49 protein-coding genes (1 of these 49 only partly in view) are annotated in these 57671 nt (G+C 58.8%); 21 read left to right on the top strand and 28 right to left on the bottom strand.

Features of this window, described 5'->3' with window-relative positions:
* Positions 1-164 precede the first annotated feature (164 nt).
* Positions 165-1340, top strand: coding sequence for an efflux RND transporter periplasmic adaptor subunit (locus tag BN77_RS15560; RefSeq protein WP_007533522.1), 1176 nt, complete (start codon positions 165-167; stop codon positions 1338-1340).
* Positions 1337-4531, top strand: coding sequence for an efflux RND transporter permease subunit (locus BN77_RS15555; protein WP_007533520.1), 3195 nt, complete (start codon positions 1337-1339; stop codon positions 4529-4531). Before BN77_RS15560 ends, BN77_RS15555 begins: the two co-directional genes overlap by 4 nt.
* Here the strand turns inward: BN77_RS15555 and BN77_RS15550 are convergent.
* The 4 genes from BN77_RS15550 to BN77_RS15535 form a co-directional block, all read right to left on the bottom strand.
* A complete protein-coding gene (locus BN77_RS15550; protein WP_007533518.1) occupies positions 4526-5533 on the bottom strand; it encodes an acyltransferase family protein in 1008 nt (335 codons plus the stop codon). The genes BN77_RS15555 and BN77_RS15550 overlap by 6 nt on opposite strands.
* A gap of 48 nt (positions 5534-5581) precedes the next feature.
* Positions 5582-6847 carry an O-antigen ligase family protein gene (locus BN77_RS15545; protein ID WP_007533516.1) on the bottom strand — a complete coding sequence of 422 codons (1266 nt, stop codon included), beginning with the start codon at positions 6845-6847 and terminating at the stop codon, positions 5582-5584.
* 10 nt (positions 6848-6857) lie between these two features.
* Positions 6858-8129, bottom strand: coding sequence for a polysaccharide biosynthesis/export family protein (locus BN77_RS15540; RefSeq protein ID WP_007533513.1), 1272 nt, complete (start codon positions 8127-8129; stop codon positions 6858-6860).
* 75 nt (positions 8130-8204) lie between these two features.
* Positions 8205-8885 carry a sugar transferase gene (locus BN77_RS15535; RefSeq protein WP_007533512.1) on the bottom strand — a complete coding sequence of 227 codons (681 nt, stop codon included), beginning with the start codon at positions 8883-8885 and terminating at the stop codon, positions 8205-8207.
* Positions 8886-9657: 772 nt separating this feature from the next.
* On the opposite strand from BN77_RS15535, the gene BN77_RS15530 reads away from it, so the two are divergent.
* The gene (locus tag BN77_RS15530) at positions 9658-9927 is read left to right on the top strand and encodes an exopolysaccharide production repressor protein (RefSeq protein ID WP_007533505.1); all 270 of its coding nucleotides are present in this window, start codon (positions 9658-9660) and stop codon (positions 9925-9927) included.
* A 130-nt stretch (positions 9928-10057) separates the two neighbouring features.
* Positions 10058-11059 (top strand): glycosyltransferase family 2 protein, encoded by a 1002-nt coding sequence (locus tag BN77_RS15525; protein ID WP_007533503.1) that lies wholly within the window; start codon positions 10058-10060, stop codon positions 11057-11059.
* Between the two features lie 7 nt (positions 11060-11066).
* On the opposite strand, the gene BN77_RS15520 is transcribed toward BN77_RS15525, so the two are convergent.
* Positions 11067-12026 carry a glycosyltransferase family 2 protein gene (locus tag BN77_RS15520; protein ID WP_007533501.1) on the bottom strand — a complete coding sequence of 320 codons (960 nt, stop codon included), beginning with the start codon at positions 12024-12026 and terminating at the stop codon, positions 11067-11069.
* A gap of 544 nt (positions 12027-12570) precedes the next feature.
* On the opposite strand from BN77_RS15520, the gene BN77_RS15515 reads away from it, so the two are divergent.
* From BN77_RS15515 to BN77_RS15490, 6 genes are all read left to right on the top strand, one after another.
* Positions 12571-13689, top strand: a complete 1119-nt coding sequence (locus BN77_RS15515) for an acyltransferase family protein (protein ID WP_007533499.1) — start codon at positions 12571-12573, stop codon at positions 13687-13689.
* A 3-nt stretch (positions 13690-13692) separates the two neighbouring features.
* On the top strand, positions 13693-14487 hold the full coding sequence (exoK, locus tag BN77_RS15510; protein ID WP_007533497.1) for an endo-1,3-1,4-beta-glycanase ExoK: 795 nt from the start codon (positions 13693-13695) through the stop codon (positions 14485-14487).
* Between the two features lie 1244 nt (positions 14488-15731).
* On the top strand, positions 15732-16730 hold the full coding sequence (locus tag BN77_RS34395; protein ID WP_051177189.1) for a glycosyltransferase family 2 protein: 999 nt from the start codon (positions 15732-15734) through the stop codon (positions 16728-16730).
* Positions 16727-17653 (top strand): glycosyltransferase family 2 protein, encoded by a 927-nt coding sequence (locus BN77_RS15500; RefSeq protein ID WP_007533493.1) that lies wholly within the window; start codon positions 16727-16729, stop codon positions 17651-17653. Before BN77_RS34395 ends, BN77_RS15500 begins: the two co-directional genes overlap by 4 nt.
* A complete protein-coding gene (locus BN77_RS15495; protein ID WP_007533491.1) occupies positions 17650-18657 on the top strand; it encodes a glycosyltransferase family 2 protein in 1008 nt (335 codons plus the stop codon). The genes BN77_RS15500 and BN77_RS15495 overlap by 4 nt, the downstream gene beginning before the upstream one ends.
* Before the next feature lie 4 nt (positions 18658-18661).
* On the top strand, positions 18662-21019 hold the full coding sequence (locus BN77_RS15490; RefSeq protein ID WP_007533489.1) for a polysaccharide biosynthesis tyrosine autokinase: 2358 nt from the start codon (positions 18662-18664) through the stop codon (positions 21017-21019).
* Here the strand turns inward: BN77_RS15490 and BN77_RS15485 are convergent, their stop codons facing one another.
* A complete protein-coding gene (locus BN77_RS15485; protein ID WP_007533487.1) occupies positions 21020-21757 on the bottom strand; it encodes a metallophosphoesterase family protein in 738 nt (245 codons plus the stop codon). It abuts the gene before it with no gap.
* A 160-nt stretch (positions 21758-21917) separates the two neighbouring features.
* Here BN77_RS15485 and BN77_RS15480 point away from each other — a divergent pair, with 160 nt between their 5' ends.
* Positions 21918-23018, top strand: a complete 1101-nt coding sequence (locus BN77_RS15480) for an acyl-CoA dehydrogenase family protein (RefSeq protein ID WP_007533485.1) — start codon at positions 21918-21920, stop codon at positions 23016-23018.
* Positions 23019-23021: 3 nt separating this feature from the next.
* Here BN77_RS15480 and BN77_RS15475 read toward each other — a convergent pair whose 3' ends face one another.
* The 4 genes from BN77_RS15475 to BN77_RS15460 form a co-directional block, all read right to left on the bottom strand.
* A complete protein-coding gene (locus tag BN77_RS15475; protein WP_040677261.1) occupies positions 23022-23486 on the bottom strand; it encodes an RrF2 family transcriptional regulator in 465 nt (154 codons plus the stop codon).
* A gap of 184 nt (positions 23487-23670) precedes the next feature.
* Positions 23671-24873 (bottom strand): adenylate/guanylate cyclase domain-containing protein, encoded by a 1203-nt coding sequence (locus BN77_RS15470; protein WP_007533481.1) that lies wholly within the window; start codon positions 24871-24873, stop codon positions 23671-23673.
* Between the two features lie 36 nt (positions 24874-24909).
* Positions 24910-26529: an MDR family MFS transporter gene (locus tag BN77_RS15465; RefSeq protein WP_007533479.1), complete on the bottom strand. Its 1620-nt coding sequence runs from the start codon at positions 26527-26529 to the stop codon at positions 24910-24912.
* Positions 26530-26640: 111 nt separating this feature from the next.
* Positions 26641-27807 carry an HlyD family secretion protein gene (locus BN77_RS15460; protein WP_007533477.1) on the bottom strand — a complete coding sequence of 389 codons (1167 nt, stop codon included), beginning with the start codon at positions 27805-27807 and terminating at the stop codon, positions 26641-26643.
* 134 nt (positions 27808-27941) lie between these two features.
* Here BN77_RS15460 and BN77_RS15455 point away from each other — a divergent pair, with 134 nt between their 5' ends.
* A complete protein-coding gene (locus BN77_RS15455; protein WP_007533475.1) occupies positions 27942-28844 on the top strand; it encodes a LysR family transcriptional regulator in 903 nt (300 codons plus the stop codon).
* A gap of 9 nt (positions 28845-28853) precedes the next feature.
* On the opposite strand, the gene BN77_RS15450 is transcribed toward BN77_RS15455, so the two are convergent.
* From BN77_RS15450 to BN77_RS15440, 3 genes are all read right to left on the bottom strand, one after another.
* Positions 28854-29114 (bottom strand): hypothetical protein, encoded by a 261-nt coding sequence (locus BN77_RS15450; RefSeq protein WP_040677258.1) that lies wholly within the window; start codon positions 29112-29114, stop codon positions 28854-28856.
* Between the two features lie 48 nt (positions 29115-29162).
* Entirely contained in the window at positions 29163-29372 is a 210-nt protein-coding gene (locus BN77_RS15445; protein ID WP_007533470.1) for a hypothetical protein, read from the bottom strand.
* A 71-nt stretch (positions 29373-29443) separates the two neighbouring features.
* Positions 29444-31492 carry an NAD(+) synthase gene (locus BN77_RS15440; protein ID WP_007533468.1) on the bottom strand — a complete coding sequence of 683 codons (2049 nt, stop codon included), beginning with the start codon at positions 31490-31492 and terminating at the stop codon, positions 29444-29446.
* A 276-nt stretch (positions 31493-31768) separates the two neighbouring features.
* Between BN77_RS15440 and BN77_RS15435 the strand changes: the two genes are divergently transcribed.
* Positions 31769-32812: a Rossmann-fold NAD(P)-binding domain-containing protein gene (locus BN77_RS15435; RefSeq protein WP_007533466.1), complete on the top strand. Its 1044-nt coding sequence runs from the start codon at positions 31769-31771 to the stop codon at positions 32810-32812.
* 395 nt (positions 32813-33207) lie between these two features.
* Positions 33208-34248: a porin gene (locus BN77_RS15430; RefSeq protein WP_007533465.1), complete on the top strand. Its 1041-nt coding sequence runs from the start codon at positions 33208-33210 to the stop codon at positions 34246-34248.
* Positions 34249-34414: 166 nt separating this feature from the next.
* Here BN77_RS15430 and BN77_RS15425 read toward each other — a convergent pair whose 3' ends face one another.
* Complete coding sequence (locus BN77_RS15425) at positions 34415-34909, bottom strand: RrF2 family transcriptional regulator (protein WP_007533463.1); 495 nt, start codon at positions 34907-34909, stop codon at positions 34415-34417.
* A 296-nt stretch (positions 34910-35205) separates the two neighbouring features.
* Entirely contained in the window at positions 35206-36234 is a 1029-nt protein-coding gene (locus BN77_RS15420; protein ID WP_040677819.1) for a CorA family divalent cation transporter, read from the bottom strand.
* 271 nt (positions 36235-36505) lie between these two features.
* On the opposite strand from BN77_RS15420, the gene BN77_RS15415 reads away from it, so the two are divergent.
* The 3 genes from BN77_RS15415 (at position 36506) to BN77_RS15405 (ending at position 39932) form a co-directional block, all read left to right on the top strand.
* The gene (locus BN77_RS15415) at positions 36506-37414 is read left to right on the top strand and encodes a universal stress protein (RefSeq protein ID WP_007533458.1); all 909 of its coding nucleotides are present in this window, start codon (positions 36506-36508) and stop codon (positions 37412-37414) included.
* A gap of 446 nt (positions 37415-37860) precedes the next feature.
* Complete coding sequence (locus tag BN77_RS15410; RefSeq protein WP_007533453.1) at positions 37861-38598, top strand: response regulator; 738 nt, start codon at positions 37861-37863, stop codon at positions 38596-38598.
* Positions 38598-39932 carry a sensor histidine kinase gene (locus BN77_RS15405; RefSeq protein ID WP_007533452.1) on the top strand — a complete coding sequence of 445 codons (1335 nt, stop codon included), beginning with the start codon at positions 38598-38600 and terminating at the stop codon, positions 39930-39932. Before BN77_RS15410 ends, BN77_RS15405 begins: the two co-directional genes overlap by 1 nt.
* A gap of 120 nt (positions 39933-40052) precedes the next feature.
* On the opposite strand, the gene BN77_RS15400 is transcribed toward BN77_RS15405, so the two are convergent.
* The gene (locus BN77_RS15400; RefSeq protein WP_007533449.1) at positions 40053-40469 is read right to left on the bottom strand and encodes an organic hydroperoxide resistance protein; all 417 of its coding nucleotides are present in this window, start codon (positions 40467-40469) and stop codon (positions 40053-40055) included.
* A gap of 512 nt (positions 40470-40981) precedes the next feature.
* On the opposite strand from BN77_RS15400, the gene BN77_RS15395 reads away from it, so the two are divergent.
* Positions 40982-41890 (top strand): DUF1003 domain-containing protein, encoded by a 909-nt coding sequence (locus tag BN77_RS15395; protein WP_007533447.1) that lies wholly within the window; start codon positions 40982-40984, stop codon positions 41888-41890.
* 190 nt (positions 41891-42080) lie between these two features.
* On the opposite strand, the gene BN77_RS15390 is transcribed toward BN77_RS15395, so the two are convergent.
* The 5 genes from BN77_RS15390 to BN77_RS15375 form a co-directional block, all read right to left on the bottom strand.
* On the bottom strand, positions 42081-43133 hold the full coding sequence (locus BN77_RS15390) for an alpha/beta hydrolase (RefSeq protein WP_007533446.1): 1053 nt from the start codon (positions 43131-43133) through the stop codon (positions 42081-42083).
* 777 nt (positions 43134-43910) lie between these two features.
* A complete protein-coding gene (locus BN77_RS32190) occupies positions 43911-44138 on the bottom strand; it encodes a hypothetical protein (protein WP_007533434.1) in 228 nt (75 codons plus the stop codon).
* A 78-nt stretch (positions 44139-44216) separates the two neighbouring features.
* A complete protein-coding gene (gene msrA / locus BN77_RS15385; RefSeq protein ID WP_007533432.1) occupies positions 44217-44957 on the bottom strand; it encodes a peptide-methionine (S)-S-oxide reductase MsrA in 741 nt (246 codons plus the stop codon).
* 12 nt (positions 44958-44969) lie between these two features.
* On the bottom strand, positions 44970-46736 hold the full coding sequence (locus BN77_RS15380; protein ID WP_007533429.1) for a cytochrome c biogenesis protein DipZ: 1767 nt from the start codon (positions 46734-46736) through the stop codon (positions 44970-44972).
* A gap of 134 nt (positions 46737-46870) precedes the next feature.
* Complete coding sequence (locus BN77_RS15375) at positions 46871-47548, bottom strand: type 1 glutamine amidotransferase domain-containing protein (protein ID WP_007533427.1); 678 nt, start codon at positions 47546-47548, stop codon at positions 46871-46873.
* A 228-nt stretch (positions 47549-47776) separates the two neighbouring features.
* On the opposite strand from BN77_RS15375, the gene BN77_RS15370 reads away from it, so the two are divergent.
* The 3 genes from BN77_RS15370 (at position 47777) to BN77_RS15360 (ending at position 49836) form a co-directional block, all read left to right on the top strand.
* The gene (locus BN77_RS15370) at positions 47777-48709 is read left to right on the top strand and encodes a LysR family transcriptional regulator (protein WP_007533425.1); all 933 of its coding nucleotides are present in this window, start codon (positions 47777-47779) and stop codon (positions 48707-48709) included.
* Positions 48710-48847: 138 nt separating this feature from the next.
* A complete protein-coding gene (locus BN77_RS15365; protein WP_007533423.1) occupies positions 48848-49561 on the top strand; it encodes an SDR family NAD(P)-dependent oxidoreductase in 714 nt (237 codons plus the stop codon).
* A gap of 35 nt (positions 49562-49596) precedes the next feature.
* The gene (locus tag BN77_RS15360) at positions 49597-49836 is read left to right on the top strand and encodes a tautomerase family protein (protein WP_007533422.1); all 240 of its coding nucleotides are present in this window, start codon (positions 49597-49599) and stop codon (positions 49834-49836) included.
* Between the two features lie 83 nt (positions 49837-49919).
* On the opposite strand, the gene fabI is transcribed toward BN77_RS15360, so the two are convergent.
* The 7 genes from fabI to BN77_RS15325 all read right to left on the bottom strand — a co-directional run.
* Positions 49920-50702: an enoyl-ACP reductase FabI gene (gene fabI / locus BN77_RS15355; RefSeq protein ID WP_007533421.1), complete on the bottom strand. Its 783-nt coding sequence runs from the start codon at positions 50700-50702 to the stop codon at positions 49920-49922.
* A gap of 43 nt (positions 50703-50745) precedes the next feature.
* Entirely contained in the window at positions 50746-51918 is a 1173-nt protein-coding gene (locus tag BN77_RS15350; protein WP_007533420.1) for an acetate/propionate family kinase, read from the bottom strand.
* Between the two features lie 4 nt (positions 51919-51922).
* Positions 51923-52891: a phosphate acetyltransferase gene (locus BN77_RS15345; RefSeq protein ID WP_007533419.1), complete on the bottom strand. Its 969-nt coding sequence runs from the start codon at positions 52889-52891 to the stop codon at positions 51923-51925.
* Positions 52892-52949: 58 nt separating this feature from the next.
* The gene (locus BN77_RS15340) at positions 52950-55199 is read right to left on the bottom strand and encodes a DUF3141 domain-containing protein (protein ID WP_007533418.1); all 2250 of its coding nucleotides are present in this window, start codon (positions 55197-55199) and stop codon (positions 52950-52952) included.
* 375 nt (positions 55200-55574) lie between these two features.
* Positions 55575-55922, bottom strand: a complete 348-nt coding sequence (locus BN77_RS15335; protein WP_007533417.1) for a hypothetical protein — start codon at positions 55920-55922, stop codon at positions 55575-55577.
* A 187-nt stretch (positions 55923-56109) separates the two neighbouring features.
* Complete coding sequence (locus tag BN77_RS15330) at positions 56110-56994, bottom strand: intradiol ring-cleavage dioxygenase (RefSeq protein ID WP_007533416.1); 885 nt, start codon at positions 56992-56994, stop codon at positions 56110-56112.
* 7 nt (positions 56995-57001) lie between these two features.
* Positions 57002-57671 carry the final stretch of an FAD-dependent oxidoreductase gene (locus BN77_RS15325; protein ID WP_040677254.1) on the bottom strand. Its footprint extends 1085 nt past the window's final position, so only the last 670 of its 1755 coding nucleotides appear in the window; its start codon lies beyond the right edge, outside the window; it ends in the stop codon at positions 57002-57004.

Genomic DNA, 57671 nt, shown 5'->3' with positions numbered 1-57671 from the left:
CTCGATGACGAACAGACGTCCGCGGCCGACCGCCGCGAGCGAAAATTGCAGTGGCATAGGTGACGAGGGTCAATGCCCTTGTTCAGAGACATCAAGACATGAATCGCATCACATCAGCATAAGCGACGGTGGCGCTTGCGGCCGTCCGGATAGGAAAACCCGCCATGCCTTCCTCCTTTCGACATCTGCTGACTATTAGCGCCCTGGCTCTTTCGCCGTTCACCGCAGCGATGGCACAGCAGCCGGCCACCCCTCCTCCCGTTTCGGTCGCCAAACCCGTCGTCCGTGACGTCGTCGACAAAGATGATTTCATTGGCCGTTTTGAAGCGGTCGATCAGGTGTCCGTCCGCTCACGCGTCGGGGGTTATCTGCAGGAGGTGCACTTCACCGACGGTTCACTCGTCAAACAGGGCGACCTGCTTTTCGTCATTGATCAGAGGCCGTTCATTACCGCACTGAATGAGGCAAACGCGGCGCTGGAAGTTGCGAAATCTACGCTCATCTACGCCGAAGCACAGTTCAAACGGGCAGAGAACCTGGCAACGACTGGCAGCCAATCGATATCTATTCTTGACGACCGCCGGCGCGAGTGGGTTTCGGCACAAGCAAACGTGCGCGGCGCTCAGGCAACGGCCGATCGCGCCGCGCTCGACCTTGAATATACGAAGATCACGGCTCCCATCAGCGGCCGCATCGACCGCCGGCTTATTTCCGTTGGCAACCTTGTCCAGGCTGACCAATCGATACTGACCACAATCGTTTCGGTCGATCCGATCGATTTCTACTTCGATGTTGACGAGCGCCGCCTCCTCAATTTCGCACAGACCGCACGCGACCGCGGTGTCGATCTGCAACAGGGTGGCGGCGGCGTCGAGGTCCAGGTAAGAATTACGGATTCGAACGAGAAGCCTTTTACGGGGAAGCTGGACTTCGCTGAAAATCGCATCGACAGCGAGACCGGCACGAAGCGCATACGCGCCCGCTTCGATAATCCGAACTATGTGCTCCAGCCGGGCCTTTTCGGTCGTGTTTCTGTAGAGGCGTCGAATGTCTACAAGGCAATCCTTGTCCCCGACGAGGCTATCGGCTCGGACCAGAACCAGCGCGTCGTCTACGTCGTCGGAGACGATGGAACGGTCACCGCAAAGCCGGTGCGGCCGGGTCCCCGCCTTTATGGCTATCGGGTGATCCGCGAGGGCATGGACGGTGGTGAGACGATCGTCATCAATGGCCTGCTGCGAGCCCGCCCGGGCACCAAGGTCACGCCGCAGATGGTCGAACTGCCGCAATCCCGTGAAGAACTTGCGCCTGAGGCTGCAGGCCTGGAGCTCAGCCGATGAAATTTGCACACTTCTTTGTTGATCGGCCGATCTTCGCCTCGGTGCTATCCATTGTGCTGTTGATCGTCGGCGGCATCGCCTATTTCCAGCTGCCCGTGGCGCAATACCCGGAGATTGCGCCACCGACCATTGTTATCCGTACCTCCTATCCAGGTGCAGACGCTGAGACGATCGCCAACACCGTGGCGACACCGATCGAGCAGGAGGTTAACGGCGTCGAGGACATGCTTTACATGTCTTCCTACTCTACTGCTGATGGTTCGATGGCACTGACCGTCACCTTCAAACTCGGCACGGACCTCGACAAGGCACAAGTACTTGTCCAGAACCGCGTTGCCATCGCCGAACCACGGCTTCCCGAAGAGGTTCGGCGTATCGGCATTACGACGGCGAAGAGCTCTCCCGATTTGATGATGGTGGTGCACCTGCTGTCACCGAACTCTCGGTACGATCAGCTCTACGTCTCCAACTACGCACGCACGCGCATCCGCGACACGCTTGTTCGGCTCGACGGCGTTGGCGACGTCATCCTGTTCGGTGAGCGCGAATATTCGCTGCGAATCTGGCTCGATCCGCAAAAACTGTCAGCCTATGGCATGACCTCCAGCGACGTCGTCGATGCGCTGCGCGAGCAGAACGTGCAGGTCTCCGGCGGCTCGATTGGCGGACCACCAGCGGCCGGCACCAACGCCTTCCAGTATACGGTGACGACCCAAGGACGTTTCTCTGATGCAAGGCAATTCCGCTACGTCATCGTCAAGGCGACCGCGGAAGGGCGTCTCGTCCAATTGCAGGATATCGCCCGCATCGAACTCGGCGCCAAGGACTACGTCACAAACAGCTATCTGAACGGCAAGCCGGCGGTCGCTCTTGGCATCTTCGCGCGTCCTGGCACCAATGCACTCGCGGCCGCAGCCGAAATCAAGAAGACGATGGAAACCGTCTCTCAGGATTTCCCGCAGGGCCTCAGCTATGACATCGTTTACAATCCCACCGAATTCATCGCGGAGTCGATAAGCGAGGTCTACAAGACCATCGTTGAAGCCGCCATCCTGGTCGCCATCGTGGTTTTGATATTTCTACAATCGTGGCGGACGGCAATCATTCCCATCGTCGCCATCCCAGTCTCGCTGATAGGCACCTTCGCCTTTTTGCTCGCCTTCGGCTTCTCGCTCAACATGCTCACTCTTTTCGGCCTCGTGTTGGCGATCGGCATCGTCGTCGACGACGCGATCGTCGTGGTCGAAAATGTCGAGCGCAATTTGGCAAAGCGAATGACGCCGCGTGAGGCCGCGCATGTGACGATGAACGAGGTTGGCACAGCCGTCGTCGCCATTTCGCTCGTGCTCATCGCGGTGTTTGTTCCGACCGCCTTCATCCCCGGCATTTCAGGCCAGTTCTATCGCCAGTTCGCCGTGACGATTTCGGTCGCCACTGCGATCTCGGCGCTAAACTCGCTGACCCTCTCGCCGGCCCTTGCCGCACTGGTATTGAAACCCCACGAGGAACACCGAAAGCATCGCAATCCGATTGTGCGTTTCGGAAGCGCACTTGCGAACGGGTTCAACAAGGGCTTTGACAGGCTGAGTGCGGGCTATTCCTGGGTGGTGCGACATACGGTGCAGACAGTCGCCGCGCTGGGCGTTGCCCTCCTCATTTTCGCCGGTCTGCTCGGCGCGACATATTACATGGGTAGGATCGTTCCGAATGGCTTCGTGCCGGTCATGGATCAGGGCTACGCCATTGTCGTGGTCCAATTACCGGATGGTGCAGCACTCTCCCGCACCGACGCGGTCATCGAACGCGCTTCGGAAATCATTCGGAACACTCCGGGCGTGAAAAATGCCGTGGCCTTTTCGGGTTTCAGTGGCGCGACGTTCACCAACGCCTCCAACTCCGGCGTGGTCTTTGCCGCCTTCGACACCTTCGAAAAGCGATTGGAACACGGCCAGACCTCGAACAAGATCATTGGACAGCTCTATGGCAGCCTGCAGGCAATCCGAGAGGCCTTCATCATAGCTATCCCGCCGCCGCCGATTTCCGGTATCGGCAACGCGGGCGGCTTCAAGATGCAGCTCATGGATCACGAAAGCTCGGACATGCGCCGCGTGCTTGGCGCGGCCTATCAACTGATGGGCAAGGCCAACCAGACGGAAGGCCTGACCGGCGTCTTTACAACGTTCTCCGCCAACAGCCCGCAATACTTCCTCGAAATCGATCGCGACAAGGCGAGGACTTTGAACGTACCGATCTCTAACATCTTCGACACGCTGTCGATCAATCTCGGCACATCTTACGTCAACGATTTCAATGCCTTCGGCCGCGTCTACCAGGTGCGTGCGCAGGCCGACCAGCAGTATCGGGTCGAGCGGGACGATATCCTTGCCCTAAAGGTAAGATCCGCGACCGGTGCACTCGTCCCACTTGGCACACTGATCGACATCCGCGATACGAGCGGCCCCTCACTCGTCCAGCATTACAATATGTACGTATCCGTACCCGTGCAGGGCAATGCCGCTCCCGGTGTGTCGACGGGCACTGCATTGGACAAGATGGAAGGGCTTGCGAAGCAGTTGCTGCCAGCAGGAACAACCTTTGAGTGGACCGAAATCGCCTTTCAGGAACGCAACACCGGAAACACCGCGATCTACATCTTCGCCCTGTCGGTCGTCTTCGTGTTCCTGGCACTGTCGGCACAGTATGAAAGCTGGGTCCTGCCGCTTGCCATTATCCTTATCGTTCCCCTTGCAATCTTGGCAGCCTTGCTTGGGGTTCATCTGCGCGGAATGGACAACAACATCCTGACGCAGATCGGGCTCATCGTGCTGATCGGTTTGGCCGCCAAGAACGCGATTCTGATCGTGGAATTCGCGCGACAGGCACAGGACGAGGGAAAATCAGCGGTTGAGGCCGCCATCGAGGCCAGTCACCTGCGGCTGCGGCCGATCTTGATGACCGCCTTCGCGTTCATCTTCGGCGTCGTGCCGCTAATGATCGCCACCGGCCCCGGCGCAGAGATGCGCCAATCGCTCGGAACGGCCGTTTTCTCTGGGATGCTTGGCGTAACGATTTTCGGCCTATTCCTGACGCCCGTCTTTTACGTCGTGTTGCGCGCACGGCGGAAAAAGCCTGTTGCGCAGACCGAGGCCGCACCGACCTCCGAGGAAGCTGCCACCGGGACTTCTTCATGAAGGGCGTCGCTCGGCCGGGTTCGCTCTGAACAGGTCTGACGAGAGGATCTTCCGGAGCGGCTTCTCGACGAGCTCGTAGGCCGCCGCTCCAAGCGTCGTCCCGCCGACGACCGCGATCGCGATAGTCGGTGTTGTCGACAGCCCGATCACGCCAACAGCCTTGACGACCACGGAGATCGCCAGCGTGTGCCAGAGATAGATCGAATAGGATGCATCGCCAAGATAAGTGAGAAGCGGCACACGGCCGATGCTGCCGTCCGCTTCGAGCGATACCATTCCGTAGACAAGCGCCATGGCGAGCGGGCCGCAAATGGTTTCGTCGAAATCGGCACCGATCAGGAAGATCGCGGCAAACCCGGACAATGATGCGCCGACGCAAGCAAGCCCCAGGCTGGTGCCTGCGATCCACCGCCGGATCCACAATTCGGCGAGAAAGACGCCCCCAAGGAATTCCAGAATGATCGGCCGCGTATAGGTCTTTAGCACCGGCGAGGCGGGCTGGAAGAGTAGGCCTATCAGGAAAAAACCACCGAAGACGGTCGTCAGATACGTCAACCGCCAGCGACGGGGCAGAAAAAGTGCCCCGGCAAACAACACGTAGAAGAACATCTCGAAATCCAGCGTCCAGCCCTGGACGAGGACCGGCCAGATGTCACCGGTACTCGGCGACTGGGCCGGAATGAAGAAGAGCGAGGCGAGGATATGAGCACCGGTGAGCTTCAGGTTCGGGAACAGGCCGGCCATCGCGCCGGCGATCATCACGCCCGTCACCAGCCAGTAGGAAGGCGCGATGCGCCGAACGCGATCAAGCAGGAACCCCTGTGGCGTCATCGGTCGGCGGTCGCTGATGACCCACATGATGAAGCCGCTGATGACGAAGAAAACGTCGACGCCGGCGGCACCGATGGCGAAATGCTCACCGTTTTTCTCGGCTGCGTGGAAGACCACCACAGCGAATGCGGCAAAGGCGCGCAGATATTGGATGCCGTAGAGTGTCTTCATCCAGTTCCTCAAAAGGCCGGCGCAAGAGCCGATCAAAACGCAATGATATTATTGTGTAACGGGCTCAGGCGACCGGCGACGCTGCCAGGCGCTCACCGCCGATTGGCGGCGCACCGTCGCGAGCTTGCCGGCGGTAAAGAAGAAAAGAAACGTCCCAACATTGTACGGGGTCAGAATGTCGATCTCGACGAAGGAGCGAATCGTTAGCAGCACCGCGATCGAGAACATCAGATAGGATTCGTCGTTCCTGGAATCCTCGATGACACGGCGCAAGTGCCCCCACAGAATCCGCAGCAGCATTGCCGCGAGGGTTATTACGCCGGCCAGACCCAGCTCGACGGCCGTTTCGATATAGGTATTGTGGAAGTGGAAGCCGCTGCGCGATGTGATAAAGAATTCTTCCCACAGACGCTCCGGCTCGGAGAAGCCCTGGACCCAATAGGCCTGGTAGCCGATGCCGACGGCCGGACTCTGCTTTGCCGCCTCGATCCCCTGTTGCCAGAGATAAGTCCGTCCGGTCAGTGTTGAATCCTTTCCGAAGATCCCGAGAACGGCATCGACCGCGCCTAGATAGACACCCGCAACGGCAAGAATGATGACCGCCACGCCACCGCCCACGACCAACAGCTTGCGGTGATCGGGTGTCAGTGCGAGGACCACACGCAATCCCATCATCAAGGCAATCACGACGGCCGTGGTCAGCACAGAGGTCGCGGATTGGCAGGCGATGAGGCAGTAAGCAGACAAAAGCCCAACTACGCCAGAGGCCGCCATCCAGAGACGCCTCTCACCGAAGATGAAGACAGCGGCGAAGGAGACAATCAGGCCCAGCGACGCATAGAAGCCAAGCTGATTCTTCGAGGCGAAGGCCCCCACGAAACTGAAGGTGCCGTCGAGCGGATCGTACTCGTAATAACCAAACAGCAGCGAATACACGAGGACGATCCCGACGCCCGCGATCATGCCCATCGTCAGGGTTCTGACGTCGAGCACGCGCACCGCAATCAGCGCACAGATGACCTGCGTCAGGTACTGGATGCTGGCTCGCAGGGAAATGCTGGGAACGGCAGACCAGAAAACTGACAGGAAGGCGAGTGCCGCGAAGGCATAGATCCAGAGATAGCGACCATGGCTGCCGAGAACCTTCTTGTAGTCCACGGCGATCAGCGGCAGCCACAGCGCATAGTAAAGCAGGATCGCCACCTGCCCGAACTTGATCGAGTAGGCGAAACTAAAAAGTGACAGCGCCACGGCGGGAATGGCAAAGGCTGCATTCCTGCCTGGCTGGATGAGCACAGATTTTGCGATCCGCATTGCGGCCTCGTTATCTCATCGCCAATCCGGCGGTGACCTTGATCAAGTCGCCGGGCTGGAGTGCCGTGTTTTCCTGAACCGGAATCTCCTTCGCCTTGCCGTCAACCTCGCGGACGATCGAATAGGCGATGCTCGCAGCGCCGGTGCTGGTATCAAAACGGGCAGCATCGGTCGACTGCGTCAATGCCTCCGCCATCAACGAGTTGCTGGTTTCGAGCTTGAGATTGAGTTCGTCCAGTTGGGCCTCAGCGTTCTGAAGTTCCTGGGCAAGCTGCGCATCCCAGTCGTTCCGAAGCGTGATCTCGTCCTGATTGGCCTTGCTGATATCCTGCTTGGCTTTCAGCGAATTCGTGTCGATATCTAGGAGCGTCGCCTCGGTATCCGCAGCCCGTTGTTCAGCGGCCATCTTGCGGTTGCTGAGCGCAAGTCCCCTCTCCGCAAGGTCCTCGACCTTATCGCGGTCTTCCGTCGCCAACTGCAACTGCCGGGTTTGCGTTTCAGTCTTCTTGGCAAGGCTCTCGACCTCGCTTTGCAGCAGTTGCTTGAGGTCGGCAAGTGCTTGAAGCTGCAGCGTCAGGCGCTTCTTGCGCGTGTTCATGAGGGCCGTTTCGCTATCAAGGAGAGGCTTCGCCTCCGGCTTGTCCCGAAGCTCCTCCGGCATTTCGATTGTATCTTGGTTCGCGATCTCAGCCCGCAGCCGCGCCTGCTTCACCAACAGGCGTGCGCGATCGGCCATGTAGACGACTGCATCACCCTTGGCGTTGATGAAGTCACGTGCGAACCGTTGCCCGGCATCTGCGCGGCGCAGGCCGCCGGCAAGGCTCACGGCCTTGACGATCGTCAGATTCGGCGCGAACGGGTATTCACCGGGCTTTTCGATGTCACCGGACAGATAGACCGGGCGGAACTGCGACAACTCGACGGAGGCAGATGGACGGTCCTTCAGAGCAAATTGCTTCTGCAGAGCCGTCCCAATCTCCTGGGCGATTGCATCGGTCGTCTTGCCTGAAGCAGGCATATCACCGACGAAAGGCAGGGAAATGCTTCCTGAAGGCCCGACCGTGTAGTCTCCACTCACGACTGACCAATCGCGGATGCTACCATCCGCGGTCTGCCACTCGGCAACCCGGATCCTGAGCTTGTCCATGATGCCAAGACGATATTCGTCGGCGCTGGCAAGCGACGAGGACGCAAGGAAAGCACTAAGTCCGGCTGCAATAACAATCCCGGATCTTAGCGTGCGACGTCGTCCGGCCCTGCCGTCAAGAAAGCTTTTTTCCATGAACCTTCCTCATGTCTCAACACGACAAGCCGCAAAGCGTTGCCGCGCCGTACTGTTTGGATTTGAAGATGCGGCTTAGTAGCTGCCGCGTTGAGCGCAAACCGCCGGGATTGTGCGTGCGATGATCACGACATCCCGAACCAGCGACCAGTTTTCGACGTAGTGCGTGTCGAAGGCGACGCGGGTTGCGTAGGAAACGTCATTGCGTCCGCTGATCTGCCAGAGGCCCGTCAGGCCAGGGCGGGATTGCAGATAATAGACGGCGGCGTTTTCGTACATTTCAAGTTCGTCTCGTACGACGGGACGCGGACCGACGACGCTCATTTCGCCTCGGATGATATTGAAGAGCTGAGGCAGCTCATCAAGGCTCAACTTGCGCAAAACGGCACCAACGGCAGTGACCCGGGGGTCGTCCTGCAGTTTGCGCGTTGCACGCCACTCTTCCATGGCCTTCGGATTGTTGCGCAGGTGCTCCTGCAGAACCTTGTCACCGTTGGTGACCATTGTCCGAAACTTCAGGCAACGGAACTCCTGGCCATTGTGGCCGATGCGGCGATGCCCGTAGAATATCGGCCCCCTGTCGGAAAGCTTCACGAGCAACATCACCATCAAAAAAAGCGGGCTCAGAAAGATGAGCCCGAGACAGGCGGCGGACACATCGAATGCCCGTTTCGCAATCCCGCCGGTCGGCGGAAACACGCTCTGATGAACTGCGCCATAAAATGGCGAACTGTCCGATCTCGTCGCAGACTTCATAGAGTTAACTCCACTTATGTTTGCCGTTTGGTCGGGTAGGCTCAGCCGCTTAGCTAGCGCTGACGATTTTGAAGTGTATGAGGTGATTTTGTTTTTTTAAGCCACAATTTTAAGACTGAGGCTTTATGGCGTGTTTTTCGAGCCGCCGTTCAACTTTTTTGTTTTTAAGGCACTGCTGAAACAGTCATACAATTCTCTGGCGCTCCGGAAATAATCTCTGGGTGTACCAATAAAAGTCTCGGACAATGCTATCCTTGCCAAAGTTACTGAAGTCTAGGTCGTTCAGCGCTGGGGTGGGCAATTGGTGGTTTGCATTCGCGGCTTCTGGCAAAGCGCCGGTTTCTATTGTGGGCGGAGCATGTTTATTGCATTGCACCATACATTTTGCACTGCACCAGCTAAACGTTTGAAATTAAAACTTTGTAATAAAAGTTGAACAAAAAACGGTTCCGAGCCGCCCCGCGCGCCCGACATTGTGGCACTAATAGTAAGGTGTATTGCCAAATTGCGCGCAACCGGCGTTTGCGCAAGGTTTTTTAATCATCTTTCGCAAAAGCGACCGACCAGCGGCGGCTTACGGTATTTTTACCAATAGCCGGAAGAAACCCTTAAGACCGTCGCTGTACTAGCCATTTGGCAGACGCAAAAAACGTCACCGTGAGCTTCAGTTGAAACAGGAAGTCCTGTAAAACGTTATCTAGGAAGGTTCCTGGTGGTGCTTTCGTCTTTGATGATTGTTCGTTGAACGAAGCTCCGATGGAGGAGGCAACAGATGTATGCACCTCGCGTTATCTTCAGCATGCTCGGCGCATTGGCCGTATTTGCTGTGGCAACGTATTGGCTGAGCGGTTCCCTTGCCGGCACTGCGATTAAAACCGCGATTTGCGCCGTCCTGCTTCAGGCCGGCTACTTCGGCGGCGTGCTTTATCTTGTCTGGAAGGAATCTAGGAGCCGCACGACGACTCGCCCCGCAGTAAAGCGCGAAGAAGCGGAAAAGCTGTCTGTGACGCCATTTAAGGGCTCCGAACCGTTTAACCGCTAGGCATCGCGATGCGAATCGCGGCCGCCTCTTTGGCATTGAGGATCCTCGCTCGTAACATCATTTGAACGGCTGCCCGTTGTCCGCCACATTTTGACATCCTAGTTGTTGAGCGAAACAACGGAGGCTACGCGTGGTAACAAGGGCAAGCATTTGCGTCATCATCGCTGCCAAGAACGCAGCGGACACCATCGAAACCGCTGTAAGATCAGCGCTTCGGGAGCCCGAAGTGGCCGAGGTCGTCGTCGTCGATGACGGCTCCAATGACGGCACAGAGTTGGTCGCCAGACGCGCGGATGACACAAGCGGCAGGCTAAATGTTATCAGGTTCGACCAAAACAAAGGGCCGTCCGCTGCTCGCAATCACGCCATCGACATCTCTTCGGCACCCCTGATTGCAATCCTGGATGCGGACGATTTTTTCTTCCAAGGACGCTTCCAACGCATGCTTGCTGGAGATGACTGGGAGTTCGTTGCCGACAACATCGCCTTTGTCGATGCCGATACCGCGAGCCAGGCGCCACAGCGGCTTCAGCAATTTGCCGAAAGTCCGCTCTTCCTGGATCTGCCCACCTTCGTAGATGGCAATATATCCAAGCCTGGCGTCCGCCGCGGTGAAATCGGATTCCTTAAGCCAATTATGCGAAGGACCTTCCTGGATAAGCATGGCCTGCGTTACCGCGAGGAGATGCGGCTTGGGGAGGATTATGACCTCTACATCAGGGCACTGGCGCTCGGAGCGCGCTACAAGGTAATCCACAGCTGCGGCTACGCCGCTGTCGTGCGCGGAAATTCGCTGAGCGGTCGCCACCGCACCGAAGACCTTCGCCGCCTTTATGAGGCCGATCGCGCGCTCCTGACATCGTCAAGTTTGCCGCCGGAAGCCGCCGACGCCGTGCGCCGGCACGAACGGCATGTGCGCGGCAAATATGAGTTGCGACGCTTCCTCGACATCAAATCGCAATCGGGCCCGCTAGCGGCAATCGCCTACATCGCAAGGCACCCAGCAGCCTTCCCACCTGTTGCAACAGGTATCCTGCGGGACAAGACCGAGCGCCTGCGAAATCCAGGTGGCGTTTCCGTTACTGCGCAGGGCGATAGCTTAAGATATCTTCTGAGCGCCCCGGCCAAGTAGCCGGGGACTATCTGGAAAACTTCGCGGCAGCCAGTTGCAGCGCGCTCTGTAGCAAACGGGGGTCGCGCGCAGCCCAGCGTGCGAGCAACCTAAAATCCGGCGCCTTGCGGCGACGCAGTAGGCCGATCTGACTCCAGATCGCCTGCTTTCGCGCGGTGTTCTTGTGCGCCTTGATCGTCTCGACCTCCGGGGGCCTGCTGGAGAACCGGCTTTCCAGCCGGTCAAGCGCCATCCAGGTAATGAACTGCTGCTTGAGAAACTCCGGCGAAGCGTTGTCGACGCCGTGGAAGATGTTGATGCCTTCTCCGCGTAGCGCGCCATCCTCTGCGCAGAGCAGCGCCCGTTTCGCCGCGATGATGCAATCGCAGAAGAACAGCACATCCTCGGCCGCCAATCGCAGGGCAGCGTCGAAACGAACCTTCTCGAACAGCGGCCGGCCGATGACCATGCAGGACATGTGCAGAAAGGCCCAGTTCTTTAGCATGACGCCGGCGAGATCCGGCACATCGAGGATCAACGGCTTGTCCAACAGGCGCCGCGCGCCCTCCTCTTTCTCGAGAGCGGCGATGCCGAAGTGGTAGTCGAACTCCTCGCCCCCTTCGATGGACGCCCAATAGCAATCGCCACTGAAAGCCTCCATCGCCTTAGCCGCGTTGGCCAGATGATCGGGTGTCCAGACATCGTCCGAATCGAGAAAGGCAACATATCGCGTTGCCTCCGGAACATGATCAAGGCCGGTGTTCCTGGCTCCGCCCGGCCCAGCATTAGGCTGAGCGATCACAGTGACCCGCGCCCTATCCTCATCAGACAGGAGCGCAATGTCCGCATCGGGAGAGCATGGTGACTGGTCATCGACGACGATAACATGAACATCCTTGAAGCTTTGCGAAAAGACCGACGCCAGGGCGCGGCTGAGAATGCCGTGCTGACGCTGGTAAAAGGGGATGATGATCGTGAAAGTCGCCATACTCTCTCCTTGAGATACGCAGATGTTTTTCCGCCCCAGCGCATCTAGGGGTGAATGAAGGCATAACAAGTCTGCTGCACTGCAAAATGATGACGCTCATTTCGGCCGAAGTTTGTCAAAGCGATGGGTAGATCGGACCGCGCCACAGCGTGTCAAAATGAAGCTAAAGCTCGGTCTGAAGCCGCAATTCGGCCACGATCACGGCAATTTGTCAGCCTCTCGTTGTAACAATCATTCACCAGCCAACAAAAACTTTCGGGCCCTTAGACGGGGAGAAGACCCAGAAATCCATGAATATCATCAAGTTATGAAATGCACTGGTCCCGTTGACGTTCAGGACGATTCGGCAGGCTGACAAGTCGTCTTTTTCCCATACTGCGCCAGGAGAGGACGATTGTTACGAAGTGGGACCGCCGATCACTTTTTGCTGCAGTGCCATATTTTCTTCCGTGAATTCGCCCTAACTTCGGCGTGCGGGCTCGGGTCTGCTCTGATTGAAAACGGTCGCAAGGGGAGGTGCGGCCCAAAAGGGGTGACTGATAACGTGAATGTTGATGCGAATGTATCGTCGCGAATCAATCTGATGCGCATCGTGCTCATTTCGGGCATTGTGTTTGTTCATATACCGTCCGACGCCGCCAGCAGTCCCTACGAGGGGACCTACGGCGCGTTTGACTGGATCCGGGTTTTCTTGACGGAGGCGCTGTTTCGTGTCGGCGTTCCCTGCCTGAGCGCGATCTCGGGCTATCTGCTGTTTCGAAGCGGACAGGAAAACTTCAGCTACGCAAAAACCGTGCGCACAAAGGCGCAGACGGTGTTCCTGCCGTTCCTTCTCTGGAACTGCGGGTTCCTTGCAGCGATTATTCTGGCCACCAGTATCGGGGTCGGTGATGGCTATCTTCCCGACCCGCTAAGCGCGTCCGGCCGAGATCTCATGACGCAGGTGCTGGCGGTGGAGGACTTTCCAGTCAACGTGCCGCTTTATTTCCTTCGCGACCTCTTTGTCTGCATCCTGCTTTCGCCGATCCTGGCGTGGTTGATCGGCCGCGCTCCGATTCTGACTTTGACCGTGTTGCTGGCGGTCGCACTGATTCCGGAGTTGGAGATCTACATCGTTCTTAAGCGCTCGATCCTCTTCAGCTTTAGTCTCGGCATCTTCATTGCCCTGCAGCAGTTTGATCTGAAAGCCCTCGACCGCTTTGCGCCAGTTGGCGTCTTCCTGCTGCTGGCGACCTCGGCGCTTCTGGCAACGGCGATCTTCTTCACTGGCCCTTCCCTGCCGGACTGGGTGCAATTCTTCCGCAATGCGCTAGCAATCGTCGGCGCGGTCGGCTTCTGGCTGCTGTCGGCGCCACTGATAAAGACGCAGCTCGGCCAACGGCTTGCCAAGACCGGAAGCCTGAGCTTCTGGATCTTTTGCGCCCATTACCCGCTGCTCGTCTTTTTTTGGATCCTGTGGGGCAAGACGGATGCGAATTTCTATCCACTCTTCTTCGTTCTTTCTTTCGCCCTGCTGTTTCCGTTTCTCGCCCTGTCGAACCGGATGTGCCGAAAGAATTTCCCACGCCTCTACGCGATCCTGACAGGCGGCAGAACCAAACGATCCACGAGCCCGACGGCGCATCACCACGCCTCTCGCAAATTCGTTACTCAGCAAAGGTGACACATGACGACAAAAATCGCCCATGCGCGAAAGCTTTGCCTCAGCCTCGTGACCATCACGGCGGCCTGCGTTTCAGCGCTGCCGGCTTCGGCACAACAGGCATCCGGAACGTCTTTTGTCGACGACTTCGACACGATCAACCGAGGCTTCTGGTATGTTTCGGACGGCTGGAACAACGGCGCCCACCAGAACTGCACCTGGACGAAGAACAACGTGAAGGTCGAGAACGGCGCCCTGCAGCTCTTGTTCGCGGACGGAAAATCCAAGGACCGGAACTATCTGTGTGGCGAGATCCAGACGACCAAGCGTTACGGTTATGGCACCTATGAAGCCCGAATCAAGGCCGGCACTGGCTCTGGTCTGAATTCCGCGTTCTTCACCTACATCGGCCCCGCCGACAAGCAGAAGCACGATGAGATCGACTTCGAAGTGCTGGGCAAAAACACTGGCGAGGTGCAGGTCAACCAGTATGTGGAGGCCAAGGGCGGCAACGAAAAACTCGTTCCGATTGGCAGCAAAGCCGACGAAGGCTTCAATGACTATGCCTTCATCTGGGAAAAGGATCGCCTGCGCTACTACCTGAACGGCAAGCTTGTTCAGGACGTTACTGATCCCTCGAAGATTCCCACCACCCCACAAAAAATCTTCTTCAGCCTATGGGGTTCCGACACGCTCTCGAACTGGATGGGTCGTTTCAACTACACGAAACCGGCCGTTCTGAGTGTCGACCGCGTGGCTTTCACCGCGCTCGGCGACAAATGTCAGTTTCCTGAATCCATCGCATGCACGCTCAACTGACCAGCGCGAAAACCCACACCAGAAAAGGCCTATCGATGCTCAAAGTGCTCTACCTCGTGCATGACCTCGCAGACCCTGCCGTCCGGCGGCGGGTACTGATGCTGCGCGAAGGGGGCGCCGAGGTGGTGCTGGCCGGTTTCCGCCGTGGAGAGAACCGGCTTGCCGAAGTGCATGGCGTCACGCCGATCGAACTCGGGCGAACTGCCGATGCCAAGTTTGCGCAACGCGTGAGCGCGGTCGCAAGGGCGACGGCCGGCCTCAAGACCCTGTTGAGAAACGTCGAGAAGCCCGATCTCGTCATCGGCCGCAATCTGGAAGCGCTGGCCGTCGCGCACAAAGCCAATGCGCTTTTCGGCGGCAACGTTCCGGTTGTTTATGAATGCCTGGATATCCATCGCCTTCTGCTGCGCGATGACATGGTCGGCAAGGCGATCCGCCGTGCCGAGGCGTATTTCGGCAAGCATGCAAAGCTGATCCTGACGAGTTCCCCCGCCTTCATAGAGAACTATTTCAATCCCCGATCAGGCGTCAAAGCCGAGACGCTTCTGATTGAAAACAAGGTTATCTCTCTCGATGAAGCAGCCATCCAGCCGGCATTCGGCCGGCCCCTGAAGCAACCGGGGGAGGCGTGGAAGATCGGCTGGTTCGGTGCGCTTCGGTGCCGCAAGTCGCTCGGCCTTCTTGCCGATTTCTCGCGCCGGATGGAAGGTAGGGTCGAAATCGTTCTGCGCGGTCGCCCGGCCTACTCCGAATTCGACGATTTCGACACGTTCGTTCGTGACGAACCCTATCTCCGTTTCGAAGGCGCCTATCGCAACCCGGAAGATTTGCGGGCGATCTACGATGGCGTCCACTTCTCCTGGGCGATCGATTTTTTCGAGGAAGGCCTCAATTCGAGCTGGCTTCTGCCGAACCGGCTCTATGAGGGCTGCCTGTACGGCACCGTCCCGATCGCGCTTGAGGGCACGCAGACGGCACGTTTCCTTGAGAGCCGCGACATCGGCCTCGGACTTTCCGAAGCGACAGTTTCGCAGCTCGAACATCTGTTCGAAAGCATGACCGGCGATCGTTACCGCGCATTGAGCGAGGCCGTCGCGGCGACGGATCGTAAGACCTGGCTTGCCGACCGCAGCGATTGCGCTGCCCTCGTCGCGAGCCTTTCCCGCCTTGTTCCGGCCACCGCAGAGAGGGGCGGCGCCGATGCAATTACTCCCATAAGCGTATCTCCAGAAGGGTGGACAACCATGAAGCCTGATGTCGGTGCCAGCGTCTCCAGTCTCATCGTCATTCCCTGCCTGAATGAAGAGAAGCACATCGAGGCTCTACTCGCCAAACTGAGTCTCGAACTCGATCATATGAATGCCCGGATCGTCGTCGCCGACGGCGGCAGCAAGGACGCGACGCGCGACATCGTCGCCCGCATCAGCGCCGCCGATCCGCGGATCGTATTGCTGCATAATCCTCGTCGGATCCAGAGCGCAGCAATCAATCTCGCTGTGCAGACGTTTGGCCGAGACTACGAGTACATGATCCGTATCGATGCGCACGGCGACTACCCAGCCGATTACTGCCGTCGCCTTGTGCAGGAAGCCGTTCTGACCCAAGCGGACTCCGTCGTGGTCGCGATGGAAACCGTCGGCTTCGGCGTCTTCCAGAAGGCAACGGCCTTTGCTCAGAACTCCAAGCTCGGGAACGGCGGCTCCAAGCATCGCGAGGGCGCAAAGGGTCATTGGGCCGATCACGGCCACCATGCACTGATGCGCATCGCAGCCTTCGATGCCGTCGGCGGCTATGACGAAACCTTCAGCCATAACGAGGACGCGGAACTCGACTACCGCCTGAAGCAGGCAGGCTTCGGTATCTGGATGACCGACAAGACCCGGATGACCTACTATCCGCGCTCGACCATCCCGACGCTGTTTCGCCAGTACCTCGGATATGGTCGAGGTCGGGCAAAGAACATTCTCAAGCATGGCAGCATGCCAAATCTGCGGCAGATGCTTCCGCTCCTCGTCGTACCGGTCTTTATCGGCGCCTTTCTTGCCGTCCTGAACTGGGCAGCCGTTATCCCATTCAGCCTCTGGGCCGTTGCCTGCGTCGGCTATGGCTTCTGGATGGCAATCGGCCACCGGAACCCTTACGGACCGCTCGCCGCTGTTTCAGCGATGGTGATGCATTTCGCGTGGTCAGCAGGCTTCTGGATGGAGCTTCTGAACTTCCGCGGCCGAAAGGTCTCCTCATGAACGATGTGAAACCCATGCAGATTGACATCGGCGTTTGCACATATCGCCGCGCTTCGCTCGACGAAGCGCTGCTTTCGCTTGCGGTCCTCGCCGTGCCCAATGGGGCAACGCTGCGGATCATTGTGGCCGACAACGACAAGGTTCCGAGTGCAAAGGAACGGATCGATGCGCTTCGCCCGACCATTCCGCATGAAATTGCCTATGTGCACTGCCCGGCCTCAAACATCTCGATTGCCCGCAATGCATGCCTGGACAATGCGACCGGCGACTTCCTCGCCTTCATCGACGATGATGAGGACGCCAGCGAAGAATGGCTGGTGGAATTGCTTGCTGTTGCCGGCAAGACCAAGGCCGATGCCGTCCTTGGCCCTGTCCGCAGCGTTTATTCCTCCACGGCGCCGAATTGGATGCGCGAGGGCGACTTCCATTCTACCCTGCCCGTCTGGGTCGGCGGCGAAATCCGCACCGGCTATACCTGCAACGTCCTTCTTCGGCTCGATTCGCCCCATGTGGCCGGGCGCCGCTTCAACCTGGCCCTCGGACGCACTGGCGGCGAGGACACTGAATTTTTCAGCCACATGCATGCCGATGGCGGCGGTATTGCCTTTGCGCCGGAGGCCTATGTTTATGAACCGGTGACCGAAAGCCGCGCTGGCCTATCCTGGCTCGCCAAGCGCCGCTTCCGCTTCGGCCAGACACATGGGCGGCTGCTGCAGGAAAAGAACACCGGCTTGCGGCGGCTAAAGCAGATCGGCCTTGCCGGCGCCAAAGCTCTCTTCTGCTATGCCGCGGCGCTTGCCTGCATCTTTTCCCCGATTCCTCGGTATCGCTACGGCCTTCGTGGCCTCATGCATACCGGCGTGGTCAGCGGCCTGCTGGGCGTACGTGAAATTCGTCAGTATGGAACGGCGGAGGCCGCATGACGAAAACCCAGCCCGACGTCAGCTTCATCGTCGCCGCCTATAATGCGGCGGAAACGCTCGCCAAGGCGATCGACAGCGCGCTCGCCCAAAGAGGCGTCTCGGTCGAGGTGATCGTCGCCGACGACTGTTCTACGGACGAGACGAGAACCATTGCTGAGCGCTACGCCGACAGAAACGTCAAGTTGCTGGCGCTCGCCCGCAACGGCGGGCCTGCGGCAGCGCGTAACGCGGCCCTGTCGGCTTCGAACGGCCGTTGGCTTGCCGTTCTCGATTCCGACGACACCGTCGAGCCGGATCGACTGCGACGTATGATCGAGCGCGCCGAGAAGGCTGAGGCTCAGATTGCCGTTGACAATCTCCGTGTCATTCGTGCCGACGGCACGCCGCCGGAAACAATGTTTACCGAGCAATCACTGGCCGAGACACCGGAACTGACGCTTCCGGTCTTCATACGATCGAATGCCCTGTTTCAGACAACGCATAACTTTGGTTATCTTAAGCCAATCTTTCAGCGCGCCTTCATCGAACAGCAAGGACTACGCTTCAACGAGGCCCTCAAAGTCGGCGAGGACTATCTGTTCCTCGCCTCGGCCATAGCGCTTGGTGGACGCTGCGTGATCGAGCCAATTCCCGGCTACGACTATCAGATCCGCGACGGATCGATTTCGCGCGTTCTCGCCCTTCACCACATCGATGCCATGATCGAAGGCGATAAGGCTTTCCTTCGAGATCACACGCTGGATGCGGAGGCGGCGGCCGCACAGGAGTTTCGCGAACAAAGCCTCCGCCGAGGCCGCGCATTCCTCATCCTCGTACAGAACATCAAAGACCGGTCGATCTCCGGAGCGATCACGACGGCCTGGAGCAACCCGTCGGCGGTGGCGCATCTCAAGATGCCGATCGCCATTCGGATCCATCGCGCACTCGCGCGGCTTCGCCACTTGGTAAGCCCCCGGACCGGCCTGACAGCCATCGATGGCGTGACCCGCTCCCGCAAAGGATAGAGCCATGAACCAACGGAACCTGACCTTGCACAGCACTCTGCCCAAAGCGGCCGACGATTCCGACTCCTTCATCGACATCGATCGCCTGATTGCTATTCTTATTCGCCGCTCCGGATCGATCGCGCTCTGCGTTGCGGCAACCGCGACGCTTGCCATCGTCTATTTGCTCTTCGCGACGCCGCAATATACGTCGATGACGCAGATCCTCCTCGACGACGACATCGCGAAATACGCGCAGGATCCGACGCCGGTCGCAAGCTCGCAACAGGTCGACATGCAGATTGCCAGCGCCGTCGAAATCCTGAAATCGAACCAACTTGCGCTTCGCGTGGTCGATGCCGAGAAACTGCAGGACAATGCGACACTTCTTGACCCTTCACAGTCGCCGGTCGAGCTAATCAAGTCCGGCGTGAAGCTGATCGTCAGCGCTTTGGCACCCGGCGGTCCGCCGGCAACTGAAGACGATGCGCGCAACGGTCGCCGTCAGAAAGCAGCCGCCTTGCTGCAGGAGGCCGTGGCGGTATCGCGGGTTAATCGCAGCTCCGTTCTCGCAGTTTCCTTCCGCTCAACCGACAAGGTGCTCGCGCAACGGATTACCAAGGCATACGCCACTGCCTACCTCAATGATCAGTTGAACGCCAACTTCGACGCGACGGAAAGCGCCTCTGTGTGGTTGCAGCAGCGCCTCGCGGATCTTCGCGAACGGTCGCAGCAGGCAGCACTCGATGTCGCGAAGTTCAAGGCCGAGAATGGCCTGACATCGGCCAATGGTGAGCTGATGTCGGAACAGCAGCTTGCCGATTTGAACAAGCAGCTAATCGTAGCACAAGCCGACAGCGCCAGCGCTTCGGCCCGCTACAGCCAGTTCAAGTCGATCGTCGACCTCGGTCCAGAGAGTGCCGTCAATAACGCGGCAATCTCGTCGGGCCAGACGGACAACACGGTGATCCAGGACCTGCGCACCCGCTATGTCTCGGTGAACAAACGCGAACAGGAGGTCACCGCAAACTTTGGCGAGAACCACCCGCAAGCCGTTGCGCTACGCGCCGAAAAGCAGGATCTGACCCGGCAGATCTATCAGGAACTGCAGCAGCTCACCTCCAGCTACCGCAATGAGTTCGAGGTTGCCCGTTCGCGGGAAGCCTCCCTTCGCCAGAACATCGAACATCTGACCGGCAAGAATTCGGAAGCCGACAAATCGCTCGTCCAGCTCAACGATCTCGAGCAGCGAGCAACGGCCTTGAAGACACTCTACGAGTCCTATCTCGGCAAGTACGAAGAAGCCTCGCAGCAGCAATCCTTCCCGATTGCCAAGGCTCGTGTGATCTCTGAGGCAGGCGTGCCGGTTTCGCCGTCCAGCCCGAAAAAGACAATGACTCTCGGCCTCGCCATCGTCCTCGGCCTGATGGCCGGCGGCGCGCTCACGGCATTCCAGGAGTTCCGCGAGCGTTTCTTCCGCGTTGAGGGCGATGTCAGGACGATTCTTGGACTCAAATTCCTCGGCTACCTGCCGCTCATCGGCAAGGCACCCCGGGAGAGCAAGATATTCCGGCCCCGCCCCAACCCACCAGTTGACCCGGCCGAAGCGGCTGCCGATTCAGGCGCAACGTTCGAACGGATCATGCGCATTGTGCTGGAAGCGCCGCGGTCGGTCTTTGCCGAGACCCTGCGCAACGCGAAGCTTGCGAGCGACGTTATGTTCCAGGGCAAATCGGACCGCGTCATTGGCGTTGTTTCGGCGATGCCAGGAGAAGGCAAGTCAACTACAGCTGCCAACTTCGCAGCCCTTCTTGCCTCCAGCGGCAAGCGGACACTGCTGATCGACGCCGATCTTCGCAACCCAGGCCTGACCCGCATGCTGAGGACCCCTCCGCAGCAGGGGCTTGTCGAAGCCGTCCTTGGCGAGGTTCCCTGGGCAAGCGCCGTCAAGGTTGATCCGACAACGAAGCTGGCAATCCTGCCGGTTCTGCCCAACGATCACCTCATGCACACCAGCGAACTGCTTGCTTCGCAAGGCATGTTCAATCTGATGGAAAATGCACGCAAGATGTTCGACTACATCGTTGTCGACCTCGCGCCCCTCGGGCCGGTTATCGACGCCAAGGCATTCGCCCCGCAGGTCGACGGCTTCCTATTCGTAACCGAATGGGGCGCAACACCAACGAGCGTCGTGCGTGACCTTCTGAACGCCGAGCCGCAGATTAAGTCCAAGATTCTGGGTGTGATCCTCAACAAGACGGACATGACCGAACTCGGCAAGTTCACTAACTTCGGCGGCACCGAACGCTACCGGCACAAATACGTGAGCTACTACACCGAAGAGACGTCGAAGAAGCGGGAGCCGACGGAAGCCGGCGCCTGATCAGGTCTGGAATAGATACACCCGCCCCTTCCATAGCCTGGCAACGGTGAGTTTGCCGCTATGGAAGGCGCCAGTATCGAGATTGAGCCTCATTGGCAGAACCTCCGGCTCCTCATTCGGCGTGTGGCCGTGAACAATCACTTTCGGTAGCGGCTTACGGCTTTCGAAAAAGCGATGACGGATGAAAACGAGGTCCTCGTCGCTTTGCGCATCGATCGGCAGCATTGGATCGATGCCCGCGTGCACAAACAGCACATTCGGGGTATCGACGAAGATCGGCAGGGAACGCAGAAAATCCACATGCGATTTCGGTATCGACTGCTTGACGAAGTTATCGAGCTTGGCGGAGTTCGGAAAGACCAGCGGCAGCTGCTCCGGATCGAGCCCGTAGGAGCGCAGGAGCGCATCGGACCCCATTCGCATCCAATCCGAGAAGGAAACCAGACCATCAAGGTAGTCGAGCATCGTGGTTTCATGGTTACCGGTCAGACAGATACGGTCGAAATTATCGGGCGGCAACGCCATCAGGTGCGAAATCACCTGTGCCGATGACGGCCCGCGATCAATGTAGTCGCCAAGCGTGATGATCAGCTTGCGCCCCGGGATCACGGCAGCATCGTCGATGATCGCCTGCTCTGCCCTCTGCAGCAGGTCGAGTCTGCCGTGAATGTCGCCGATGGCATAGATCGGAATATCGCCGGGATCCAGTTTCAGCCGCTCACGGACCGTCCAAGGCATGTTGAACCTTTCATTGCAGGCATCGAAGCATCACCCGTGCTTCGCATTCGCGCAATCAAACGACAATAAAATTCAATCGCTCGTGCATTTATAGAAAAACGCGCCTTATCATTGCACCTGCATTCCATCAATCCTAGAGGCGCAACTGATGGGAGGAGTGATGGGAACCGTATCGCGGTTTCATGACCGGGCAAGACCCACCGCACACCGTATAGAAAGCGAGGAAGAGGCGATAGCGACCGCACGCCGCCTTGCGGCGAACTTCGCGCTACAGGCCAGCGAGCGAGATATCAATCGGGTCTTTCCTCGCGCGGAACTCGACGCTCTTTTTCAGTCGGGACTAACAGCGATCACAATTCCACAGGAGAACGAGGGGCTGGATATAGCCAACGCTCTTCTCGGCGAGATCGTCGCCATCATCGCTGAAGGCGATTCTTCGATTGCCGAGTGCCTTGAGCATCATTTCGCCGTACTCGAGCAGCTCCGGTACGACCCAAGCGAAGAGCGAAGAGATTTGCTCTTCGCTCGTGCGCTCGACGGCGATCACTTCACGGCGACGGCCTTCGGCACCGTGGGAGCTGCCAGTCCACTTGGTGTCGCCTATGAATTGAAGGGGCGAAGCTTTCGGTCCCCTGGCCTCCTTTTCGCCGATTGGATCGTGGCCGACGCAATCGATGCCGAGAGCGAGCGGGTTCGCTTCTATCTTGCCCGCAACAGCGAAGGCCTGCAAATCATCGATGACTGGGATGGTTTCGGGCAGAGGACGAACGGTGCCGGGACAGCGGTCGCACAGGGCGTCACCGGCGACGCAAAAGCCGCAAACGACGGTGAACCGCAACGTCACACAACGTCCTCGGCCCTGGCTGCCCTGCTCCATGCGGGCACAGACCTCGGCATTGCCCGTGCCGCTCTCGCCAATCTTCGGGAGTTGCCGCGCTCAGCCGGTATAGGCAAGCTTGCCTTCTCCGTGCAAGCGACTGCCGCGCTCGTAGAAAGTGCCGGCGTCAAGCTCGATTTTTCCCAGGTCGGCCCGTCTACGGGCACGATCAATGCCGCGTTCTTCTCTGCTTCCACCGCCAAGATCACCGCAAGCCGGACGGCTCTGGAAGTCGCCAACGCACTTTTCGAGCTTTCGGGAAGCGAAGCGACAAGTATCGGCCGGAATCTCGACCGACATTGGAGAAACGCACGCATTCGTGCGAATGATGCGGCCGTTGACGATCTCTACCGAGCGGCGGCAGCACACTATTTCGGCGGCTGACGCTCAATTAGCGACCGAGAGAGCCGTTTCCTCGTCGGGATCGTCCAGCTTGTTGCCGGATGCGACGAATTGCTCGAGCGTCATGTTGTCGAGAATGTCGGCAATCGCGTCCCGGACCTCGGTCATGGAGCGTCTCACCTGACAGTTTTCGGGATCGGAACAGTCATCGCAAGCCTCAAAAGCCGTACGGCTGGCACAACGGATAGGCGCCAAAGGACCATCAAGCGTACGGATGACATGGCCGATCCGTATTTCAGATGCCGGGCGCGACAATGAATAACCGCCACCCGGGCCCTTCTTCGAACGAAGAATGCCGACATTTCGCAATTCCAAGAGAATTGTATCGAGGAATTTCTTTGGAATGTTGTTGCGCGAAGCAACGTCGTTGATGAAGGCGGTTTCACCGGGCGCAAGCCGCGCAAGGTCAACCAGCGCCTTCAAACCATACTTTCCTTTTTTTGTCAGCATTTCTGTTGCCTTACGCCCCCAGTACTCCATCCCTATTATTCAGCAAATAGCGCCAAAACCGTGAACACACAACAAATAGCTATTATTTATATAGTTTATATTCGCCTCCACTTTTCCATAGACATATCGGCGCCTGCGCCCGATTTCACGGCGCGATGGTCCTTTCGCGCAATCGCTAAAAGGCTCACGATTCCAGCAAGCAGAAGAGCTCTACCTTCTGCGAGAACCCCTTGAGCGCGTGCCACCCGGCCGAGACGGCTTCGGCGCGCGCCTGTTTGCGAAATCGGCCTGACATCAAGAGCGGGACGCGCAAGTCTCCGCACGCCGTCTGGATGCGGCTGACCAGGTTCACATCGGGGCCGATCAAGGTGAAGTCGAGGCGACGGCCGGAGCCGATATTGCCGTAGCTGACTTTTCCATGGTGCAGGGCAATGCCGACATTGAGAGCAGTATCCTCGAACTCCGACCGATCAATCTCATGCAAAATGCTCTTGGCGGCCATCAATGCAGAAGCGCTGCTGCGAGCCGGATCATATCCAGGAAAGAACGCAAGGACGGCATCCCCCATGAATTTCAAAACTTCGCCGCCTTCCCGCGTGATAGCGGGAATGACCTTGTCGAAGTAAGCGTTGAGCAGCTCGAGGACGCTATTGCTTGGCAGCCTGTTCGAGATCTCCGTGAAGCCACGCAGATCGCAAAGCAAAAGCGCCGCCTCAATCGATTCGATCTCACCTTGCCGGACTCGCCCGGCAAGGATGCGCTGCGCCGTCAGCGGACCGATATAGGTATCGAGCAGACTGAGCTCGACTTGACGCATCACCCGCAATTCACAGGTGTTGCGCAACGCCGGTAGGATCCGCTCGAGCACCTGGATTTCGGCAGGCGTAAAGCCGCCTGGCCGCCGGGTGCCGAAGGCCGCAGCACTCACCGGCCCGTGAGCATTGCAAAGGGGGGCGATCATCAACTGCACGAGCCCGCGGCCTGCAAAGATGTCAATATCCTGCCAGCGCCCATGCATGCTCTCGCCCAGCCCGACAACGAGCAGCTCGCGGCGATCCATCACCTTGCGCAACGGACTGCTGGCAAAGGTCTGGCGCGCGCTGTGTTCGCGATCGTGAATCTCGACAGGGTCGCCGGGAGCCCAGGCGAGTGTGCGGCCGATAAGTTCCGGATGAAGCGTCATGAGATGAAGTGTCAAGCGATCGACGGGCAGCCCCAGTAGCAGCAGACGGCGGCCGAGGGTGGAAATCAGGCCGGGCTCATCAAGTGCGTGGCACTCATCGCCGGAGAGCCACTCAATCAGCGACAACAGTGCGTTTGTACTGGCCGCGACGCGATCCATTTTTGAAGGGCGCGCCTCCGTTTCGATACGGTGGAAGCGTTTCATTACGTTTCTCCTTTATGGCGGAGCGAGTACGAGACGCTAGTGAGCGCCACCCCCGGACAGATGACCCGGCTTCCTCAGCAATAGGGCTGCGAGCAGTGCGACGAGCAAAGCGGCACCGAGCACGAAGAATGTGTCGCTGAAGGCCATGATGTTGGCTTGCCGGCGCAGCTTGAGCGCGATTGCAAAGACGGCCTTATTTGTGGCAACGGCCCGATCGCTGAGGCCGTGGCTCATGAAGTACCCGGTCAGTTTTGCTAAACGATCCCGAGTGGCTTCCTCGAACAATGAGACCGAATTCGTGAGGACGCTGGAATGGAATTGCTCGCGCTTAGTCAGAAAGGTCTGCAGGCCTGCGATGCCGACGGCACCCCCGAGATTTCGCATCATGTTGAACAGCGCCGATGCAGAGCCTGCATTTTCCTGCTCGATGCCTGCTGTTGCGACGGCCGAGAGCGGCGCGAAGACAAGCGCCTGCCCAACGGCGCGGACAACATTTGGCCAGAAGAGCTGGTCGCTCGCATAGTTGGCGGTCATGTAGACATTCATGAAGTTCGAAGCCGCAAACAGCGCAAAACCGACGGCGATCAGCAAACGAACGTCAAAACGCTTCATCAGACGGGGCACCAGCGGAATCAACAGCAGCTGCGGAATGCCCGTCCAGGCAAGGACCATACCGATTTGCTCGGAATTGTAGTCCTGGATGCGCGACAGATAGATCGGAAGAACGAAGGCAGATCCATAAAGGGCGATCCCGAGCAGAACATTCGCCACAATGCCAAAGCCGAAATTGCGACGGGCGAGAAGCCTGAGGTTCAGCAGCGGATGAGCCGTCTTCAGCTCGATAATGAGAAACAGGGTCAACGAGACGACGGCGATGATCGACAGTCGGACAATGAAATCCGATCCGAACCAATCCTCTTTGTTCCCCTCCTCCAACACCGTCTGCAGGGCGGCAAGGCCGATTGCCATGGTGATGATGCCCGGCCAATCGCCCTTGGCGAGCAAGCCTGGTTTCATCGGAGTGCGATCGAGCGACGCCCAGAGCATTCCAATCATGAGCAAACCGGGAACCAGATTGACGTAGAAGATGAACTCCCAGCCGTAGTTCTCCGTCAGATACCCGCCGATGGTGGGGCCAATGGCGGGAGCAAACGTCGCCGAGAGGGCGAAGAGCGCCAGGCCGATCGGCTGCTTGGGCTTCGGCAGCAGCGTGATGATAATGGTGAAAGCCATGGGGATCAGCACACCGCCGGCAAAGCCCTGGACAGCACGCAGCACGATCATCTGCTGGAGGTCCGATGCAAAAGCGCAGGCGACCGAGAACGCGAGGAACAAAACGGCGTTGGTTAGGAGATACCTGCGGACGGAAAAGACTTGAGCGAGCCAACCACTGAGAGGAATAACCACGATCTCAGCGATAAGATAGGACGTCGAAATCCAGCCGCCGTCGTCCTTGCCCGCGCCGATCGCGCCCTGGATATCCGCAAGCGAAGCATTGACGATCTGGATATTGAGGACAGCCATGAATGCGCCAAGCGTCGAACCGACGACTGCGCTCCAGATTCGAACGGCGCTCATCGCGGCCGCAGGCTTCTGAGCCACGGCGTCCCCAGGAGGCTGGCTCGAATTGTTGGCGACAATCTGAAGTGTAGCCACGACGTCTCTCCTTCGGGCCATACGGAAACGATCTCATGACGAGGGTTCGGCGGATAATTCGGGAACGGAGGGAAGGATCAGTCAGTCAGGCTGAAATCGTTCCCGCGACACCTACCTGAAGGCAGCTTTCGTATCGATCTCAGGCTCGACGGACATTCCGGCGCGAAGCAACCCGCTCACTCCCTCGTCGTCGATGACGATCTTGATCGGTATGCGCTGAACGATCTTGGTAAAATTGCCGGTCGCATTATCGGGAGGCAGCAGCGAAAACTCCAATCCGCTCGCCGGCGAAATGCTGTCGACATGGCCCTTGATTTTCACGTCGGGGAAACTGTCTACCTTTACCTCGACCGGTTGACCGGCACGAACATGAGTGACCTGCGTTTCCTTGAAATTAGCGACGACATAGGCGGAATGCAGCGGCACGATGGCCATCAGCTGCGTCCCGGAGGTTACGAATTGTCCGGTTCGAATGGTGCGGGCGCCGACCGTGCCGTCGACCGGAGCGATGATTTGGGTGTAAGCCAGGTTGAGTTCGGCCTGATGCTGGGCGGCGGCAGCGCGGTCGCGCTGCGCGACAGCCTGGTCGCGCTGTGTCTGAAGGACGGGAACCTTCTTTTCCGCGGCAACCAGTGCGGCCTGGTCTCGCTCAAGCGCTGCCTGCGCCTGATCGCGAAGCGATTGGCTCTGCTCTGCCCGCGATTGGGTGCCGGCGCCGTTGGTGATTAGCCGTTGCGACCGGGCTGCATCGGAACGGGCGAAATCCAGCATCGCCTGTGATGCATCGATCGTCGCCTTCGCCTGGCCTATGATCGATTGCTGCAGTTCGATCTGCGCATCGAGATTGGTGATGGCTGCGGTCGCGGCCTTCACGTCGGCCTTGGCCTGGGACAAGGCTGCTTGATGGTCGCGATCATCGATCTTGGCAAGCACCTGCCCAGCCTTGACTGCATCGTTGTCTCCGACAATGACTTCGGCGACATAACCCGAAACCTTCGGTGCGACGGTCGTATAATCGGCCTTCACATAGGCATCGTCGGTGGATTCAATGTAGCGGCCGACGGTCCAATAGTGATGGCCATAGTCGACTGCAAAGGCGGCGCCGGCAACCAGCGCAGCAGCAATGATCGTCGGCTTGACGATCTTGCGGCTGTTCTTGCCGCTGGCTTCGACGGCAACTGCGACATCCGCAGCCGGTGCAACGGGGGCTTCGGCGTCCTTTGCGACCTCGACGTCGCCGGCGACCTCGAACGCTTCCTTGCGGGGTAATTCGACCATTGTCCTTCTCCAGAGACTGCCTCGCCACACGAGGCCAATTCGACGAGATGGACAATGCACCGTCACGCATCTACTGATAATCTGCTTAGATCGGGAAGGATCATCAACTCAGAGCGGATAATCGGAGAACCCCAATGGACCGGTTGACGAGCCTCGCAGTCTTTGGCCGCGTCGTGGAATGTGGCGGCTTTTCAGCGGCCGCACGCCGTCTCAACATGTCGGTAACGATGGTCGGCAACCACGTGCAGTCCCTCGAGGACAGGCTCGGAGTGAGGCTGCTCAACCGCACGACACGCAAGGTCAGCCTTACGGAAACCGGCAAATACTACTACGAACGCTCCGCTCAGATCCTGGCTGACCTCGAGGAAGCCGATGGCGTCGCCGGAGCGATGAGTTCGACACCGCGCGGCACGCTCAAGGTCTACACGAGCGCGGCGATCGTTCGCTTTCTGCTGCCCGTGGTCAGCGAATTTCTTGAGCTTTACCCTTCGGTCGCCCTCGACTTGAGTGTAGGGGAACGGATGATCGATATGATTGAGGAAGGGTGTGACCTCGTGATCCGCACCGTGCCGCCGCCAGATTCGAGCCTTATCGTCAGAAAGCTGACACCGTGGAGGCACATCCTCGTATGTTCACCGAACTATCTTGAGAACCATCCCAGGCCGCGGGTGCCAGCCGATTTGGTCAACCACAACTGCCTTCAGTATGCCTACTACCCCTACGGAGACGAGTGGCGCTTCGAAGGTGAAGACGGCGCCCAGGTGAGCGTAAAGATTAGCGGCAACATCGTATCTAACAGCGCCGAGACGCTGCGGCACCTCACAACGACCGGTCAGGGTATCTTCCTGGCACCGAGTTTCGTAGTATTCGATGATATTGCCTCGGGAGGCTTCGTTCGAATGATGACTGACTATCGTGCCGTCGAGTTCAGCATTAACGCCATCTACCCAAACCGAAATCACCTGCCCACGAAAGTTCGCCTGTTCATCGATCTCCTCGGGGAGCGCTTCGCGGAGCATCGAAAATGGATGACGTAAGGCCGTCGCTCAGTTCGTGTTTTGCGTCGGCGGTGGCGCGACGCTAGGGCTGCTGGCTCCGGCAGGTACTCTTGGTGCGGGGCTTGTGCCGCCGCCTGTCCAGACACTGAACGCCAAGACGACCATGGCCACCACGAAAGCGACGGCGCCCAGCAACGCCCAGACGGAAAGGCTACGCCCTTCCTTGGACAGGGCCTTTTCCTGGGCTTCATAGCCAGTGTGCCGATCGATGGAGTGATCGTCGGGCGTATTGTCGTTGGCGATCATCATTGCACCTCAGCAATGAAACGCGGCCGGTGTCCAGCAAGTTCCAGGAGATCAGATCAGAGGATCGCGGCCTTGCGCGACGCTAAGGTTCAGTTCGCGGGCGATGTCCTCCGCATCCTTCTTGCTGAGGCCGACGAATTCCCTTCCGTTCGTTGCTGCCGGCAACGAGGTCAGAGTATCGATAATCGTCCACCCTCCACGCCGTCCCTGACGGACCTCGTAGCGGGGGAGATCTTCAGATGGGCAAGGTTCATCCGTCACGTTTCACCGCTCCCTCTGTTCCCCTCGATCATATCTGCGCCAATGCAGCGCTTTTGCAAGGTGCCCCATGCCTAGCCCTTTGAATCCGGAACATTGGCTTTCAATTCCTTTAGCCATATCCGTGCGTTACCATCGGACGGCGCACGCCAATCGCCACGCGGAGACAGCGAACCACCCGAGGTCACTTTCGGGCCATTCGGCGATGCAGACCGCTTGAACTGGCTGATTGTGAAGAAGCGGAAGAGGAAAACCTCCATCCAGTGCTTGATGACAGGCAGATCGAAACTGCGGCGCTTCTCGGCGGGGAAATGTGGCGGCCAGACGCCCGTCTCGGCGTCCCGCCAGGCGTTGTAGGCAAGGAAAGCGATTTTCGAAGGGCGAAGGCCAAAACGCGTGGTGTAATAGAGCGCGAAGTCGTGCAGATCGTACGGCCCGATCTTGTCCTCCGTACTCTGCATGATGCCGTTCTCATCGGCGGGAACCAATTCGGGTGAAATCAGCGTGCCAAGAATGCTCTCCAATGTCGCGCTCGCTTCCGCATCGAAATCACCGGAACGGATCACCCAGCGAATCAGATGCTGGATCAGTGTCTTCGGCACCGATGCATTGACGTTATAGTGGCTCATCTGGTCGCCGACCCCATAGGTCGACCAGCCGAGGCCGATTTCTGAAAGGTCTCCAGTTCCGAGCACCAGGGCATTGTGCTGGTTCGCCGCACGGAACAGGAAGTCCGTGCGCAGACCGGCCTGGACGTTTTCGAAAGTCGTATCGTAGACCGGCTTGCCGCCTGCAAACGGATGTTTCAAATCCTTGAGCAGTTGCAGGGCCAACGGTCTGATGTCCACTTCGTCGGCCGTTACACCCAAGCTGCGCATCAGCGCCCAGGCGTTCGACTTGGTGGCGTCGCCCGTGGCAAATCCCGGCATGGTGAAGCAAAGAATGTCAGAGCGCGGCCAGCCGAGTTGGTCGAAAGCACGTGCAGCAACAAGCAGCGCGTGGGTGGAGTCAAGACCGCCCGAAATGCCAATGCACAGCCGCTTGATGCCGGTCGAGCGCAGCCGCTTCATCAGCCCCTGCACCTGGATGTTGAATGTTTCATAGCAATCCTGATCGAGGCGGCTTTCATCAGCCGGCACGAAGGGGAAACGTGCAACATCTCGTTTGAAGCCTATGTCGCCCTTCGGCTTCTTGAACTGGAATGCTACCCGCCGGAATTCGTGATCGGCGGCATTGAGCGTCGCCGCATCGTTGAATGTACCGGTCCGCAAGCGCTCAAGTCGCATTCTTTCGAGATCGATGTCCGCCACGCACATCTGCGACGAGGTTGGGAAACGGTCGGTTTCAGCAAGCAGGCTGCCGAGCTCATAGATGCAGGCCTGACCGTCCCATGCGAGGTCCGTCGTCGATTCGCCCGGGCCTGCCGCCGAATAGACATAGGCCGACAGGCTGCGGGCTGACTGCGCCGAGCACAGCAGCTTGCGAGTGTCGGCCTTTCCGACCGTTATGTTGCTGGCCGAAAGATTAGCGAGGATCAATGCGCCCGCGAGTGCGCCGAAATCGCTCGGTGGCGCCGGTGCCCAGAGATCTTCGCAGATCTCGATATGGAAGACGAAATCGTCCATATCCTGTGCGGCAAAGATGAGGTCCGTGCCGAAGGGCACCTTCTCCCCGGCCACCCGAATGCTTTCGCCACGGACGCTTCGTCCGGACGCAAACCAGCGCTTCTCGTAGAACTCCCGATAGTTCGGGAGGTGCATCTTTGGAACGACACCGAGAACACGGCCGGAGTGAATGGCAACGGCGCAGTTGTAGAGCCGCCCACCGTTCTGCAGCGGCGCGCCAACAAGAAGTACCGGCGTCAGATCTCGGCTTGCCCGGACAATCTCGGCGATTGCAGCATCCACGCCCTTGAGAAGCGCGTCCTGCCCCAACAGGTCGTCGATCGCGTAGCTGGAGATGCCGAGTTCGGGGAAGACCATGAGACCAACGCCCTCGGCATGTCCCTGGCGGGCCAGCTCCAATGTTGCCTGCGCGTTAAAGTCTGGATCGCCGATTTCGCAGTTCGGCGTGCAGGCCGCGACGCGGACAAAACCTTGATCATAAATCGAATAGAAATTCACCAATGCCTCCAGCAGCCAAGCGCCTGATGATTGACCATTACATCCAAATACCTCTGGGCAAAACCTGATCTCGCAGGACAGTCAGCCTTATTCGACATCGCTCATACAAGCTGTAAATAGTATCGTTTAAAATGAATGACTTATCGGCAGTTGCGGCAATGCTGAAATCCGCAAAGCCGCACAAAATAAAACTACCAAACTGTCATAAAACTATGGAAGAGACCGCCTATATCGCTGGCGCGCCACATTTCGATTTACCTCTCGTCAGAGCGATGAATGCCCAACCTTATCCGCGTCCGTGCCGGGCTGCTTCGGGAAACCCACCCCGGTGAGCGTCGGGTTGCATTGACGCCGCAGGATGTGCGGCGCCTTTCCAAGCGTATGGTGATTTGGTTCGAGCGTGGCTGCGGCGTCGGCGCGGGCCACGCGGACGAGGCCTACGTCGCCGCCGGCGCTGAGCCAGCCGAATTTGCTGATATGGTGTCCTCTTCGGATATATTTGTCAGTGTGCGACAGCCTGTATCCGCGCGGGTTTTTCCAGCGACGGCGGTTCTCGTCTTCCTAGGTTCGAATGCACCTCAGGACACCCGCCCTTGCCCCAGAAAACAACCACTCCATCTCGACATCGCCCGGCTTTCTAAAGTGCTCGGCCACAAGGGCGCTGATATCGCATCGGGACAGGCAGCGATCACCGGCCATGCCGCCATCCTCGAGGGCGCCAGACAGCTCGGCATTTTGCATCCGATGCTTACGGTGGATGGTAGCGTCGTGCGACCGGTAAGAATGGCGGCGCTGGGCAGCGACGCAGCAAGCCTGCAGGCACTGGCGACCGCGCGTCGACTCGGAGCGCTTACCTACGGCTTCGGCCTCGGAAAGGATGCGCAAGCAAAGATCGAACGGCTCGGCGCCAGACTTTTCAGTTCGGTTGAAGCGATTATACCATCCTCGGAGCGAGAGCTGGTGCTACTTCGCCAAGAGCTTTCTGGTCCCTTGTCGCAGATGCAAGTGATCACGACGAACGTTGCAAATCCCGGTCAAACTGCCCCTGTGTTGATTGATGAGGATATGCTTTCGCGGCTCGGCCCGGGAACCGTCATCATCGATCTTGCCAGCGAAAATGGAGGCAATTGTGCTCTGACGCGCGCCGACGAAACCGTCGATATCTTCGGCGTTCGAATTATCGGCTCCACGACGCTTGCAAGCCACGAGGCTGCCGAGGCAAGCCGGCACTTCAGTGACGGGCTGACAAATCTGCTTGAATGCCTGATCGACGTACATGGCATTTTCAGGCTCGATCTAGGCATTCAGCCGCGCTCTTGAATGACGTGAGTCCAGTGAGGAGCATTTCACCATGAGTGGGGAATCGGCTGAAGAAAGGATGAGCGCAGCAGCCCCATAAATGCTGCATCGCAGCAATACTATCCGGATACATCTACTACAAAAACGTGCGTAGTAACAATAAGTTATATCCTGCGGTAGCAGACAATGCCTGCGTCAAAAATCGACAGTTGCCTTTGCGCAACACCCATATTTCGCTTTGCAGCAAAACCGAATTACGACTGCATCTATCATTGATACATTAATTCGAAAATGTAATTTGGCGCCGCGGGACGTACCGCGTTTCCCGCAAGGGCTTGTACGAAACATTTTGGGGTAGGTAGAGCCGGTTTTCGGCGGTGATGACCTGTGCCCAATCGACAAAGATTGGACTGAAAATGAACATTAAGATGATCCTTATGAGCTCGGCGGCAGCTTTGGCCGCCATCTCGAGCGCCCAGGCCGCCGACGCCATCGTAGCTGCCGAGCCAGAGCCGGTTGAATATGTCCGCGTTTGCGACGCATATGGCAGCGGCTACTTTTACATCCCGGGCACGGAGACCTGCCTAAAGATCAGCGGTTACATCCGTTTCCAGGTTAACGCCGGCCCGGCCGCCAGTGCGACCAAGGGCAACGGCGCGAATGTCGCCAATGACTCTGACTGGGACGCATACACCCGTGGTCAGGTTCAGTTTACCGCAAAGAGCGACACTGAATACGGCCCGCTCACCGGTGTTATAGTCCTGCAGACGAATGCCGACAATGCTTCCTCGCAGTCTGCTGTGCTTGACTCGGCATACATCGACATTGCTGGCTTCCGTGCCGGTCTGTTCTACAGCTGGTGGGACGATGGTCTCTCGGGCGAAACGGACGACGTCGGCAGCAAGGTTACGCTGCACAACTCCATTCGTTACCAGTACGAAGCAGACAACTTCTACGCTGGCATCAGCGTCGATGAGCTGGAAGATGGCTACTACAGCACCGGCGAAAACCCGAACAATGTTGGCATAGCAATCGGCGTTGGCGGCAAGGCAGGTATATTCACCTACCAGATCACGGCTGGCTACGACACCGACAACGAAGAAGGCGCGGTTCGCGCCATGGGTACCGTTGCCATCGGCCCGGGCACCCTCGGCCTCGCAGGCGTCTACTCCAGCGGCCCGAACTCCTACTACCAGACCGCTGAATGGGTTATCGCTGCTGAATACGCCATCAAGGCAACCGACAAGCTGAAGATCACCCCCGGTGTCCAATACTACGGCAACTACGGTATCACCGCTGGCGACTTTGACGACAACAACGATGCCTGGAAGGTTGGTTTGACGGTGGACTATCAGATCGTCGACAACCTCTACGCCAAGGCGACCGTCAACTACCTCGACCCGGATAAGGGCGATGACGTAACGACAGGCTTCTTCCGCCTCCAGCGCGCGTTCTAATAAAAACCGGCGCCGCGTTTCCGCCTCTCTTCGTGGCTAAAATCGCGAAGAGTGGCAGCGCCGCGCCGCGCTGGATTAATAGTTTCTGATCAGATTGACCTCCGATCAGTTACGAGGAGTGGCTCGGGTTTCCTGCCCGGCCGCTCCTTTCGTTTTGAGGATGATGCTATCCGGCAGCGTGGCGGTCACGCGCAAGGCTGGCATCCGCCGGCTGCAGGTGGCTGGCAGACTTCTGCGCCTCGAGGCGCCGGAGTTCCGTTATGCTGTCTTCGATGGTCACCGAACCGAGCATGTCGACAACGGCCTGCTCGGCTCGATTGCAAAGAAACTCCGAAAGATCGCCGATATTCTCGCCCACAAGCCCCTCGTGTGGAATATCGTGCCGCGTCGCCCAGATCTTCTTGTCACCGGTCACCGCGCCGTAGATCTGGCTGAGCAATATCCGGTCTCGCGGTCGCGCCAGGCGGATACCGCCCTTGCCCCCCTGGGCGGTGGCGAGTATGCCACTTTCATTGAGCGGCAGCAGCAGCTTGCGGACAAAGCTAGCACTTGTATCGAGCCCTAGCGCAAGCGACTGGCTTGTGGTGCGTTGATTTGCCTCTTCGTTGACAGCCACACTGATGACAATCTGTAAAGCGGTCGAAAAGCGTGTGTCGATCATGCTGAGCCGGAGCCTTGCGTGTGAAGCCGGAAACCACAGATATTTACCGGGCAAATCCATTGTCAAGAACGCACGGTTTAAATCACGGCGACTTTATCGAAACCTCGGGTTAAGGTGCGTCCTCCAGCAGCACGGCATACTCAGAGAATGCCTCAACAAACCCGGCAGTGGCTTTCACCTCGCACGCGACAAGCGCCCGCACGGTTAAGGCCTCAAACGGGACCAGAGGCGACAGTCTTTGCTACTGCTTCGCCGCGAACTGATTGGCTGGAAATTGCGGGGCGGTCGATTGCCGTCTAAAGCCAGCCGATCCGCCGAAGGACCCAGAGTGTCGCAACGGAGGTCACTGTCACGAACACGACAATGATGACGAATGCCCAGGTGTCGTTGACTCCAGGAATGCCCCCGACGTTCATGCCGAACAAGCCAGCCACCACGCTCGGAGGTAAAAGCAGGGCCGCCAATGCCGCCAGTCGGTTGGAGTTACGCGCGATGCGCTCGCTGATCACAGTTGAGAGGTCGTCGTGGAGGATACTGGTGCGGTCTCGGATAGCGTCGAGATATTCGATGAAGCGCATCAGCTTGTCGATGACCTCGCGCATCCGCAGCTTGTCGCGCTCCAGGAGCCATGGCGCGTCGTCATGCTCAATACGGTTCAACGCATCGCGTTGCGGCGCAAGATAGCGGCGAAGCTGAACGGAACGCCGGCGCAGCAGCTTGAGGCGCTCACGCACCTCGCCTGCCTCGCCGTGAAAAATCATTTCGTCTAGCTCGTCCACTTCCTCGTCCATTGCATCGAGCACGGGCTCCAGGTCGCGCACAAGTTTGTCGCCAATCAGCGCCAATAGGTCTCCGGTGCGATGCGGTCCCTTGCCTTTCTCGAGCGCCAGGCGAATGTCGCGAAGCGCGGTGATGTAATGACCGCTGTCACGCAGCGAAATGACCTTGTTGGCGTCGACCCACATGTGAAGCGGCACGAGATCAATATCGGTGTGCTTCTCCGGCTCTTCGTCCGGGGCAGTGGCGCACACGCCGCGAAGAATAATCAGCAGGCCATCATCGACCGGTTCGACGCGTGGCCGGGTCTCTTCCTCAAGAAGGGCTTCCGTCACGAAGCTATCGAGGCTGCTTTGCCTATTGACCCAATCGGCCGCCGCCGCATGGTCCCGCTCGAAATGTAGCCAGAGTATCCCGTCTTCAGGCTTCCATTGCTGGGCCCGTGCGAGGTCCAACTGTTTGCAACCACCACACCTGTCCAAGATCAGCGCGAAGCGCAATCCGGGCTCCGCGCCGTAACTCAGCTTAGAGGCAACTGGCATCTCCATCATGCACCGCGTAAAGCCAGAGAAACACGAAAATGCAGCCCACGCAAAAGCTTGGCAGGAAGATTCTAGCAGCTCACGATCGACGCGCAAGATCATCGAAATGAGCACTCGCCATCATGATCCAATCACCGGGATCGACAACAGCGCGTGGAGACGAAGTCGGCCTCGAAAAATAGATGCCTTCGCTCCAAGTGACAATTCAAACGCCACGCATATTAGAGTATGCTTTTATTGAAAATCGCGTGGGGCCAATCCAGAAGGGAGGGCCATCTTGATCACCACGACTACCAATGACCACAACTGGGCGCAAAGGGGGTTCGGCGGGCCCGACCCGGGTGCTGCCCCGCGCAACGTCCGTGATCTCACCAGCCAAGCCGATATTGTCGCACTTCTGCCGGATCCGGCCTCCGCGCAGTCCTGCCTCGATCTGGCCGACGACGCAGCCGACGCCGTTCACGACCGTATCGCTGCCGTCCATATTGGTGCCGACCCGCTCGCGATGCTTGTCTCGGCCGAGGAAATCGAATTGCAGATGCTCCGGGACCTGGAGGAGGGTTCGACACACGAGCGATTCGAACGCGTCAAGCGGCTCTTCGACGAGTGGAAACTCGGCGCCCCCCATCGGCAGAGCCTGATGCTCGGCGATTTCCAGGGCGATCTTCGCCGCTGCGTCACCAATGTCTGTCGCAACGCGTCGCTTGTCGTGACACCCTACAAGGGCAATCTCGATGCACGCGATGTCTTCCACAACGTTCTCTTTTATGAGGGCAAGCTCGTACTCGTACCACCGGCCAGTGGTTATCGCGGACGACTACTGGACCACGTTCTGATCGGCTGGAAGCCGCATGAGCATTCACGGAGGACAATGGTCGCCGCGAGGCGCTGGCTCGTTGCTGCTAACCGTATCACCGTTCTCTGCGTCGACGACATGCCGAGCAGGCACTATGAGACTACCGCGCGGGAAATCTGCCGTCATCTGGGAGTCGAGGCCGAGATCGTCGTAACCTCCTCAGCAGGCCGCTCGGTCGGCAACACCATCCTCGATTTTGGCACATCGGTAAATGCCTCGTGCATCCTGATCGGCGCGTTCAAGCATGGTTATCTCCTCGAACTGCTTCTTGGCCGCGTTACCTATCGCCTTCTGTCCCACGCCAATGTTCCCCTGCTGATGAGCCATTGACGGCCCGCCAGTACGTTATCCGGCAGAACTTCGAGGTTTTTAGAGGGTAATGCGAGCAATCGCAGCTCTCGCGTCGTTGCGAATATCCAAGGGATACAGTGCAGCCGTGTCATTCCCTCATTTTGCGCACCGAGCTTGCGCCGACCCCGGCTCAAACGGAGGAAACGACGGAGCCACATACAGGTCGATAGTTAAAGGTGACGATTCACCAGTGGGGCACCAGGCTCTCCGCAACGCTGCGCTCGACAGCAAAACCTGGATCGACTTTCGCCATCGTACGCCCGCTCTCAATGCATTGGTAATCGGGATAGCCTATTGAGGTACGGACTTGTATCGCAATGTAATCTAAAGCGCCGCGGATACGGCAACATGCAAACCTGCATGCCGCAAACATATGGCGGATACATCACGGACGTCACTAGCAGTGCGAGATTGGAGATCGCGCGATGGAGCACATCGACCATATCCTGATCGTCGATGACGATCGCGAAATAAGGGAACTTATATCGAGTTACCTACAGAAGAATGGCCTGCGCGTCACCGCGGCTGCGGACGGGCGGCACATGCGCTCCTTCCTTGAAACAAACTCGGTCGATCTCATCATCCTGGATGTGATGATGCCCGGCGACGACGGCCTCGTTCTTAGCCGCGAGTTGCGTGCCGGCCGACACAAGGCCATTCCCATCATCATGCTGACGGCCCGCATCGATGAGATGGACCGCATCATCGGTCTCGAGATGGGTGCGGACGACTACCTGGCCAAACCGTTTTCGGCGCGCGAATTGTTGGCCCGCATCAAGGCTGTGCTTCGGCGCACCCGGATGCTGCCGCCCAATCTGCAAATATCGGAGGCCGGTCAGTTGCTGAGCTTCGGCCAGTGGAAACTGGACACAACGGCACGCCACCTCATCGATTCCAACGGAACGGTGATTGCGCTTAGCGGCGCCGAATATCGCCTGCTGCGCGTCTTCATCGACCACCCCCAGCGCGTTCTCAACCGCGACCAGCTTCTCAACCTGACGCAGGGCCGCGACGCGGAGCTTTTCGATCGGTCGATAGACCTTCTGGTCAGCCGCGTCCGCCAGCGTCTCGGAGACGACGCCCGAGAGCCGACCTACATCAAGACCGTCCGAAGCGAAGGGTATGTCTTTTCCATGCCGATCGAGATCACCGAGGCCCGCTGATGGCGACGCGCGCCCTTCTGAAAGGATTTCGTCTATGGCCGCGCACCCTCGGAGCGCGGTTATTTCTTATTCTGCTTGCCGGTCTGGCGATTGCGCATGCCATGTCGTTCACAGTGCTGTTTTTCGAGCGCTATACGGCTGCCAAGTCGATGATGTTCAACACGCTCGAAAATGACGTCTCGACTTCGATCGCAATCCTCGATCGGCTCCCACCGGCCGAGCGCCCGGATTGGCTCGATCGACTCGATCGGGGAAGCTACAGGTTTGTTCTGGGGCGGGGCCTGTCTGGAACACCAGCGCTCGACGCGCGCGGTGCCGAAATTGCCTCCAAGGTGCGGGCGGCAATCGGGCCGAAATATCCGATCACGGTCGAAACGATCCCCGGTCCGAATTTTCGCCTTCAGGCGCATATCGCTCTGAGCGATGGCACACCCTTGACGATTGACGTCAATCCGACTGGCGTCATGCCTCTCGCCGACTGGCTGCCGTACGTGCTCGTCGCACAACTGGCTTTGCTGGTGCTCTGCAGCTGGTTTGCCGTGCGCCAGGCCATTCGCCCGCTCGTCAATCTCGCAAGGGCCGCTGACAACCTCGATCCGAATCTGAAGACTCCTCGCCTCAGCGAGACAGGACCAAGCGAAGTCGCCTATGCCGCAACCGCCTTCAACGCAATGCGCGAGCGCATCGCCCACTATCTCGAGGAGCGCGTGCAGATACTCGCGGCCATATCGCATGATCTTCAAACACCGATCACACGGATGAAGCTCAGGGTGGAAATGGCCGACGATCTCGATGACAGAGACAAATTGATGCGGGATCTCGGCGAGATCGAGCGTCTCGTCAAGGAAGGCGTCGCCTACGCTCGCAGTGCCCATGGCAATGTCGAGAAGGCCTCCCGCATCGATCTTTCTTCCTTCATCGAAAGCCTTGTCTACGATTACCAGGACACCGGCGAGGAGGTTGCGATAACAGAGATGGACGGCGGTGCGATCATGACGCGGCCGCATGCCCTGAGGCGCATTCTGACAAATCTGATCGACAATGCGTTGAAGTTCGGCGGACGCGCCGAGATCGAAGTGGAACGTCGCGCCGACGAGGCGACCGTCATCAGGGTGATGGATCGTGGGCCCGGTATTCCCGACGACCAGCTGGAAGCCGTCCTCAAGCCCTTCTTTCGCCTTGAGCAGTCGCGTAATCGCGACACCGGCGGAACAGGGCTTGGCCTTGCCATTGCCGTACAGCTAGCCGCGGCGATCGGTGGATCGCTGACGCTTCGCAATCGCGACGGCGGCGGCATTGTGGCAGAGATGACCATTGTTCAAGCCATGGCCTGAAATATGCGCCATCATTGCTCCAACATAGAAAAAAGCGGCAGCGGTCAGCTGGGCAGCCGTTAGCTGCCGCTCTTCAACGCCATACCCAATCTGACGGGGAGGACCGTTTTTCTTATCTCGTCAGACGAGATTTATGGTGACGTTGATATTAGCGCGCGTTGCCTTGGAATATGGGCAGGTTTGATGTGCAGCATCGACAATAGCCCGCGCAGTTTCGTGATCGATGCCTGGAAGTTTCACGTAGAGGCGCGCCTGTAGGGAATAGCCACCGGTGCTGCCGCAGAGGTCCACTTCGGTGTCAACGGCGAGGTCGGTCGGAAGCGCAACCTTCAGGCTGCTGGCGGCAAAGCCCATTGCACCGATGAAGCAGGCCGACCAGCCAGCGGCGAAAAGCTGCTCGGGGTTTGTCCCCTGCCCCGTACTGCCCGGCGGGGACAGCTTGACGTCAAGGCGACCGTCGGAACTATGCGATGCGCCGTCACGGCCGCCGGTCGTGTGGGTCTTACCGGTGTAGAGGACTTTCAGATTCTCGCTCATAGTGCTCTTCCTTTCGACAGAATGGACACAGTCGGAGCCTGATTGCCCGTGTCGAAGCACAGATGGCGCGACGGACGTATCCGGAGTGTTTCGCTGAAGCGCTGAAATGTAGACAAATTCCGTCTGAGGTTCTGGCGATACAATAAGATACGAGCCGGAACTGATGCCTGGCCGGCAAATCGTGACACGCACTGGATATGGAACCCTGCGCAACGCTGAAACGCTCCACGCCGGATCAAGAATCCAGAGGCCAACAACCAAACACTTCTCGGCTGCTTTCCAGGAGCAGTCATGGCGCGCTGCATGCCCTCGCCATTCCTGCCATTGCCGAACAATCGAAAACGAATATCGCAAAAAGCCATCACTTTTCGTCTCCAAAGGCGGGTTGCGGAGGTCCTTTCGGCCTCAGCCAAAACAACCATCAGGCTCGCAAATTTGCGAGGAGATGAGTGTCACAATCCTGTTCGATTTGATGGCTAGAGGGGCGGAAAATCGGGAACGAGGATCAGCAGATGGCAGAAGAGAAACCCCTGGATTTTGCAGGAGAAATCGTCGACTTCGACGCCGGGCACGGAGAGGCCGCCACCGTTGAGATGGATGACTATACCAAGAGCCTGGCTCAGGCGAAGGCAAAGTCAGTCAAGTTGGTGGACGCGATCACGGGCGCCACACTGAAGAAGAAGGACGCCATCCATTTTGACGATATGCGCCCCTCGCTCGCAGATTTTATGCGGCAGAAGCACCCTGGCCTCCGTTCGGACGACTACATCAGCCGCAAGGTGGTCGATGATTACCGCGGCCAGTACATTGCCGAATTGTTGCGCGACGAACGAGGAGAGCTCTCCAACTTGGAGGACGAAGTCGTCGAGAGCCTGAAGAGCCACGACACGCTCGCCGAAAACATTGAGGAGGACTACGAGGAACACCGTTCAATCGGCGATCGTGTCGCAGATGTCGTCGCTGCTTTCGGTGGAAGCTGGACCTTCATCATCTCTTTCTGCATGTTCCTCGCCGTCTGGATGGGTATCAACCTGGCGCTTGGCGAAAAGGATGCTTTCGACGTCTATCCCTTCATTCTGCTGAACCTTATCCTTTCGACAATTGCCGCCCTGCAGGCGCCGATCATCATGATGAGCCAACGCCGCCAGGAATCAAAGGATCGGTTGCGGGCGCTCAACGACTATAAGGTCAATCTCAAGGCCGAATTGGAAATTCGCCACCTCCATGAAAAGGTCGATCATCTGTTGAATCGACAGTGGGAACGATTGACCGAGATTCAGCAGATCCAGATTGAAATGATGCTGGAACAGGCCAAGGCCGCCAATCGCGCACTAAAGATGAGCAAGGCACAAAAAACCAAAACCAATGCGCTCAAGAACCTCTTCAGCACGACGCCCAAGGCGGAAGAGACCGACGAATAAGTAAAGTAGCTGGTCCAGCCCAGACGGGGTGCCGCACCATCGAACACCTGAAAGAGCAGCCCATGAATGGCTTAGACCGGCAGGCCGAAATCTGCAGTTTGTAGCATGCGCTATCTATACTGCAGAATTCAAACCAGCCGACATCAGAGGACGTCGCGGCCAACCGCCACGCTGTCGCCCGTAAAAACGATCAAAAGCGATCGACGTCGACCACTGCCTGCGCAAAGGATTGCGGAGCCTCCTGAGGCAGGTTGTGGCCGATGCCTCCGGTGATCAGCCGATGCTCATATTTGCCCGAGAATTTCTTCGCATAGACCTCCGGCTGCGGATGAGGCGCACCATTGGCGTCGCCTTCCAGCGTAATCGTCGGGACTCCAATCACCGGGAATTTTGAAAGTCGCGCCTCGAGCTCATCGTACTTCCGCTCGCCATCAGCCGCGCTGATACGCCAACGGTAGTTGTGGATGGTGATATCGACGTGATCGGCGTTATCGAAGGCGGCGGCGCTACGGTTGAAGGTCGCGTCGTCGAAATTCCATCTTGGGGATGCAAGCTGCCAGATCAGCTTCGCGAATTCGCTGCGGTATTGCTGATAGCCTTCGCGACCGCGTTCGGTCGCAAAATAGAACTGATACCACCAGGCAAGCTCAGCCTTCGGCGGCAGTGGCGCCTTGTTGGCTTCCTGGCTGCCGATGAGATAGCCGCTGACGGAAACTAGCGCCTTGCAGCGCTCGGGCCACAGAGCGGCAATAATGTCGGCCGTCCGGGCTCCCCAGTCACAGCCGCCTATCAACGCCTTCTCGATCTTGAGCGCATCCATGAGCGCGACGATATCCGCGGCAATGGCGGACTGCTGGCCGTTGCGCATCGTTTTGTCGGAAAGGAACCGCGTCGTACCGTAGCCGCGCAGATAGGGCACGATGACGCGATAGCCGACTGCAGCGAGCAACGGAGCAACATCGACGTAGGTATGGATGTCGTAGGGCCAACCATGCAGGAGAATGACCGCAGGCGCGTCGCTTGCCCCAAGTTCGGCATAGCCGACGTTCAACACCCCAGCATCGATCTGCTTGATTGTGCCGAACGAGGTTTTCGTGCCTGGCGCGATGGTGGGAATACGGACAGCGGCAGGTGTCGCCGCCTGGGCAAAGCTCGTTCCAATGCCCCCGAGTTGTGCGGCCGCGACGGTCAGCGCCGCTACGCCCATGAATCGCCGCCGTTGTTGATCGACTTCCTCTACCATCGCTACTCTCCGGGCTGTGTTAAAGACACCGCTATAAAACATGATCCATGTGTATCGTTTGTGTGTCCGTCGGCTGGAAATGAAAGCCAATGTAGACACATCTGTTGAGAGATACATTGGCATACATTACGCTGTCTTTGTCCGCGCCAAGGGGCAACCCACGACAACCAGCCAGCGGCTGACCATTGCGGATCCCCCACAAGCGACCCGATGCGCAGAAACCTGAGCGGTGTCCGCATTCGCCCTGCACTGCACCCGAGTGTCGACCAGACCTCGAACGGTCTTAAGAAGCCAGCAGCCGGATTGATTAAGCCTCAAAGACCCTCAGGTCCCGAGGGCCAGAGGGGACCAGCGGCACATGCAGAGATCTTCCGGAGTCTCGTCGTATTCGCTGCAAACGGGGCCACTGACCGAGCGAGGCTAACCCGCATCAGCCATTAATCGCTTGCGGGACGCATCTACCGCCTTTAGTCCGAGGCGGATCGAGGCGCGGCTCCGTTCCGCAACATCCTCGGCTCCAATGCCGATCGGTCCTCGGTGGGCAGTCGCCCCGCGGCGGAAGAAGCGGATGGATGTCTTCAGCGATCGTCAGGGTACCTGTCCGCGCAAAGGCGCGATCTTCGCGCTTGCCGCAGGAGTAGTGGCTCAGGGCAACGCTCGTCGAAATATTCGATGATGGCGAGCTCTGCGCCCTGCGGGCTGACCAGCAGAGCCGATTATGTCACGCTCGAGTCGAGCCCTTTCAGCGCCAGCGCGACTTCTTGTCTTCGAAGAGTTTCATCCTAGAGGTCCTCGATAGCGCACATAGTGGGCGAGTACTTTGTCGGACGGCGTCGCCACGAAAGTACCCTGTGCAGTCTGCGCGCGCTCGTTCGAACCAGCATTCGCCGGCGACAACAGCGAGAACAGGGCCGCGATCGGGGACGATTCACCCGGCGCACTATCCCAGGCGCATGGCACGGCTGCCAACGCTAGCATGGCAAAAGTAACGACTAGAATTCGCATTGTCTTTCTCCTCAATTGCCTGGTCCGCTGGTCCGGTCCCCGGAAAGTTCGGGACGGTCTGCATCGCCGTGGCAAAGGTCAACCCGCCCGGTCTGCGACAAGCACTGGTCGCTCCCGATACTGCCCAGGGAAAAGCCGTTTCAGAGCGTCGATCTTCGGCTGCTCGTAGATGTAGACATAAGGCTGGTCGGGATTGTTGTAGGCGTAATCTTGATGATAGGCCTCGGCGCGATAGAAGGTCTTCCCGAGTTCGATCGAAGTCGCGATCGGGCGGCTGAACGCACCTTCTTTGCCGAGTTGCGTGATATAATCGGAGGCGACCTCTGCCTGCTCATCGTTCAACGGAAAGATCGCCGAACGGTATTGCTTCCCGACATCAGGTCCTTGCTGATCAACCTGTGTCGGATCGTGAACCACAGAGAAGAAGATCTGCAGGAGCTGGCCGTAACCGACTTGCTTGGGATTGAAGACGACCTCCACTGCTTCGGCATGGCCGGTCTGCCCGGTCTCGGTCATCTCGTAGGTCGCCGTCGCAGCACTACCACCGGCATACCCTGCCGTGGCGCTCACGACGCCGACAACGTGCTGAAATGCCCCTTGGACACCCCAGAAACAGCCGCCGGCAAGCACCAGCGTTTGCGTTCCGGCCGTTGTGGTCACGTCATGCAGGGGCTTAGGAACCTGCTTGGCTTCCTCGAGCTTCGATCCGCCATTCAATTTCAGCGCCACGCCGCCTCCACCGAGCACCACCAGCGCGGCAATGCCGAGGTGAGCGATGGCACCGACTGAGGCAGAACGGGTTTTCTGTCGATATTTCATTGTTCTGTCCTTTCATCCGAAGGTGAAGACAAATGCTTCGACACCGGGATCGAGGAAGCGGATCTCGAACGTCCTCTCCCGCACATCGCCGGACTGGCGCACCAGCTGATAGAGCCGGGTTTGCGAGACTGTGCCGTTGCCCTTTGCGTCGATATCTGAACCGTGGTCCATGCCTGGTTCCACTCCATCCACCTTCACCTGAAAGCGGATCTTCTTGCCGTCCGCTCCAGATCCAAGCACCAGATGCAGATCCCGCGCACTGAACCGGTACGTGATGCCGCCGCCCGCCTGGTCGAGCGAAGCTTGCTCGCCCCCTACGGTCCACTTGCCGGTGAGTCCCCATTCGTTGAGCTCCGGTTTTCCCACCGTGTAATCACGCGCAACATCTGCTCCGACGCCTTCCGGCGAGATGAAGTTGGCGGCGCGGACATAGCCTATATAAGATTCACCGGACTGCAGCCGGGCGAGGTCGGGCGCCGCTTCGGCGCCCTTGGCATCCGGCGCGACAGCGGCCGTGTCAGCCTTCCTGCTGCCGGCGGCTTCCGCGAGCAGATCCTGGATCACCCGCTCGGATTGCTCATAGTCTCCCTCGCCGAACTGGGTGTGCCGGATCTGGCCCTTGGCGTCGATGAAATAGTGGGCTGGCCAGTAGTTGTTGCCGAACGACCGCCAGATTTTGAAGTCATTGTCGATTGCGACGGGATAGCCGATCTGGAACTCATCCATCGCCTGACGGACATTGTCTATCCGCTTCTCGAAAGCAAATTCGGGAGAATGGACGCCGATCACGACAAGGCCTTGATCCCGATACTTCTCGGCCCAGGCCCGAAGGTAAGGGATCGTCCGAATGCAGTTGATGCATGAGTAGGTCCAGAAATCGACCAGAACGACCTTGCCGCGCAGATCTTCAGCCGTGAGCGGCTTCGAATTCAACCATTCAACAGCGCCGTCAAGCGAGACGAAGCGGCCGAGCTTCGGCAAGTTGCTCTGGTATCCCTTAAGCCCATTGCTCGCGGCAAGCTGCATCGCATTAACGCTCGCCTCTGCGCCAGCACCGCCTGTGTCACGCAGACGATCAAGCAGCGACTGCTCGATGCGGATGCTGCTGGCATAGGAGAGACGCGACAACAGGCCGGTATCGAGCCCAAGCGCGATTGCTGCAACGCCAGCCAGGACGGCGACGCCAAGCCCCTGCCGCAGGCGATCGCCAATGCCCAATGATCGCTTCATACCGGCAAACACCTTCTCGCCGGCAAGTACGGCCAAAGCAAGCGAAGTTGCGGCACCAGCTGCGTAAGCTGTCAAAAGCAGCGTGGTCTGCACATTCGCCCCTTGCAGCGCGGCACCCGTCAGGACCAGCCCCAGGATAGGGCCGGCGCAAGGCGCCCAGAGAAGACCGGTCGCGACGCCGAGAACGAAGGAAGCGCCGGCACTGCCCGCCTTGCCGCCCGCCTGCTGCGACAGGCGGCTGCCAAGCGCCACGGCGGGCCGCATTATCATTGCAGCCATGCGCGGCGAAAGTAGCGTCACCCCGAAACCAGCAATCAAAGCAATGGCAGCACACCGGCCTATTTCGTTGGTGTGCACGGCCCAGCTTCCGCCGACAGCAGCAAGCGTTGCGACGCCGGCAAAGGTCACGATAATGCCGAGCAGCATTGGCAGGATGCTTCTTGCAAACGGCTGACCTGCCCGCGAAAGGACAAAGGGCAGCACCGGAAGGATGCAGGGGCTGACGATGGTCAGTGCCCCTGCCAGATAGGCGATCAGAAATAGGATCATTTTCGAACCCTGCAGTTGACCGGTCTTTACGCACTGGTCGTTGACGGTGGCTGCAGGGGATCAGTCCGAAGTATCCCGGATGTGTCGCGTTCCACCCGTTTTGTATCAGAGTGCAAGTGGCGCCAAACGCCGGTTCAAGGGTTTAAGAGCTTCAGCAGTTTCTTGGCAGCCGAGCCTGATGAGGCCGGATTCTGCCCCGTGATCAGCCGCCCGTCGACAATTGTGAAATCGATCCAATCACCGGCCTTCTCGTAGTGCCCACCTAGCCGCTTCAACTCATCCTCGACGAGAAATGGTACGACCTCTGTGAGATGGACAGCCTCCTCCTCGCTGTTTGCGAAGCCGGTGACGCGCTTGCCTTTGACGAGAGGCTGCCCCTGATAGGTTACCTTTCTGAGGACGCCGGGGGCGTGACAGACCAAAGCGATCGGCTTGCCCGCATTGTAGAAAGTTTCGATCAGGGCAACCGAGTTCTGGTCGTTTACCAGATCCCACATCGGGCCGTGGCCGCCGGGATAGAAGACCGTATCGAAGCCATCCGCCTTGACCTCTCTGAGCCGTACGGTGTTTGCAAGCTCCTTTTGCGCTGCCGGATCGCCCTTGAAACGCGCCATCGCCTCTGTCTGATTGGCTGGCTCGTCGCTCTTCGGGTCGATCGGCGGCTGTCCGCCCTTCGGCGACGCAAGGGTGATCTCGGCGCCTGCATCCTTGAACACGTAGTAGGGTGCGGCAAACTCCTCGAGCCAAAAGCCGGTCGGCTTGCCGGTGTTTCCAAGCTGATCATGCGACGTCAAAACCATCAGAATCTTCATCGTCAGTCTCCCTTTGTTGAGCGAACGCGAGATGCGATTTGGCCGGTTTTCCTGCTACCCGCGAGCACGTCGCGCTCTGGGTCTTTTCCGAACCTTTATCAGCTGCCGGCTTGCCCAACAGATAGAGCGATTTCGCAACCTGTCTTGTCACACCTGCGCATATTTACTTCCTTCTGATTTCGGGTGAATACTCGCCGCCGGACAATCACTATTCCGCGAGGCGACAGAATGGATCGCATCGACGCAATGAAGGTGTTTGTGACGGCGATTGACGAGGGCAGTCTTGCCGGTGCAGCCCGCAATCTCAAACGATCGCCGACGGCAGTCAGTCGCGCGCTGAGCTTCCTGGAGGCGCATGTCGGTGTGGAGCTTCTGCACCGGACGACCCGGACATTGAAGTTGAGCGAGGCTGGTCAACGCTACGCGGCCGCCTGTCGGCGCGTGCTGGTGGATCTCGAGGAAGCTGACATGCTGGCCGGCGGCGAACGGGCGGCACCGCGCGGAACGCTCACAATTTCAGCGCCGCCTATCCTTGGAGAAGAGGTGTTGCGCCCGATATTGGACGACTTCCTGGACCTTCACCCGTCCGTCTCTGTGCGGTTTCTCATGCTGGATCGGTTCGTCAATCTCGTCGACGAAGGCGTCGATCTTGCCGTGCGTATCGGCCACCTGTCGGACTCCTCCCATGTCTCCACCCGTCTCGGTGGCGACGTGCGACGCGTCGTGGTCGCCTCCCCCGACTATCTGGTGAGCCATCCGGACATTGGGGAGCCGGGCGACCTGGCAAAACACCAGATCATCGCGTTCAGCAACTTCGGTCTGGATTCCTGGAGCTTTACGCCGGCCAAGGGTTCGACGATTCCGCGAACGGTTCACTTCGCGCCGCGATGCATCGTCAACAGCGTTCGTGCCGCCGCCGCGTCGGCTGCTGCGGGCGGCGGGCTGACGAGGCTCTACTCTTACCATGTCGCCGCTTATGTACGCGACGGACGGTTGAAGATCGTGCTAGCCGATGCCGAACATCCGCCGCTTCCGGTGCATCTACTTGCGCCGCAGGGCCGGATGTCGGTGCCAAAGGTTCGCGCCTTTGTCGATTTCGCGACGCCTCGCCTTCGTTCAGAATTCGCGCGCATGGCGGCTGCAGCAGACAGCCTCGCCTGATTATGCCGAAATTCGGTTGATTGTCGCGCAAACAGCGGCAATTCTCTCCTATGTCGAATGGATCTAAATCAATTGCACCAACGCCGAGGGCGTGGGGCGGCCCCCAAGCGGCCGCGGCAATTGAAAGGATCACACATCATGAGCACGCAACAGAAGGTCGCCATCGTCACCGGTGCATCGCAGGGCATCGGCGCGGAATTGGTGCGAGCCTACCGTGATCGGAATTATCGCGTCGTCGCCACCTCGCGGTCGATCGAACCGAGCTCGGACACCGGCATACTTGCCGTCCCCGGAGATATCGGCAAGCCCGAGACTGCCAAGCGTGTCGTGCGCGAGGCGCTTGAGCGCTTCGGCCGCATCGACACATTGGTAAACAATGCCGGCGTCTTCCTGGCCAAGCCGTTCACGGAATTTACCCAGGATGACTACGACCAAAACATGAGCGTAAATGTCGCCGGCTTCTTTCACATCACGCAGCACGCAATCGCTGAAATGCTGAAACAGCGCTCAGGCCACATCGTCACGATCACCACCAGCCTCGTCAATCAGCCAATCGCCGGCGTGCCCGCTGCCCTCGCTTCCCTGACCAAGGGCGGCCTGAACGCGGTCACCCAGGAATTGGCAATCGAATACGCAAAGAGTGGCGTTCGCGTCAACGCGGTCTCGCCGGGCGTGATCAAGACGCCGATGCATCCACAGGAAACCCATGCAGCGCTTTCGACCCTCCATCCGGTCGGCCGGATGGGCGAAATTCGCGATATCGTCGATGCCGTCCTTTATCTCGAGGGAGCGAGCTTCGTCACCGGCGAGATCCTCCACGTCGATGGCGGCCAGAACGCCGGCCGCTGGTAGACGCTGCGATCAAACCTCGAGAAAGGAGACTGCAAATGCCTATCGTTACCGTACAAGTCACCCGTGAAGGAACCACACCCGAACGCAATTCCGTATCCGCTGAGGAAAAGGCCGCAATCATCAAGGGCGTCAGCCAGGTGCTGCTCGACGTCCTAAACAAGCCGCTTGAATCCACCTTCGTCGTGATCGAGGAAGTCGATCTCGACAATTGGGGCTGGGGCGGGCTTCCGGCCCTGCAATTCCGCAAACAGCGCGCCGCCGCTGCAAAGTCCTGATGCTGTCGAAAGCCGACGCCGAACCCGCCGCTCACGTTGCAAGCGGCGGGTCTTGTGCATCGACAGGCTTGGAAGCCCCGGTCCTAGTCAACGATATGATAGCCGCCGTCGATGTAGATCGTATCGCCCGTGATCAATCGCGCGGCGTCATGAGCCAGAAAGGCGGTCGCCATGCCGACATCGTCGATGGAGACGAGGCTGCGCGTCGGGGCCGTTTCCTGTGCCCTGTTCAGAAGCTCGTCAAATTCGGGAATACCTGAGGCTGCCCGTGTTGCCAGCGGGCCTGGCGAGATCGCATGCACACGGATGCCCTTCGGTCCGAGCTCCGCGGCGATGTAGCGGACGGCGCTTTCCAGAGCCGCCTTGGCGACGCCCATGACATTGTAGTTCTTCACGACCATCTGGCTGCCGTAGTAAGTCATGGTGAACAGGGTGCCGCCACGTTTCATCAGAGGTTCGGAGAGATGCGCCATGCGGATGAACGACCAGCAGGAGATGTCCATCGTCTTCAGGAAGCCGTCGTGAGGCACATCGACGACGCGCCCCTGCAGCGTCTCCTTCGGCGAAAAGGCGATTGAATGCACAACGAAATCGAGCTCGCCCCATTGCTCCGCAATGCGGTCGAACACGGCCTCCAACTGTCCGGGGACTGCGACGTCCAGCGGCATGACGATGGGCGCCTCCAACGCCTCAGCCAGCGGCTCGACATAGGGCTTGGCCTTGTCGTTGAGATAGGTCACCGCAAGCTCCGCGCCCAAGGCACGAAACGCTCTGGCGCAGCCCCACGCGATCGACTGGTCATTGGCAATACCGACCACAAGCCCGCGCTTTCCTTCGAGAAGCTTGGCCTTTACCTCTGGAATCATATCAGCCCTCTCTTCGGTCTTAAAACCTGCAGTCTGACGCGACCTACGCCGCGATAAGCGCGAGCGTATGCCGCGCGATCATCAGTTCCTCGTCCGTCGGCACGACGTAGATGGCCACCTTGCTGTCGTCGCTGGAGACAAGCAGATCACCGGCCTCGTTCCGCGCCTGATCGAGGAAGGCGCCAACCCATTCCAGCTTCTTGGCAATCCGTGCACGCATGGCCGGCGAATTTTCACCGATGCCAGCCGTAAACACAAAGGCGTCCAGCCCGCCGAGCGCGGCGGTCAGAGCGCCGGCGTTGAGGCCTATGCGATGGACGAAATGGTCAAGCGCGAGCCGTGCGCCCGCCTCGTCGCTGGCAAGCAGGTCGCGCACGTCGTTGCTGATGCCGGAAAGCCCTTTCAGACCTGATTCCTTGTAGAGAAGATCCTGCAGCTGCGGTGCCGTCATGCCATGCTGCTGCAGGAGGTAGAGCAGCACGCCGGGGTCGATCTGGCCGCATCGCGTGCCCATCGGCAGGCCGTCGAGAGCCGTAAAGCCAAGCGTGCTCTCGACGCTCCCGCCTCGATACAACGCGCACATCGATGCGCCGCTCCCCAGATGCGCAACGACAATCCGCCCTTTGCTAATGGCAGGTGCGATCTCGCCCAACTTTCCGGCGATATATTCATAGGAAAGTCCATGAAAGCCATACCGTCGGATACCTTCATCGAAATAGTGTGCCGGAATGGCATAGTGGTCCGTCATAGGGTCATGGCCGCGATGAAAGGCCGTGTCGAAGCAGGCGATCTGTGGAAGCTGTGGCTGGCGTTCCAACAGCACACGGATCGGCGCGAGATTGTTGGGCTGATGCAAAGGTGCCAGCGGCGCGTACTGCTCCAGTTCGCGAAGCAACTCCGCATTGACGCGCGCCGGGCGTGAATGGTTGGGGCCGCCATGGACGACGCGGTGGCCGACGGCGATCAGCCGCCCATCCTGCCTCTCCCGTAACCATTCCCCGACGAGCCGCATCGCCGCCGGCAGGTCGGGAACGGCTTCGAGCGGATAGTTCTCGCTCGTCAACCGCTCGCCTCCGGCGCTTTTGATGGTGAGGTGCGGCGCAGTGCCGATCCCCTCCACCTGTCCCTTGACTAGTCGCTGCATCGAACTCGCGACCAAAAACACTTCGAATTTCAAGCTCGAAGAACCGGCATTGACGACGAGGATTGTATCCATGGTTTCAACCGCCTTGTATCGGTGCCGTGCGACGGCGCGCATCGGCAAGCAAGACTGCAACGGCGCACGAGGCAAGACGTGCTCTGACGGAATCCGCCCGCGATGTCAGGATGATCGGAACGCGCGCCCCTAGCACGATGCCCGCCGCATCCGCCCTTGCGAGAAAGGTCAAGTTCTTCGCCAGCATGTTGCCGGCCTCGAGGTTTGGAACGACAAGGATCTCGGCGTGGCCGGCAACCGGCGACTGAATGCCCTTTATTCGTGCCGCTTCCGGATCGATCGCATTGTCAAAGGCAAGCGGTCCATCGAGAACCCCGCCGGTTATCTGTCCGCGCTCGGCCATCTTGCAGAGAGCTGCGGCGTCGATCGTCGAAGGGATCTTCGATGTGACCGTCTCGACAGCCGAGAGGATTGCCACCCGCGGCGTGCCGAGACCGATCTGCGTGAAGAGATCGATCGCGTTCTGAATGATGTCGCGTTTGGCGTCGAGATCGGGCGCGATGTTAATGGCGGCATCGGTGATGAAGAGCGTTTCCGCATGGTTTGGAACATCCATGACGAATACATGGCTGATCCGTCGCGCCGTCCTAAGCCCAGTAGTGGACGAGGTCACGGCCCGCATGAGCTCATCCGTGTGCAGGCTTCCCTTCATCAGGAGGTCTGCACCGCCCTCGCGGATGATCTCTACTGCCCTGGCCGCCGCTGCATCGCTATGCGGCACGTCGACCAGTTCGAACGCCGAGATATCAAGGTCGTGGGATTTTGCGACGACGCGCACTTTCTCTCCCGGCCCGACAAGGATCGGGCGCATCAGTCCAACCTCAGCCGCCTCGACAGCGCCGCGCAACGACGTCTCATCGCAGGGATGAGCGACAACCGTTCGCATCTGCGGGACCTGTTTTGCCTTTGCGATCAGCCGCTCATACTTCTCATGGCGACCCGCTTCTTCCTCAATTCTGTTCAAATCCGACATCTGCACATGCTCCTTATTGAAGGACGAGGCAAGTCGTCGACCTTTGCGCAGTCCTTGGTTAGTTTGCACGCCTCACGGCCTTGAGTGGGGTCGGTTTCTTCGGCGGCGAGGAAGGTGCGGCGATCGGCTCTGGCGAAAGATCAAAGAGCCCGGCGACCCTCTGCCAACGCCGCTCAGCTTCTTCGGAAAGCGGCCCACGTGCATTCAAAACTTGCTGGACGGAAGAAAGCGCTTGCCGGCGAACATCCTCCTCTGCCGGCAGCAGACGGGGGATTGCATTCACGGCAGCCTCCTCGTCGATCACCAGCATCAGGAACTGATCACGGATCAACGCCTTAAACTCCGAAAGCGTCATTGCAGGCATCGCGTCCTCGACGTTGCGCATCCGGCGGATCGCCGCAAAGCCACGCTCGTCAGCTGCCCCGCTTGCCATGGCGACATAAAGCAGGCTGCGCGCCATGCCTTCACGAAGCCCGCCATTGCCGATCTGCGCCTTGAGTTCGTCGATCTTCGCCTCGAGGACTTGACGATGAAGCCCGGTCTTGCTGGCACGCCGGTGCGGCTTCGCGTCGGATGGATCGATACCGACAGCCGCTTGCAGAAGTGGAGAGCCATAGATGGACAGAAACGTCGCTTCGCTCAACGCCTCCATTCCTACACGACATGCATCCAGCCCCGCAACAATCTGCCGCGAGAGCGCCTGTTCCAGCGCCAGGAAGGGATTATCGGCAGCGACCGGGCGCCGCTCGTCCTTAACGTCGACGGCAAGGTCTGCAATCGCCGCCATCCAAGGATTGACGTCGGAAAACAGCTCGTACTGCAGCCGAAGCGGATGAGTTTCGCGCAACTGATCGGTCGCCCACTCGGGTATCATCGCGCGGACAAAAGGCTGGAGGAACGTCCGATAAAGCGAGAGGTTGATTTCCGACACCTTGGCGACAGTTGCAAAGCGGCGGTCGTCTTCGGCGCTATTACAGCCAAGCGCTCTGATATCATCGAGCGTCCTTGCCTCGCAGCGCATGATCCAATCGCCCTCGACGAGGTCCCCGCCGATGGTCTCATCGGTCTTAGCTTCGAAAATCGCCTCATAGAGGCCTGGCGGCAACGCATCGATCAGATCGATGTTGCTGGAGAATTCTCCGTGCTCCTTGCGGGCAACGCTCGCGGACACGAAGATCCCCAGATGACCGACGGTTTCATGAACGGTGTAAACGATCGTCTGTCCATGCGACCTTATCTCATTCACGTCATCATAGAGATCAAGGACCCACCCCAGCGCTTGAGCAGGCGGCGTGATGTTGTCTCCCTTGGAGCAGAAGACCACGATCGGCGCACGAATGTTGCGAAGATCGATTGCCTCGCCGCTGGATGCCTCGATACGACCGGCTGCGAGATTGTTACCAACAAAAAGCTCATCGACGATGAACTGGATTTCTTCGGCGTTCAGGCTGACGTGCCCGCCCCACCACTCCTCGAAGCCGAGGTAGCGCGGCGCTTCGGTGTCGATCTTCGAGTAGAGATTATACTGTTTGGTCCAGAGCGTGTTGGCAGGATTCTGGTTCTCGAAATTCTGAACCAGCCAGGCGCCGTCGAACTGTCCGTGACCAAGGTCGCTCGTCAACGCTGTGAGCCAGCTGCCACCCAGCAACCCGCCAGTGTAGCGCATCGGATACTTGCCGCGCTCACCAGCCCAATAGGACAGCGGCGCGCCGGCGACGATAATTGATCCGAAGAGTTCCGGGCGCATGGCAGCGAGCATCATGACGGCCCAGCCCGCCTGGCAATTTCCGATCACACAGGGCTTGGCGTCGGCCTGCGGATGCAATGAAATGACTTTCTCCAGAAAGATCGCTTCCGCCAGCGCAATATCTTCGATTGTCTGTCCCGACACCGGCTGTGGAAGAAACCCGATGAAATAGCATGGGTGTCCGGCTCTCAGCGCCACACCGATTTCGCTGTCTGCCTTGAACCCTCCGATGCCTGGTCCGTGTCCGGCTCTCGGATCGACGACAACAAACGGCCGGCGTTTCTGATCAACCACTATTCCCTCAGGCGGGACGATCCGAACCAGCGCATAGTTGACGGGCCGCTCGAGCGTGCGCCCATCTAGCACAACTTCCGGCGTGAAACTTAGAACATGCGGCGCTGTCGCTTCGGCATGAGCCCGGTATTGGTTACCGCGCTTGCGCATGACGTCCCAGAACAGCACGCTGCGCTGAGCGGCATCCAGGGCATAATCAACGGCAAGACCGGCTGGGCCAAACTGAGCGGCGAAACCGGCCGTCGGAAGATAGGAAGAGTACCGCATGCCAAAGCTCCCTCGTTCACCCTCTCATCGAGGATCAAGTTCCTGTGCTCGGGATAGTATTCTCGCTATGCGTCCACTCTGTGAACGAAACAGCTCGCGCTGTTAGATACAAATTGTTAGCAGGTGCAGCATAGGCGCATTGGGCGGAACGCCCAACGTATTTTACGGTAGGATACGTCGTTCTTTAATGGCGCCCAGGATCGACGGCCGGACTAATTCCTCGTGAGGTCGTTTGTCCGATCAGCACCAAGACAATCCTTTCTCACAAAGGCATGCCGTTCAGCCGCTGCGCTTCACTCCAACGGCAACATCACAGGCGAGAACGGATTGTATCGCAGACATCCCGACAGGCGCCTGCCGGCAAGCAGCGCGTAGTCACCGATTGGTGGGCACTTTTCCCGGTTGGCTCTGCTGCATATCTTGAAACCCAACCTCGGGACATCCTCGGATGTTGGCGAAAGTGATCTCCCGGCGATCGCCCCATTCGGTCAATCCCCTTAGCGTCAGGACGTTCTCATCACGATAGACCAGATCGGTGCGGTAGATACCGGCCCGGCGAGCGCGGTTCTGCGCCTGACTGACGTTGCAGGTGCCCTCCGAGGGCGAAACATGCCAGGTGCTCGTGCCACTGCCATCGGATTGCCAACCGCCTGACTGACCCAAGGCTGCCACCGGCAAAAGAACTGCAAATACCACTAGGGTCGTCTGGTAGGCCGCTTTCATCTTCTCCGCCCGGTTGTGCCCTGCGCTTGAACGCTCTTGGCCAAAATAGACGGACCTGTGCATAGCGCAATCATCATTGGGCGAACCCCCACGCTGTTTGCCAGCAAATGACGAGGGAGTCGTTCGGCAGCGTTGACGATCGGTTAACGCGGCCGCCAATCGTCTGAATGATTACCCATTGCTCGCCTCATCTTTTTGTCCGTGCGAGGACGAAGTCGTGCTTCACCTCCCAGAAATCGCCGGCAAATTGATACTGTTTCGATCGTTCGGGATCGCGCGTCCGCCGGAATTTGGCAAGCAGGCTCTCCTTTACTCCGAACACGGCATCGGAGTTGATGTAAGGATCGTCGGGATCGAAGATATGGGTGGTCAGCGTTTCAAAGCCTTCGGCCTTGATGATGTAATGCAGGTGCGCGGGCCGATATGGATGGCGGCCCAGTTCCTTCAACAGTTGCCCGACCGGACCATCGGCGGGGATCGGATAATATTTGGGCTTCACCGCCCGGAACCAATAGCGTCCGTCCGCCCCGGTACGGAACACGCCCCGCAGATTGAAGTCCGGCTGGATGCCCTTTTGCTGGACATCGTAGAAGCCCTCGTCGTTGGCCTGCCAGACATCAAGCAGCGCATCGGCGACCGGTCGTCCGTCTGTATCCAAAATCCTGCCTTCGATGACCATGTCCTCACCCTTTTGGTCGAGGCAGATGTTCGCTCCCATCGGCAGCTCCGGTGCGTCGGCAACATGAAACGGACCAAGCACCGTGCTTTCAGAGGCGCCCGACGGTTTCCGGTTGTTGATCGCGTCGACCAGCATCGAAACACCGAGGACATCCGAAAGCAGGATAAATTCCTGCCTCCACTCGTTGCAAATCTGTCCGGTACGAGTGAGGAACAGAATGGCCTGCATCCACTCGTCTAGTGTCGGCTCGATTTCTTTCACCGCTTCGTGGAGCTTTCGGGTGATGACGTCCATCACCTGTTTCAGGCGTTCGTCGTTGGCATTCTCGTTGCGGCCGGTCACGACGGCGACGGAATCTTCTTCTGTAAAGAAGCCCTTCTCATGTGCTTCCATGATGTTCTCACCTATCGAGGATGGATTTCAGAACGCGGCGCAGTTCGGCGTCCGGGTTGGAAACGATCGCGTCTGCACGCCAGGCGACGTGATGATCCGGCCGCACCAGAATGGCACCGGAATCCCGGACTTCGCGCGCGTTGGCCCAATCGCCAACGAGATCCTGCCATTCCTGGCGAGGTCCGATTGCGTGCGTGGCGATCCGGATATTGAACTCCTTTGAAAGCGCCTTGGCCGCCGCCACCCAGCCGTCGCCGCCGATGCCCGTCAGAATGGTGAAGACGCCGTGACCAGTCAGGTCGAGGGTAGAGACTTTCTCGCCGCTATGGCTAAACAGCCAGACGTGCGGCAGGCGTGCGCCGGGCCAAGTCGTTGGCTGGTAGTGGAGTTCAGGGTCCTTCGCGAAGGCTGGCTCTGGCTGACCGTCAGTGAGGATCGCTTTCGATCTGTACCGGTGGTTCATCTCAACGCCGTGCGCATCGAACTCATAGACCTTGTAGGCGATCGCATCCCGGATCGCCTTGCGCTGCCTTTCCGCATCCGGCGTATCGTTGCAGCGGGCGTCCATATTTTCCTGCATCTTTACCGGATCGACAGAATCCAGAAGTCCGAGCGCCTTGAAGATCGGACCGAACTCTTCGATGGACTTATTCGCCCGCGTCACGATCTGCTTGGCG

It is taken from the genome of Rhizobium mesoamericanum STM3625 (genome assembly GCF_000312665.1).
GTDB classification, from domain to species: Bacteria; Pseudomonadota; Alphaproteobacteria; order Rhizobiales; family Rhizobiaceae; genus Rhizobium; species Rhizobium mesoamericanum.
The sequence above is the reverse complement of the archived record's forward strand: the minus strand, read 5'-3'. Positions and strand labels throughout refer to the sequence as shown.

What these genes read in the sequence shown, in the direction of transcription:
- BN77_RS15560 (WP_007533522.1), top strand. Translation starts at nt 165, where the DNA reads ATGCCTTCCTCCTTTCGACATCTGCTGACTATTAGCGCCCTGGCTCTT.
- BN77_RS15555 (WP_007533520.1), top strand. Translation starts at nt 1,337, where the DNA reads ATGAAATTTGCACACTTCTTTGTTGATCGGCCGATCTTCGCCTCGGTG.
- BN77_RS15550 (WP_007533518.1), bottom strand. Translation starts at nt 5,533, where the DNA reads ATGAAGACACTCTACGGCATCCAATATCTGCGCGCCTTTGCCGCATTC.
- BN77_RS15545 (WP_007533516.1), bottom strand. Translation starts at nt 6,847, where the DNA reads ATGCGGATCGCAAAATCTGTGCTCATCCAGCCAGGCAGGAATGCAGCC.
- BN77_RS15540 (WP_007533513.1), bottom strand. Translation starts at nt 8,129, where the DNA reads ATGGAAAAAAGCTTTCTTGACGGCAGGGCCGGACGACGTCGCACGCTA.
- BN77_RS15535 (WP_007533512.1), bottom strand. Translation starts at nt 8,885, where the DNA reads ATGAAGTCTGCGACGAGATCGGACAGTTCGCCATTTTATGGCGCAGTT.
- BN77_RS15530 (WP_007533505.1), top strand. Translation starts at nt 9,658, where the DNA reads ATGTATGCACCTCGCGTTATCTTCAGCATGCTCGGCGCATTGGCCGTA.
- BN77_RS15520 (WP_007533501.1), bottom strand. Translation starts at nt 12,026, where the DNA reads ATGGCGACTTTCACGATCATCATCCCCTTTTACCAGCGTCAGCACGGC.
- exoK (WP_007533497.1), top strand. Translation starts at nt 13,693, where the DNA reads ATGACGACAAAAATCGCCCATGCGCGAAAGCTTTGCCTCAGCCTCGTG.
- BN77_RS34395 (WP_051177189.1), top strand. Translation starts at nt 15,732, where the DNA reads ATGAAGCCTGATGTCGGTGCCAGCGTCTCCAGTCTCATCGTCATTCCC.
- BN77_RS15500 (WP_007533493.1), top strand. Translation starts at nt 16,727, where the DNA reads ATGAACGATGTGAAACCCATGCAGATTGACATCGGCGTTTGCACATAT.
- BN77_RS15495 (WP_007533491.1), top strand. Translation starts at nt 17,650, where the DNA reads ATGACGAAAACCCAGCCCGACGTCAGCTTCATCGTCGCCGCCTATAAT.
- BN77_RS15490 (WP_007533489.1), top strand. Translation starts at nt 18,662, where the DNA reads ATGAACCAACGGAACCTGACCTTGCACAGCACTCTGCCCAAAGCGGCC.
- BN77_RS15485 (WP_007533487.1), bottom strand. Translation starts at nt 21,757, where the DNA reads ATGCCTTGGACGGTCCGTGAGCGGCTGAAACTGGATCCCGGCGATATT.
- BN77_RS15480 (WP_007533485.1), top strand. Translation starts at nt 21,918, where the DNA reads ATGGGAACCGTATCGCGGTTTCATGACCGGGCAAGACCCACCGCACAC.
- BN77_RS15475 (WP_040677261.1), bottom strand. Translation starts at nt 23,486, where the DNA reads ATGCTGACAAAAAAAGGAAAGTATGGTTTGAAGGCGCTGGTTGACCTT.
- BN77_RS15470 (WP_007533481.1), bottom strand. Translation starts at nt 24,873, where the DNA reads ATGAAACGCTTCCACCGTATCGAAACGGAGGCGCGCCCTTCAAAAATG.
- BN77_RS15460 (WP_007533477.1), bottom strand. Translation starts at nt 27,807, where the DNA reads ATGGTCGAATTACCCCGCAAGGAAGCGTTCGAGGTCGCCGGCGACGTC.
- BN77_RS15455 (WP_007533475.1), top strand. Translation starts at nt 27,942, where the DNA reads ATGGACCGGTTGACGAGCCTCGCAGTCTTTGGCCGCGTCGTGGAATGT.
- BN77_RS15450 (WP_040677258.1), bottom strand. Translation starts at nt 29,114, where the DNA reads ATGATGATCGCCAACGACAATACGCCCGACGATCACTCCATCGATCGG.
- BN77_RS15435 (WP_007533466.1), top strand. Translation starts at nt 31,769, where the DNA reads ATGCCCAACCTTATCCGCGTCCGTGCCGGGCTGCTTCGGGAAACCCAC.
- BN77_RS15430 (WP_007533465.1), top strand. Translation starts at nt 33,208, where the DNA reads ATGAACATTAAGATGATCCTTATGAGCTCGGCGGCAGCTTTGGCCGCC.
- BN77_RS15425 (WP_007533463.1), bottom strand. Translation starts at nt 34,909, where the DNA reads ATGATCGACACACGCTTTTCGACCGCTTTACAGATTGTCATCAGTGTG.
- BN77_RS15420 (WP_040677819.1), bottom strand. Translation starts at nt 36,234, where the DNA reads ATGGAGATGCCAGTTGCCTCTAAGCTGAGTTACGGCGCGGAGCCCGGA.
- BN77_RS15410 (WP_007533453.1), top strand. Translation starts at nt 37,861, where the DNA reads ATGGAGCACATCGACCATATCCTGATCGTCGATGACGATCGCGAAATA.
- BN77_RS15405 (WP_007533452.1), top strand. Translation starts at nt 38,598, where the DNA reads ATGGCGACGCGCGCCCTTCTGAAAGGATTTCGTCTATGGCCGCGCACC.
- BN77_RS15400 (WP_007533449.1), bottom strand. Translation starts at nt 40,469, where the DNA reads ATGAGCGAGAATCTGAAAGTCCTCTACACCGGTAAGACCCACACGACC.
- BN77_RS15395 (WP_007533447.1), top strand. Translation starts at nt 40,982, where the DNA reads ATGGCAGAAGAGAAACCCCTGGATTTTGCAGGAGAAATCGTCGACTTC.
- BN77_RS15390 (WP_007533446.1), bottom strand. Translation starts at nt 43,133, where the DNA reads ATGGTAGAGGAAGTCGATCAACAACGGCGGCGATTCATGGGCGTAGCG.
- BN77_RS32190 (WP_007533434.1), bottom strand. Translation starts at nt 44,138, where the DNA reads ATGCGAATTCTAGTCGTTACTTTTGCCATGCTAGCGTTGGCAGCCGTG.
- msrA (WP_007533432.1), bottom strand. Translation starts at nt 44,957, where the DNA reads ATGAAATATCGACAGAAAACCCGTTCTGCCTCAGTCGGTGCCATCGCT.
- BN77_RS15380 (WP_007533429.1), bottom strand. Translation starts at nt 46,736, where the DNA reads ATGATCCTATTTCTGATCGCCTATCTGGCAGGGGCACTGACCATCGTC.
- BN77_RS15375 (WP_007533427.1), bottom strand. Translation starts at nt 47,548, where the DNA reads ATGAAGATTCTGATGGTTTTGACGTCGCATGATCAGCTTGGAAACACC.
- BN77_RS15370 (WP_007533425.1), top strand. Translation starts at nt 47,777, where the DNA reads ATGGATCGCATCGACGCAATGAAGGTGTTTGTGACGGCGATTGACGAG.
- BN77_RS15365 (WP_007533423.1), top strand. Translation starts at nt 48,848, where the DNA reads ATGAGCACGCAACAGAAGGTCGCCATCGTCACCGGTGCATCGCAGGGC.
- BN77_RS15360 (WP_007533422.1), top strand. Translation starts at nt 49,597, where the DNA reads ATGCCTATCGTTACCGTACAAGTCACCCGTGAAGGAACCACACCCGAA.
- fabI (WP_007533421.1), bottom strand. Translation starts at nt 50,702, where the DNA reads ATGATTCCAGAGGTAAAGGCCAAGCTTCTCGAAGGAAAGCGCGGGCTT.
- BN77_RS15350 (WP_007533420.1), bottom strand. Translation starts at nt 51,918, where the DNA reads ATGGATACAATCCTCGTCGTCAATGCCGGTTCTTCGAGCTTGAAATTC.
- BN77_RS15345 (WP_007533419.1), bottom strand. Translation starts at nt 52,891, where the DNA reads ATGTCGGATTTGAACAGAATTGAGGAAGAAGCGGGTCGCCATGAGAAG.
- BN77_RS15340 (WP_007533418.1), bottom strand. Translation starts at nt 55,199, where the DNA reads ATGCGGTACTCTTCCTATCTTCCGACGGCCGGTTTCGCCGCTCAGTTT.
- BN77_RS15335 (WP_007533417.1), bottom strand. Translation starts at nt 55,922, where the DNA reads ATGAAAGCGGCCTACCAGACGACCCTAGTGGTATTTGCAGTTCTTTTG.
- BN77_RS15330 (WP_007533416.1), bottom strand. Translation starts at nt 56,994, where the DNA reads ATGGAAGCACATGAGAAGGGCTTCTTTACAGAAGAAGATTCCGTCGCC.